Source organism: Streptomyces sp. NPDC003943 (assembly GCF_053605265.1).
Genome location: NZ_JBSGIW010000011.1, coordinates 1 through 56,591 on the forward strand (window position 1 = coordinate 1; position 56,591 = coordinate 56,591).

The 56,591-nt window shown below is 73.6% G+C and carries 48 protein-coding genes and 1 pseudogene; 20 read left to right on the forward strand and 29 right to left on the reverse strand.

Going from position 1 to position 56,591, the window contains the following annotated elements; genetic code table 11:
- Positions 1-97: 97 nt before the first annotated feature.
- Together ACWEV0_RS06955 and ACWEV0_RS06960 are read right to left on the reverse strand one after the other, a co-directional pair.
- The gene (locus tag ACWEV0_RS06955) at positions 98-343 is read right to left on the reverse strand and encodes a hypothetical protein (RefSeq protein ID WP_451608813.1); all 246 of its coding nucleotides are present in this window, start codon (positions 341-343) and stop codon (positions 98-100) included.
- A 360-nt stretch (positions 344-703) separates the two neighbouring features.
- Positions 704-1,687 (reverse strand): helix-turn-helix transcriptional regulator, encoded by a 984-nt coding sequence (locus tag ACWEV0_RS06960; RefSeq protein WP_453147156.1) that lies wholly within the window; start codon positions 1,685-1,687, stop codon positions 704-706.
- A 137-nt stretch (positions 1,688-1,824) separates the two neighbouring features.
- Between ACWEV0_RS06960 and ACWEV0_RS06965 the strand changes: the two genes are divergently transcribed.
- The 4 genes from ACWEV0_RS06965 (at position 1,825) to ACWEV0_RS06980 (ending at position 6,662) form a co-directional block, all read left to right on the forward strand.
- The gene (locus tag ACWEV0_RS06965; protein WP_453147157.1) at positions 1,825-3,249 is read left to right on the forward strand and encodes an aminopeptidase P family protein; all 1,425 of its coding nucleotides are present in this window, start codon (positions 1,825-1,827) and stop codon (positions 3,247-3,249) included.
- A gap of 191 nt (positions 3,250-3,440) precedes the next feature.
- Complete coding sequence (locus tag ACWEV0_RS06970) at positions 3,441-4,529, forward strand: substrate-binding domain-containing protein (RefSeq protein ID WP_453147159.1); 1,089 nt, start codon at positions 3,441-3,443, stop codon at positions 4,527-4,529.
- A gap of 40 nt (positions 4,530-4,569) precedes the next feature.
- Positions 4,570-5,370 (forward strand): ATP-binding cassette domain-containing protein, encoded by an 801-nt coding sequence (locus ACWEV0_RS06975; protein ID WP_453147161.1) that lies wholly within the window; start codon positions 4,570-4,572, stop codon positions 5,368-5,370.
- Positions 5,367-6,662: a sugar ABC transporter permease gene (locus ACWEV0_RS06980; protein WP_453147162.1), complete on the forward strand. Its 1,296-nt coding sequence runs from the start codon at positions 5,367-5,369 to the stop codon at positions 6,660-6,662. The genes ACWEV0_RS06975 and ACWEV0_RS06980 overlap by 4 nt, the downstream gene beginning before the upstream one ends.
- A gap of 33 nt (positions 6,663-6,695) precedes the next feature.
- On the opposite strand, the gene ACWEV0_RS06985 is transcribed toward ACWEV0_RS06980, so the two are convergent.
- Positions 6,696-7,895, reverse strand: coding sequence for an alpha/beta hydrolase family protein (locus tag ACWEV0_RS06985; RefSeq protein ID WP_453147164.1), 1,200 nt, complete (start codon positions 7,893-7,895; stop codon positions 6,696-6,698).
- Positions 7,896-8,137: 242 nt separating this feature from the next.
- Between ACWEV0_RS06985 and ACWEV0_RS06990 the strand changes: the two genes are divergently transcribed.
- Together ACWEV0_RS06990 and ACWEV0_RS06995 are read left to right on the forward strand one after the other, a co-directional pair.
- Positions 8,138-8,734 (forward strand): isochorismatase family protein, encoded by a 597-nt coding sequence (locus tag ACWEV0_RS06990; protein ID WP_453147166.1) that lies wholly within the window; start codon positions 8,138-8,140, stop codon positions 8,732-8,734.
- Between the two features lie 81 nt (positions 8,735-8,815).
- Positions 8,816-9,013, forward strand: coding sequence for an antitoxin (locus ACWEV0_RS06995; protein WP_453147168.1), 198 nt, complete (start codon positions 8,816-8,818; stop codon positions 9,011-9,013).
- 93 nt (positions 9,014-9,106) lie between these two features.
- On the opposite strand, the gene ACWEV0_RS07000 is transcribed toward ACWEV0_RS06995, so the two are convergent.
- Positions 9,107-9,724, reverse strand: a complete 618-nt coding sequence (locus ACWEV0_RS07000) for a GntR family transcriptional regulator (RefSeq protein ID WP_453147318.1) — start codon at positions 9,722-9,724, stop codon at positions 9,107-9,109.
- 331 nt (positions 9,725-10,055) lie between these two features.
- Between ACWEV0_RS07000 and ACWEV0_RS07005 the strand changes: the two genes are divergently transcribed.
- The gene (locus ACWEV0_RS07005) at positions 10,056-10,727 is read left to right on the forward strand and encodes a DUF998 domain-containing protein (protein ID WP_453147170.1); all 672 of its coding nucleotides are present in this window, start codon (positions 10,056-10,058) and stop codon (positions 10,725-10,727) included.
- On the opposite strand, the gene ACWEV0_RS07010 is transcribed toward ACWEV0_RS07005, so the two are convergent.
- From ACWEV0_RS07010 to ACWEV0_RS07020, 3 genes are read right to left on the reverse strand one after another with little or no spacing between them, the layout of a single operon-like run.
- Entirely contained in the window at positions 10,699-11,316 is a 618-nt protein-coding gene (locus tag ACWEV0_RS07010) for a 4'-phosphopantetheinyl transferase family protein (protein ID WP_453147172.1), read from the reverse strand. The genes ACWEV0_RS07005 and ACWEV0_RS07010 overlap by 29 nt on opposite strands.
- Positions 11,313-11,543, reverse strand: coding sequence for an acyl carrier protein (locus ACWEV0_RS07015; protein ID WP_453147173.1), 231 nt, complete (start codon positions 11,541-11,543; stop codon positions 11,313-11,315). Before ACWEV0_RS07015 ends, ACWEV0_RS07010 begins: the two co-directional genes overlap by 4 nt.
- 53 nt (positions 11,544-11,596) lie before the next feature.
- A complete protein-coding gene (locus tag ACWEV0_RS07020) occupies positions 11,597-12,487 on the reverse strand; it encodes a hypothetical protein (RefSeq protein ID WP_453147175.1) in 891 nt (296 codons plus the stop codon).
- Between the two features lie 248 nt (positions 12,488-12,735).
- Between ACWEV0_RS07020 and ACWEV0_RS07025 the strand changes: the two genes are divergently transcribed.
- The 4 genes and pseudogenes from ACWEV0_RS07025 (at position 12,736) to ACWEV0_RS07040 (ending at position 18,160) form a co-directional block, all read left to right on the forward strand.
- Positions 12,736-13,800, forward strand: a complete 1,065-nt coding sequence (locus ACWEV0_RS07025; RefSeq protein ID WP_453147177.1) for a phytanoyl-CoA dioxygenase family protein — start codon at positions 12,736-12,738, stop codon at positions 13,798-13,800.
- Positions 13,782-15,065, forward strand: a pseudogene (locus ACWEV0_RS07030) (DUF6271 family protein); the annotation flags it as partial. The gene ACWEV0_RS07025 and the pseudogene ACWEV0_RS07030, both read left to right, overlap by 19 nt.
- A complete protein-coding gene (locus tag ACWEV0_RS07035; RefSeq protein WP_453147320.1) occupies positions 15,051-16,868 on the forward strand; it encodes a condensation domain-containing protein in 1,818 nt (605 codons plus the stop codon). The pseudogene ACWEV0_RS07030 and the gene ACWEV0_RS07035, both read left to right, overlap by 15 nt.
- Positions 16,865-18,160 carry an MFS transporter gene (locus ACWEV0_RS07040; RefSeq protein ID WP_453147179.1) on the forward strand — a complete coding sequence of 432 codons (1,296 nt, stop codon included), beginning with the start codon at positions 16,865-16,867 and terminating at the stop codon, positions 18,158-18,160. Before ACWEV0_RS07035 ends, ACWEV0_RS07040 begins: the two co-directional genes overlap by 4 nt.
- Positions 18,161-18,307: 147 nt before the next feature.
- On the opposite strand, the gene ACWEV0_RS07045 is transcribed toward ACWEV0_RS07040, so the two are convergent.
- From ACWEV0_RS07045 to ACWEV0_RS07060, 4 genes are read right to left on the reverse strand one after another with little or no spacing between them, the layout of a single operon-like run.
- Positions 18,308-18,934 (reverse strand): hypothetical protein, encoded by a 627-nt coding sequence (locus ACWEV0_RS07045; RefSeq protein WP_453147181.1) that lies wholly within the window; start codon positions 18,932-18,934, stop codon positions 18,308-18,310.
- A 14-nt stretch (positions 18,935-18,948) separates the two neighbouring features.
- Entirely contained in the window at positions 18,949-19,920 is a 972-nt protein-coding gene (locus ACWEV0_RS07050) for a TetR family transcriptional regulator C-terminal domain-containing protein (protein ID WP_453147182.1), read from the reverse strand.
- Between the two features lie 14 nt (positions 19,921-19,934).
- Complete coding sequence (locus ACWEV0_RS07055) at positions 19,935-21,335, reverse strand: flavin monoamine oxidase family protein (RefSeq protein ID WP_453147184.1); 1,401 nt, start codon at positions 21,333-21,335, stop codon at positions 19,935-19,937.
- A gap of 54 nt (positions 21,336-21,389) precedes the next feature.
- The gene (locus ACWEV0_RS07060; RefSeq protein ID WP_453147186.1) at positions 21,390-22,010 is read right to left on the reverse strand and encodes a TetR/AcrR family transcriptional regulator; all 621 of its coding nucleotides are present in this window, start codon (positions 22,008-22,010) and stop codon (positions 21,390-21,392) included.
- Positions 22,011-22,253: 243 nt separating this feature from the next.
- On the opposite strand from ACWEV0_RS07060, the gene ACWEV0_RS07065 reads away from it, so the two are divergent.
- Positions 22,254-23,831 carry an APC family permease gene (locus ACWEV0_RS07065; protein WP_453147188.1) on the forward strand — a complete coding sequence of 526 codons (1,578 nt, stop codon included), beginning with the start codon at positions 22,254-22,256 and terminating at the stop codon, positions 23,829-23,831.
- 314 nt (positions 23,832-24,145) lie between these two features.
- Here ACWEV0_RS07065 and ACWEV0_RS07070 read toward each other — a convergent pair whose 3' ends face one another.
- From ACWEV0_RS07070 to ACWEV0_RS07095, 6 genes are all read right to left on the reverse strand, one after another.
- Positions 24,146-24,949 (reverse strand): glucose 1-dehydrogenase, encoded by an 804-nt coding sequence (locus ACWEV0_RS07070; protein ID WP_453147190.1) that lies wholly within the window; start codon positions 24,947-24,949, stop codon positions 24,146-24,148.
- Positions 24,946-27,138: an acetate--CoA ligase family protein gene (locus ACWEV0_RS07075; protein WP_453147192.1), complete on the reverse strand. Its 2,193-nt coding sequence runs from the start codon at positions 27,136-27,138 to the stop codon at positions 24,946-24,948. Before ACWEV0_RS07075 ends, ACWEV0_RS07070 begins: the two co-directional genes overlap by 4 nt.
- On the reverse strand, positions 27,135-28,328 hold the full coding sequence (locus tag ACWEV0_RS07080) for a Glu/Leu/Phe/Val dehydrogenase dimerization domain-containing protein (protein ID WP_453147194.1): 1,194 nt from the start codon (positions 28,326-28,328) through the stop codon (positions 27,135-27,137). Before ACWEV0_RS07080 ends, ACWEV0_RS07075 begins: the two co-directional genes overlap by 4 nt.
- Entirely contained in the window at positions 28,325-30,136 is a 1,812-nt protein-coding gene (locus ACWEV0_RS07085; protein ID WP_453147196.1) for a thiamine pyrophosphate-binding protein, read from the reverse strand. Before ACWEV0_RS07085 ends, ACWEV0_RS07080 begins: the two co-directional genes overlap by 4 nt.
- Entirely contained in the window at positions 30,136-31,293 is a 1,158-nt protein-coding gene (locus ACWEV0_RS07090; protein ID WP_453147198.1) for an acyl-CoA dehydrogenase family protein, read from the reverse strand. The genes ACWEV0_RS07085 and ACWEV0_RS07090 overlap by 1 nt, the downstream gene beginning before the upstream one ends.
- A 167-nt stretch (positions 31,294-31,460) precedes the next feature.
- Positions 31,461-32,984, reverse strand: a complete 1,524-nt coding sequence (locus ACWEV0_RS07095) for a glycosyl hydrolase family 18 protein (RefSeq protein ID WP_453147200.1) — start codon at positions 32,982-32,984, stop codon at positions 31,461-31,463.
- A gap of 326 nt (positions 32,985-33,310) precedes the next feature.
- Here ACWEV0_RS07095 and ACWEV0_RS07100 point away from each other — a divergent pair, with 326 nt between their 5' ends.
- Positions 33,311-34,963, forward strand: coding sequence for a sigma-70 family RNA polymerase sigma factor (locus ACWEV0_RS07100; RefSeq protein ID WP_453147202.1), 1,653 nt, complete (start codon positions 33,311-33,313; stop codon positions 34,961-34,963).
- A gap of 81 nt (positions 34,964-35,044) precedes the next feature.
- On the opposite strand, the gene ACWEV0_RS07105 is transcribed toward ACWEV0_RS07100, so the two are convergent.
- The 3 genes from ACWEV0_RS07105 to ACWEV0_RS07115 all read right to left on the reverse strand — a co-directional run bounded on the left by ACWEV0_RS07105 (position 35,045) and on the right by ACWEV0_RS07115 (position 38,426).
- Positions 35,045-36,133 (reverse strand): branched-chain amino acid aminotransferase, encoded by a 1,089-nt coding sequence (locus tag ACWEV0_RS07105; RefSeq protein ID WP_453147204.1) that lies wholly within the window; start codon positions 36,131-36,133, stop codon positions 35,045-35,047.
- Positions 36,134-36,258: 125 nt separating this feature from the next.
- Positions 36,259-37,830: a glycerol-3-phosphate dehydrogenase/oxidase gene (locus ACWEV0_RS07110; protein WP_453147206.1), complete on the reverse strand. Its 1,572-nt coding sequence runs from the start codon at positions 37,828-37,830 to the stop codon at positions 36,259-36,261.
- Complete coding sequence (locus ACWEV0_RS07115) at positions 37,827-38,426, reverse strand: TetR/AcrR family transcriptional regulator (protein WP_453147208.1); 600 nt, start codon at positions 38,424-38,426, stop codon at positions 37,827-37,829. The genes ACWEV0_RS07110 and ACWEV0_RS07115 overlap by 4 nt, the downstream gene beginning before the upstream one ends.
- Before the next feature lie 124 nt (positions 38,427-38,550).
- Here ACWEV0_RS07115 and ACWEV0_RS07120 point away from each other — a divergent pair, with 124 nt between their 5' ends.
- Both ACWEV0_RS07120 and ACWEV0_RS07125 read left to right on the forward strand, forming a co-directional pair.
- The gene (locus tag ACWEV0_RS07120; RefSeq protein ID WP_453147210.1) at positions 38,551-40,146 is read left to right on the forward strand and encodes an FAD-binding oxidoreductase; all 1,596 of its coding nucleotides are present in this window, start codon (positions 38,551-38,553) and stop codon (positions 40,144-40,146) included.
- A 110-nt stretch (positions 40,147-40,256) separates the two neighbouring features.
- On the forward strand, positions 40,257-41,138 hold the full coding sequence (locus ACWEV0_RS07125) for a diacylglycerol/lipid kinase family protein (protein WP_453147212.1): 882 nt from the start codon (positions 40,257-40,259) through the stop codon (positions 41,136-41,138).
- A 61-nt stretch (positions 41,139-41,199) separates the two neighbouring features.
- Here the strand turns inward: ACWEV0_RS07125 and ACWEV0_RS07130 are convergent, their stop codons facing one another.
- From ACWEV0_RS07130 to ACWEV0_RS07140, 3 genes are all read right to left on the reverse strand, one after another.
- Positions 41,200-42,060: a hypothetical protein gene (locus tag ACWEV0_RS07130; RefSeq protein WP_453147214.1), complete on the reverse strand. Its 861-nt coding sequence runs from the start codon at positions 42,058-42,060 to the stop codon at positions 41,200-41,202.
- The gene (locus tag ACWEV0_RS07135; RefSeq protein WP_453147216.1) at positions 42,057-43,424 is read right to left on the reverse strand and encodes a GMC oxidoreductase; all 1,368 of its coding nucleotides are present in this window, start codon (positions 43,422-43,424) and stop codon (positions 42,057-42,059) included. The genes ACWEV0_RS07130 and ACWEV0_RS07135 overlap by 4 nt, the downstream gene beginning before the upstream one ends.
- Positions 43,425-43,845: 421 nt before the next feature.
- Positions 43,846-44,259, reverse strand: a complete 414-nt coding sequence (locus ACWEV0_RS07140) for a hypothetical protein (RefSeq protein WP_453147218.1) — start codon at positions 44,257-44,259, stop codon at positions 43,846-43,848.
- 229 nt (positions 44,260-44,488) lie between these two features.
- Here ACWEV0_RS07140 and ACWEV0_RS07145 point away from each other — a divergent pair, with 229 nt between their 5' ends.
- Together ACWEV0_RS07145 and ACWEV0_RS07150 are read left to right on the forward strand one after the other, a co-directional pair.
- Positions 44,489-45,913, forward strand: a complete 1,425-nt coding sequence (locus ACWEV0_RS07145; protein ID WP_453147220.1) for a lamin tail domain-containing protein — start codon at positions 44,489-44,491, stop codon at positions 45,911-45,913.
- 299 nt (positions 45,914-46,212) lie between these two features.
- Positions 46,213-47,310 carry a terpene synthase family protein gene (locus tag ACWEV0_RS07150; protein WP_453147222.1) on the forward strand — a complete coding sequence of 366 codons (1,098 nt, stop codon included), beginning with the start codon at positions 46,213-46,215 and terminating at the stop codon, positions 47,308-47,310.
- On the opposite strand, the gene ACWEV0_RS07155 is transcribed toward ACWEV0_RS07150, so the two are convergent.
- From ACWEV0_RS07155 to ACWEV0_RS07175, 5 genes are read right to left on the reverse strand one after another with little or no spacing between them, the layout of a single operon-like run.
- A complete protein-coding gene (locus tag ACWEV0_RS07155) occupies positions 47,299-48,741 on the reverse strand; it encodes a cytochrome P450 (protein WP_453147224.1) in 1,443 nt (480 codons plus the stop codon). The genes ACWEV0_RS07150 and ACWEV0_RS07155 overlap by 12 nt on opposite strands.
- On the reverse strand, positions 48,738-49,358 hold the full coding sequence (locus ACWEV0_RS07160; RefSeq protein ID WP_453147225.1) for a GTP-binding protein: 621 nt from the start codon (positions 49,356-49,358) through the stop codon (positions 48,738-48,740). The genes ACWEV0_RS07155 and ACWEV0_RS07160 overlap by 4 nt, the downstream gene beginning before the upstream one ends.
- Complete coding sequence (locus ACWEV0_RS07165) at positions 49,339-49,695, reverse strand: DUF742 domain-containing protein (protein ID WP_453147227.1); 357 nt, start codon at positions 49,693-49,695, stop codon at positions 49,339-49,341. Before ACWEV0_RS07165 ends, ACWEV0_RS07160 begins: the two co-directional genes overlap by 20 nt.
- On the reverse strand, positions 49,692-50,099 hold the full coding sequence (locus tag ACWEV0_RS07170; RefSeq protein WP_453147229.1) for a roadblock/LC7 domain-containing protein: 408 nt from the start codon (positions 50,097-50,099) through the stop codon (positions 49,692-49,694). The genes ACWEV0_RS07165 and ACWEV0_RS07170 overlap by 4 nt, the downstream gene beginning before the upstream one ends.
- A 1-nt stretch (position 50,100) precedes the next feature.
- Positions 50,101-51,621 carry a sensor histidine kinase gene (locus ACWEV0_RS07175; protein WP_453147231.1) on the reverse strand — a complete coding sequence of 507 codons (1,521 nt, stop codon included), beginning with the start codon at positions 51,619-51,621 and terminating at the stop codon, positions 50,101-50,103.
- A gap of 332 nt (positions 51,622-51,953) precedes the next feature.
- Between ACWEV0_RS07175 and ACWEV0_RS07180 the strand changes: the two genes are divergently transcribed.
- On the forward strand, positions 51,954-53,186 hold the full coding sequence (locus tag ACWEV0_RS07180; RefSeq protein WP_453147233.1) for a serine hydrolase domain-containing protein: 1,233 nt from the start codon (positions 51,954-51,956) through the stop codon (positions 53,184-53,186).
- A 33-nt stretch (positions 53,187-53,219) separates the two neighbouring features.
- Here ACWEV0_RS07180 and ACWEV0_RS07185 read toward each other — a convergent pair whose 3' ends face one another.
- Positions 53,220-54,359: a PP2C family protein-serine/threonine phosphatase gene (locus ACWEV0_RS07185; protein ID WP_453147235.1), complete on the reverse strand. Its 1,140-nt coding sequence runs from the start codon at positions 54,357-54,359 to the stop codon at positions 53,220-53,222.
- Between the two features lie 180 nt (positions 54,360-54,539).
- Here ACWEV0_RS07185 and ACWEV0_RS07190 point away from each other — a divergent pair, with 180 nt between their 5' ends.
- Together ACWEV0_RS07190 and ACWEV0_RS07195 are read left to right on the forward strand one after the other, a co-directional pair.
- Positions 54,540-56,102: a serine/threonine protein kinase gene (locus tag ACWEV0_RS07190; protein ID WP_453147237.1), complete on the forward strand. Its 1,563-nt coding sequence runs from the start codon at positions 54,540-54,542 to the stop codon at positions 56,100-56,102.
- 69 nt (positions 56,103-56,171) lie between these two features.
- Positions 56,172-56,336, forward strand: a complete 165-nt coding sequence (locus ACWEV0_RS07195) for a hypothetical protein (protein ID WP_453147239.1) — start codon at positions 56,172-56,174, stop codon at positions 56,334-56,336.
- The last annotated feature ends 255 nt before the right edge of the window (positions 56,337-56,591 follow it).

The window sequence follows — 56,591 nt, forward strand, 5'->3', positions numbered from 1 at the left end:
TGTGTATGTTTATCAGAAGGGGGAGCGTGCGGGGGGGGGGGGGCGAGGGCCCCCCCCCGCCGCCCCCCCCGCCGCCCCCCCCACGGCCGCGCATCGGTCAGAGACCCGCGACGCCGAGGCCGGCGTTCACGTGCACACCGGCGATGTTCTGGACCAGGCCCGGGACGCCGTTCACGAGACCCTCGGCGGCGGCGACGGTCTGCAGGCCGCCGACGGTGCCGAGGACGGTGTTGACGTCGCCGGTCACGGCGCCGACGAGACCGCCGTTGACGCTGATGAGACCGCCGGAGACGGCGTCGAGCTCGGCGTCGTCGATCACACGGGTCTCGATGTCGTTACGCATGGCAGCGCACCTTTCACTCAGTGGGGGGAATCCGAATTACCGCGGCGCCGCAGATCAAAGCATGCGAACGGGCGCCCGAGCCAATTGCCCTGACGCGTATTCAGCGTTCTTCGTGCATCTCGCGCGACCTGCTGTGCGGCATGTTTCACGGAACGGCGACAGCTTCTTTGCAGGAACGGGTAACGGATTCCGTCCGGCCCCCGCGCCCGCCGGACGAACCGGGGTGAAATCCGGCAACAGGCGCGCGGCCGTGTGCCGGACCCGGGGACGGTGGCGGAGGCGCGGTTCAAGTCACGTACACAATGTGCAGGTTCCCGGCAGAGCACGGGGCCGTGGCCGGCTCGGCCACGCGCCCCTGGTTCACAGCCAGCCGGCCCGCTGCGCCTGCAGCGCCAGCTGGAAGCGGTTGGCCGCGCCGAGCCGCGCCATCAGGATCTGCAGCCGACGGAACAACGTCCGCCTGCTGATGTCGAGTTCACGTGCGATGACCTCGTCGCTCGCGCCGCCCGCGAGCAGCCGGAGCAGCCGCCGGTCGGTGGGCTCGAGGCCGCCCGGGCGCGCGGCGTGGCCGTGCAGCGGCAGGGCGGCGTTCCAGGACTGCTCGAAGAGCGCCACAAGTGCGGAGAGCAGCCCGCACGGCTGCACCACCAGCATCGTGTTGACGACGTCCGCCTCCCGGATCGACAGCGACACCAGTGCGAACGCCTCGTCGATGATCAGCAGCTTCACCGGCACCGACGGCAGCACCCGGGCCTGCTCGCCCGCCTCCAGGCACGGTTCGATGACGTCCTTCAGGTGCCCGGGGTGTTCGAGCGCCTCCCGCGCGTACACGACCCGCTGCCGCACCCCGCGCGCCAGCGTGGCCAGCGCGTCCTCCGTGGCCCCCGGCACGGGGACGTAAGGCGGCGACTCGAACTGCCGGATCTGCTCGCGCGCGCTCGCCCACGCGCGCCGCATCCGCGGCCCTATCGCCTCCCCGGTGACGACCTCCACCAGGTCGTCGTTGTACGCGGCGAGCCGGTGCCGGCGGAACGACTCGAAGGCGCCGCCGACCGCGATGCGCGACTCCTCCAGCTCCGCCGCCCGGTGCCGGGCGAGCACCTCCAGGCCAGCCGCGGGCGGCACCGGCGCCACCAGCTCGCCGTCGCCGCCCGCGCTGCTGGCCAGCCCGGCGTCCACCAGCTCCCCGTACGCGGCGGCCAGCTCCGCCCCGGACAGACCGGCGGCCGAGCCGACCGTGCCGAGCGGCGCGGGGGCCAGGTCGAGCAGCGTCAGATAGACCCGGCCCGCGGCCTCCCCGACACCCAGGAGTCGCAGCGCCTCGCGGAGCTTCGCATGCTTCATGCCCGCATTATCCCGGGCCTCCGCCCGCCCGGGTGGCCGATCAGTGCCACTGGCACTCCTTGGCCCCGGCCGGCTCCGCCCGGTACTACCGTCCAGGCAGCCGCCGGGCCCCGGCGGCACCCACACCCACCGGACGAATGGGGAACGACGTGGCCAAGGGCCGGAAGAACGGGCTGTACAGCGGGATCTCCGAGGAACTGTCCGCGCTGATGCGCACCGGCTGGGCGGACACCGAGCGGCACGACCTCACCGCCGACGAGCAGGCCCCCTACGCGGCCGCCCGCCGCGAGGCGCTCTCCGCCCGCTTCCCGGGCGAGCGCCTGGTGATCCCCTCGGGCAACCTCAAGGTCCGCTCCAACGACGACCCCTATCCGTTCCGGCCGCACTCGGCCTATGTGCACATGACCGGCGACCTCGCCCGCGACGGCGCGCTCGTCCTGGAGCCCCGCGTGGACGGCGGCCACGACGCGTACTGCTACCAGCTACCGCGCGACGGCCGGGACACCGACGAGTTCTGGCTCGGCTACACCGCCGAGCTGTGGATGGGCCGGCGCCGCTCGCTCGCCGAGTCCGAGAAGGTCCTCGGCCTGCCCTGCCGCGACGTCCGCACCGCCGCCGCCGACCTGGCCGCCGTCACCGGCGTCCCCACCCGCGTCGTCCGCGGCGTCGACCCGGTCCTGGAGGCCGCCCTCACCACCGACGAGGAGCGCGACGACGAGCTCGAGGAGGCCCTGAGCGAGCTCCGGCTCGTCAAGGACGCCTGGGAGATCGGCGAGATGCGCAAGGCCGTCGACGCCACCGTGCGCGGCTTCACCGACGCCGTCGCGGAGCTGTCCCGCGCCGTCGCCACCTCCGAGCGCTGGATCGAGGGCACCTTCTTCCGCCGCGCCCGGGTGGAGGGCAACCACGTCGGCTACGGCACGATCTGCGCGGCCGGCCCGCACGCCACGATCATGCACTGGACCGACAACGACGGCCCGGTCCGTCCCGGCGAGCTGCTCCTCTTCGACGCCGGCGTGGAGGGCCGCACCCTCTACACCGCCGACGTCACCCGCACCCTGCCCATCAGCGGCACCTTCACGCCCGTGCAGCGCCAGGTCTACGACGCCGTGTACGAGGCCCAGGAGGCCGGCATGGCCTGTGTGAAGCCGGGCGCCGCCTACCGGGACTTCCACGAGGCCGCCCAGCGCGTCCTCACCGAGAAGCTCGTCGAGTGGGGCTTCATCGAGGGCCCCGCCGAGCGCGCGTACGAGCTCGGCCTGCAGCGCCGCTTCACCATGGCCGGCACCGGCCACATGCTCGGCCTCGACGTCCACGACTGCGCCGAGGCCCGCAACGAGGAGTACGTGGACGGGCCGCTGGTGCCCGGCATGGTGCTCACCGTCGAGCCCGGCCTCTACTTCCAGGCCGACGACCTGACCGTGCCCGAGGAGTGGCGCGGCATCGGCGTCCGCATCGAGGACGACCTGCTCGTCACCGAGGACGGCCACGAGAACCTGTCGGCGGCCCTGCCCCGCACCTCCGACGAGGTCGAGGCGTGGATGGCCCGCGTCGCGGGCTGACCCCGCCCGACAGGCCCTTCGCGGCGTCGCGCTCCCGCCGGGCGCGGCGCCGCGAAACGGCTGCGAATGGAAGGCGCCACGGGTTGGGGCTACTGTCGATACAGAGGCCATGAGTGCGCCGACGCTCCCGCGGCCCGCGGTTTCCGCAGCCCCGCGGTGGAGGAATCCAGGGCGCGCGGAAGGAGCCTGCCATGACCCGTACATTGCGAGCGGCGATCGCCCTCGCGGGAACCGCGCTTCTCTCGGTCGGCATGGTGACCGGCTGTTCGGCCGATTCCAAGCCACAGCCCGCGAAGGGCAGTGACGTGAAGATCGGCCTGCTGCTCCCGGAGAGCAAGACCACCCGGTACGAGAAGTTCGACAAGCCCTACATCGAGCAGAAGATCCAGCAGCTGGCACCCGGCGCCACGGTCGACTACTACAACGCGGCCGAGAGCGCGACCACCCAGCAACAGCAGGTCAACACCGCCCTCGCCAAGGGCGACAAGGTGCTCATCCTGGACGCCGTGGACTCCAAGTCGATCCAGTCCTCCGTGGACAAGGCGCACTCCGCCGGCGTGAAGGTCGTCTCCTACGACCGCCTCGCGCAGGGCCCGGTCGACTCCTACGTCTCGTACGACAACCACAAGGTCGGCGAGCTGCAGGGCAAGGCGCTGCTCGCCGCGCTCGGCTCCAAGGCCAAGTCCGGCGTGATCGTGATGCACAACGGCTCGCCGACGGACCCGAACGCGGCCGAGTTCAAGGCCGGCGCGCACTCCGTCCTCGACGGCAAGGTGACGATCGGCAAGGAGTACGACACCCCCAACTGGGACCCGAACAACGCCAACCAGCAGATGTCCGGTGCCATTGCGGCCCTCGGCAAGGGCAAGATCATCGGTGTCTACTCCGCCAACGACGGCCTGGCCGCCGGCATCTCCACCGCCCTCCAGGCGGCAGGTATCAAGGTGCCGCTGACCGGACAGGACGCCCAGCTCGACGCCATCCAGCGGATCCTGATCGGCAATCAGACCATCACGATCATGAAGCCGTACAAGCCCGAGGCCGACATCGCCGCCACGATGGCCGTCGACTTCGCCCAGGGCAAGCCACTCCCGAAGGACCTCGCTCCCCTCACCGTCACGAACGGCAGCGGCGACAAGGTCCCGGCCAACCTGCTGACTCCGATCGTGGTCACCAAGAACAACATCGGTGACACCGTCGTCAAGGGCGGCCTTTACACGGTCGACGAGATCTGCACGCCGACGTACGCGGCCGCGTGCAAGCAGGCCGGTCTGGAGTAACCGCCCGGGAACGGGCCTGGCAGGGTCGGAGGCGGTCGCTGTGCCGGAAGCACCTGTGCTGTCACTGCGGGGGATCTCCAAACGGTTCGGCGCGGTCCAGGCCCTGTCGGGCTTCGACCTGGACGTGAGCGCGGGGGAGGTCGTCGCTCTCGTCGGTGACAACGGCGCCGGAAAGTCGACCGCCATCAAGGCGATCGCCGGGGTGAACCCGCCCGACGAGGGCGTCATCGAATGGCAGGGCCGGCGGGTCTCGATCAACCGGCCCCACGACGCCCAGAACCTCGGCATCGCGACCGTCTACCAGGACCTCGCGCTGTGCGACAACCTCGACGTCGTCGGCAACCTCTTCCTCGGGCGGGAACTGCGCCGCTTCGGCGTGCTCGACGAGGTCCGCATGGAGCAGCGCTCCCGCGAGCTGCTCCACACCCTGTCCATCCGCATCCCCAGCGTCCGCATCCCCGTGGCGTCGCTGTCCGGCGGCCAGCGCCAGACGGTGGCGATCGCCCGCTCCCTCATCGGCGAACCCAAGGTCGTCCTCCTCGACGAGCCCACCGCCGCCCTCGGCGTCGAGCAGACCGCCGAGGTCCTCGACCTCGTCGAACGACTCCGCGGGCACGGCCTGGGAACCATCCTCATCAGCCACAACATGGTGGACGTCATGGCCGTCGCGGACCGGATCGCCGTCCTGCGGCTCGGCCGCAACAACGGCTTCTTCGACAGACGCGCCACCACCACCGAAGAGATCATCTCCGCCATCACCGGGGCCACCGAGAGCGCCGTGACCCGGCGTCAGGCCCGGATACGGGAGGAGCGGGAGGCACGCGGGGAGGAGTTGCCATGAGCAGCGACCCGAACGCGGGCGGCAGCGACCGCCCCCAGGGCACCACGCCCCCGGCCTCCGCGCCCGACGCCGTACCGGCCGTCGACAGCCGGCTGATCGTCCGGGAGGAAGGCGTCCGCGGCTACGTCAACGAGTTCCGGCGCAAGATGCGCAGCGGCGAACTGGGTTCGCTGCCCGTCGTCGTCGCCCTGATCATCATCTGGACGGTGTTCGGCAGCCTCAACAGCACCTTCCTGTCCGCCCAGAACCTCTCCGACCTCAGCCAGCAGATCGTCGGCACCGGAATGATCGCCGTCGGCATCGTCTTCGTGCTGCTGCTCGGCGAGATCGACCTCTCCGTAGGCTCGGTCAGCGGACTGTGCGCCGCCATCTTCGCCGTCCTCAACGTGCTCAACGGGATGAACCAGTGGCTGGCGCTCCTCGTCGCCATCGCGGGCGGCGCGGCCGTCGGCCTCATCCAGGGGTTCTTCTTCGCCAAAGTCGGGGTGCCCGCCTTCGTCGTCACCCTCGCCGGCAACCTGTTCTGGAACGGCCTCATGCTGCAGATACTCGGCAGCACCGGCACCGTCAACATCCCCGCCGACAGCGTGGTCTCCAAGCTGTACTCGACCATCTTCCACAGCCCCGCCACCGCCTACATCGCCGCCGGCGTCGGGGTCGGTCTCTTCCTCCTCGCGTCGCTCCTGGACGCGCGGCGCCGGCAGGCGGCCCGGGTGCCGTTCCGGCCGGTCGCCGAGATCGTGCTGCGTACGGTCGTGATCGGGGCCATCGCCTTCGTCACCGCGTACATCCTCAACCAGTACCAGGGCCTGCCGCTGGCGCTGCTGATCTTCCTGATCCTGCTCGTGGTGCTCGACTTCGTGCTGCGCCGCACCGGTTACGGCCGGCAGATCTTCGCGGTCGGCGGCAACATCGAGGGCGCCCGCCGGGCCGGCATCAGCGTGCCGTTCGTCCGGATGAGCGTCTTCGCCATCGCCGGCACCATGGCCGCGATCGGCGGCATCTTCCTCGCCGGCCAGATCCAGTCCGCGAGCCAGACCTCCGGCGGCGGCAACCTGCTGATGAACGTCATCGCCGCGGCCGTCATCGGCGGCACGAGCCTCTTCGGCGGCCGGGGTTCGGTGTGGTCCGCACTGCTCGGCGCCCTGGTGATCGGCTCCATCCAGTCCGGCATGAACATCATGGGCGTCAGCAACGCCGTCCAGTTCATGATCACCGGAGCGGTGCTGCTCGCCGCGGTCGTCGTCGACTCGCTGTCGCGGCGCAGCCAGAAGGCGGCCGGACGCGCCTGAGCAGTACTCGGGCGCGCCCGGACTCGTGGATTCCTACGGGTTGTTGAAGTGGACCTCCGGGTGCAGCGGGCTCGGCCCGGTCAGCAGCGGCTGCGGCCGGCCGCGCAACTGCTCGTCGAAGAAGGCCGCGAGATAGGCGCGGGTCACCACGAGCGCCCGGTCGGCCGGGATGGTGGCGCCCTCGTCCGGCACGCCGAGGCCACGCAGCAGCACCGGGGCGTCGGTGAAGGTGAAGTGGTTGGCGCCGGACACCGTCAGCCAGCGCTTCCAGCCGTCGAGCGCCTTCCAGGTGGTGTCCCAGCTCGTGTCGACACCGCCCGGCCGGTGCATCTCGTCGTCGGTGCCCAGGAACATGAACGCCCGCCCGCCGAGGCCGCCGGCCGGAAGCGTGTCCCAGAAGGCGCCGTCCATGTTCACCCCGGCGTCGATCCGCCGGTCCGCGATCATGGCCGCGGCGGCGGCCGCGCCGCCGATCGAGTGCCCGGCCATGCCGATCCGGGTCGGGTCGATGGTCCGCGCGTACGGCCAGGTGGCCACGGCCCGCGGCCCGGTCAGCCGGTCCAGGAGGAAGCGGACGTCCGCCGCGCGCACGGCCGTGACGTCGGAGCCCTTGATCTTCCCGTCGTGCATCTGCGTACAGGCCACACAGGTCAGGGCCGGCCTGCCCGGCACGGACATGCCCGAGCTCTCGTAGGCGTGGTCGACGGACGCGACGACATAGCCGCGCGAGGCGAGCTCGGTGGCGAGGCTAGTGAGCAGGAACCGTGGCGCCCCGAAGCCGGGCGAGAGCACCACGAGCGGATGCCTCCCGGGCGCGGGCCGCACGTCCTTCGCGCTGTACGTGTCCAGGCCGGCCAGCGCGCGGATGTCGGCCGGATCGGTCTTCTCCACGCCCGCCAGGATCAGCCGGGCCTCCTCCTCCGTCGCGTACGGCACGGGCGCGCCGCCCCGCGCCGTACGGGCCGCCGGGTAGAAGACGGTCACCATCAGCTCCCGCGCGTCCGCCGTGGGCACCCACGGGTCGCGCCGGGACCGGTCGACGAGATGGAGGACGGAGGCGCCCACACCGTACCTGCCGGTGGGAGCGGGCAGTCGGAGCGCGGCGGCCGGGTCGGCCTGAGCGGAGACGGCGGCCGGTGCTGGGGTGGCCGCGGCGGCGGGGAGGGCGGTCGCCGGTAACGCGACCGCGCAGGCGAGAAGGGCGGCAGCGGCCGCCCGCGTGAATGTGGACATGCCCAGGACGCTACGGCGGCCGGCTCGCGCCCCGCGTCCGACCACGGTCGGAGCCGAAGCCGGGTGCGTCACCCCCCGGTCGGACCGGTTTCTCCCTCTCCCGGGCGGCGTCTCACCACCTTGAGGGTGAAGATCACCCGGCGGGCCGTGTCGGACCGGCCCCCGGTCGGTTCATGTGGTGGATTTCGACGGATTTCCAGGATTTTTGGGTTTCGAGTATTTCGACAGAGCAAGGAGGTCCGATGGCGGGCCGAGCGTTGATCGTCGTCGACGTGCAGAAGGAGTTCTGCGAGGGCGGCGACCTCCCGGTGAAGGGCGCGAGCGAACTGGCGGGGGCCATCGCGGAGTTGGTCCGGGCCCAGGCGGGCGGGACGTACCGGCGGGTGGTGGCCACCCGGGACCACCACATCGATCCCGGCGACCACTTCTCCGTCGAGCCCGACTTCGAGGACTCGTTCCCTCCGCACTGTCTCGCCGGCAGTGAGGGCGCCGAGTTCCACCCCGACTTCGAGGAGGTCGTCGCCTCGGGCGCGGTCGACGAGGTGTTCTTCAAGGGCGCGTACTCCGCGTCGAAGAGCGGCTTCGAGGGGGAGACCGGCGGCGGTGTCGGGCTCGCCGCGTGGCTGCGGGCGCGGGACGTCGGCGCGGTGGACGTCGTCGGGATCGGCACCGACCACTGCGTGAAGGCGACGGCCCTGGGCGGTGTGCGGGCGGGCTTCGAGGTGCGGGTGCTGCTCGACCACACGGTGGGCGTCACCCCGGAGACCACCGAGCGGGCCATGGCGGAGCTGAAGGAGGAGGGAGTCGAGCTGATCGGCACCCCCGTCGTGCCGGTCTGACCCGGACCGCCTGCGGATGCGGCCCCCGGACGGTTCCGGGATGCTGTACGGGACGAGGGGGGTCACCCGAGGAGGGCAGCGATGTCCGTGATGGACAAGCTCAAGCAGATGCTCAAGGGCCACGAGGACAAGGCGGGCCAGGGCATCGACAAGGCCGGCGACGCCGTCGACGCGAGGACGCAGAGCAAGTACAGCAGCCAGGTCGACACCGCCCAGGACAAGCTCAAGGAGCAGCTGGGCACCGACCAGAGGCCCCCGGAGGACCCGCCGCGGCAGTAGCGACCCGAGGCGTGCGCCCCTGCCCCTTCCGCGGGGCGGGGGCGTCTGCGCTTCGGCCGCGTGCCGCCCCGGGTGACCGGGGCCGGGTGCGGCTCAGCTCTCGTCGTCGTCCGGGCCGAAGAGCGTGCGCAGGGCGGCCGCCCTGCTGTCGCGCACGTGCAGCAGCGTGCCGGCCGCCGCGGCCTCCGCGTCGCCGGCCGCGATGTGCCGGTGCATCTCGGCGTGCTGGGCCCGCATCTGTTCGGGCTCCGCGCGCAGCCCGAACAGCAGCCGCAGCTGCCAGCTCAGCTGCTCCATCGTGCGCGCGAGCAGCGGGTTGCCCGCCATGGCGACGACCTGGTCGTGGAAAGCCGTGTGCGCGGCCACCTCGCGCGAGCCCTCGTCCGCCGCCGCGGCCGACTCCGCCTGTTTCAGCGCCGTCTCCAGCGCGGCCAGTCCGGCCGTGTCCCCGGCCGCCGCCGCCCGCGCCGCGAGCCGCGACGCCTGGACCGCGAGCGGCTCCCACACCTCGTACAGGTGCTCCACGTCGGCACGCTCCAGGCGCCGCACCCGCACCCCGCTGTGCGGGAGCAGTTCGAGCAGCCCCTCCGCGACCAGCGCGCGCAGCGCCTCGCGCACCGGGACGCGGGACATGCTCAGCTCCTCGGCGACCTCGCGCTCGACGAGCCGGGCGCCCTGTGCGTACCGCCGGTCGACGATCCGCTGCAGCACCTCCTCGCGCGCCCGTGCGCTGAGCGAGGCCGGACCGGTGGCCGCCGCCGGTGCCGCCGCCTGGCCCGCGGTCCGTGCCGCGGTCCGTGCCGCGGTCCGTGCCGCCGTTCCGGCCTGTGCCTCCTCGGCGGCCGCCGCGGTCGGGGTCGTCGAGTCCGCACCGGTCCTCTTCTTCTGCGCCACTCGTCCGACCTCTTCCCGTCCCTCGCCGCCCGTACCGGGCCCGAGAATACGTCGCCCCCGCGGCGCCCGCGCACCGGCGGCCAGGCGCGTGTCCGCGGCTCGCCGTGCCGTCGCTGCATGTCGGAGATCATCGGATTAGGGTGGTTTGATGCGATCTGTTCCTCGCTGGGCTCTGATCTCGTCAGGGGCCGCCCCCGTGATCACGGTCGGCGGCTGGACGGCGGCGGGCGCGCTGGAGGGGCCCGCCTACAACCCCGTCACCCAGACGATCAGCGTGCTCACGGCGTACGGTGCCGCCGGGTTCTGGGTGATGACCGGCGCCCTCTTCGGACTCGGCCTGTGCCATCTGGTCACAGCCTGGGGGCTGCGCGCGGCGCGGCCCGCCGGCCGGCTCGCCCTCGCGGGCGGCGGCGCGGTCGCGCTGGTGATCGCGCTGCTCCCGCCCCCGCTCAGCGGAGGCTCCCTCCGGCACGGCTCCGCCGCCGCCGTCGGCTTCGCCCTCCTCGCGGTCTGGCCGATCCTGGCCGCGGCCGGCAGCAGCTCCGCGCCCTGGGCCCTGCGCCCCGTCCCGTCCGTCGCCGTCACCACGGTGATGACCATCGGCGCGGGCTGGTTCCTCCTGGAGACGGTCCGCCACGGCGCGGCCGGCGTCGCCGAACGCGCCGTGGTCTGTCTCCAGTCCGTGTGGCCGCTCGTCGTGGTCGCCTCCTGCCTGCTCTACCGGCGACGGGGCGAGGGACGGCGGGACGAGGGGCGGCGGAGTGAGGAACAACGGGACGAGCCGGAGCCTCCTACAGCGAGTCCACCCGGACCCAGGTGACCGGCGCGGTGCTCGCCACCGCGGTCACGGCCCCGCGCCGCGGGTCCGTCCGCTCCAGGAGGCGGGCGCCGTCCGCGTCCCGCCCGGCCTTGAACAGGGCCTCGTGGCGCACCCACAGCCGGAGCAGCGCGAGGCCGGGGTCCGGTGCGCCGGCGGCCGCGCGGACGGCCGGCTCGGGAAGCAGCCGCCGGAGCACCGGGAGCGGGCCGGGGCGACGGGTGCGGGGTTCGGTGTCGATGCCGACGGAGCCCGGTCCGGCGGCCGCCGCGGCCAGACCGTCGGCATGACTCAGGCTGACGCCGAGGTCCGGGAGCCCGGGGAGGTACGGGCGGCCGTGGCCGTCCCGGCCGCACGCGGCGCAGTGCTGGGCGAGCGCCACCGCGCCGGGCGTCCGTCCGGTGACGCGGGCGACGCACAGCCGGAGCAGCAGCCGGGCCGCGAGGACGTCGGCGCGGCGCCCGGGCAGCCGGATCCGGGCCAGGCGCCCGCGTTCCCAGGGGGCGAGCAGGGACTCGCTGAGCTCCGGTCGGGCCAGCACCTCTTCGGAGGTCGCCACCGCCGCCACTCCGGCGGCCTTCGCTCCGGTCACCCGGCTGCGCTGAGGAATCGTTCCTGTACGCGGCTGAGCGTGCGGAAGTCGTCGATCGTGACCTCCTCCAGGTCGATGGAGGTGCCGGAGAGCTCCTCCAGGAGGTCGATGAACTCCAGGAAGTCCATGGAGTCGATGAGCCGGGCCTCGATGAGGTCCTCGTCGGTGTCGATCGGCCCGTCGAGGCCGGGGTTCTTCTCGTGGAGCCAGGCGGCGACACGGTCCATGGGGCGGTTCCCCTCCTTGTGGTGCGTGGAGCTGTCCGGTTGCGGGAGACGGGTCAGGTCGTGGTCGTGGCCGTGGCGTTCGCGGTCGGCGCGGTCGCGGCGCGCAGCCGGTCGAGGGCCTGCTCGGGGCCGCCGTGGGCGAGGATCATCGCGTGCACCCAGCGTTCGAGGCCGAAGGCGACGCAGGCGCTGTACGCGGGGCCGTGGGAGCCGGCGCGGATGCCGAGCCGCTCGCCGAAGAAGTTGCGGTGCCGGTTGACGGAGGCGACGGCGGTGCCGTCGGGCGCGCTGAACTCGTGCTTGACCGGGTCGAGCGCCATCAGCCGGGCCCGGGATCCGCCCCGGTCGTAGAACGGGTCGTCGGCCGCCGCCCGGGTGAGCGTGAGACCGAGCCGTGCGGCCGCCTCCTCGATGAACCCGGCGCCGGCCGCGAGGTGTTCGAGCGCGCCCTGCTTGGTGCCGAGGTACAGGACCTCGCGCATGTGGAAGCCCCACAGTCGGCGCAGCCCGTCGTAGTGGGTCTCGTTGCGGAAGCAGCGGCCGGTCGCGGAGAGCCGCAGCCCGTCCTCGCCGACGTCCCGGCCCTCCAGGGAGAGCAGCAGTCCGTAGCAGGTGGCGGACGGCAGCAGATGGCCGGTCGGCTCCAGCGGCAGGCCGGCGGGCGGCGCGCCGGCCGCGAGACCGTCGAGCGCCTCCGGGGTGAACCGGCCCGCCGACACGCCGAGATGGGGGAAGTTGCGGAAGTAGTCGAGGCGGGCGAGCCCGTCCACGGAGAGCAGCGGCGGGCCGATCACCTCGGGTGCGGCGAGCCGCGCCGCGAGGCCGGTGAGCAGCTCGTCGAGCCCGCGCAGCAGCGCCGTACGGACCGGGTCGAGGGTGATCAGGCCCGCACCGGGGCTCTTCAGGCCGCCGTCGGGCAGGGCCGTGCTGCCGGGTGTGCTCAAGGAATCCGTCCCCTCTCGGCATGCGCCGCGGTGGCGCGCATCCCTGCGTTCGTGGGGACAGTAGGACAGCTCGGCGCACATTGTCTAGACCAATCTGATGAACTCCACCCGCCCTCTAACCGGCGCCTGGCGAAGGCTTCTTGATGGCTTGGCATGGACGCGCCGCATATCGGAGGGTCACTTGACAGCAACTATGGTCTACACCAATTCTGGCGAACATCAGTGCGTCACCCGCTTGGAGGGACCCGATGACGACGCCCGCAGCCGGCCCGCGCCCGCGCCCCCGCCCGTACCTCCACCGCGCCGCATCGGAACGCCCGTACTTCAGCGCGGACGGCGAGTCCTACCTCGCCCAGAGCACCCTGCGCGAGCTCACCAAGTCACGGCCGCTGCGCGTGCTCTCGGAGGAGGACTTCGCCCACTGGCAGACGTACGGACACGTCATCGTCCGCGAGGCGATCCCCGCCACCGCGGCACGCGAACTCCTCGACTTCACCTGGGAGTTCCAGGGGCTCGACCCGGACCGGCCGGAGAGCTGGTACGAGGACCGCCCGTTCCGCAACCAGCTCGACCGGCAGCTGCACGTCTACGGCTTCGTCGAGGCGTACCACCACCAGCTGCTCTGGGACAGCCGCCAGACGCAGCGCGTCTACGACGCCTTCGTCGACGTGTGGGACTGCGAGGAGCTGTGGGTGACCCTCGACCGGCTCAACCTCAACCCGCCCAACGTGCGCAACCGCGACCGCGCCCTGATCGAACCCACCGAGCGCGGCTTCGACATCGAGCTGCACTGGGACATCGACACCACCCTCGGCGTGCCGCCGCAGCGCGTCCAGGGCATCATCGCGCTCAACGACACCCGGCCGGAGACCGGCGGGTTCCAGTGCTGCCCCGAGCTCTTCCGCACCTTCGAGGAGTGGAAGACCCGCCAGCCCGCCGACCGCGATCCGCTCCGGCCCGGCCTGGACCGGCGGGAGCTGCCCGTCGTCCGGCCCGAGCTGCACCCCGGCGACCTGCTCATCTGGAACGGCCTCCTCGCCCACGGCGTCGCCCGGAACGTCTCCGAGAGCGGGGTGCGGGCCGTGCAGTACCTGTCGATGATGCCGGCCCTCGAAGAACACGAGCGGCTGCGCCGCTCCCGCGTCGAGTCCTGGCGCCATCTGCGCACCCCGCGCTGGAACCGCACCCTGGTCGGCGACCCCGTCCTGCACGAGTCCAAGCGGTATCCCACCGCCGAACTCACCGACCTCGGCGCCCGCCTGCTCGGGCTCGCCTCCTGGACCGAGGAGCCCGGGTGCGCCGCGTCTGCCTGACCCTCCCCACCCACCGCGCCTGCACGGAGACGATCACCGCCGTCGCCGAGGAGGCGGCGTACGGCGCCCGGCACTTCGGCGTCGAGGTGCACCTGCTGATCCTGGACTCCTCCGACGCGCCCGTGCGCACCCGGCACCGGGCGGCCGTGGCGGCCCTGCCCCCGGCCCCCGGGGTGGTCGTCCACCACCTCGACGAGGCGGAACAGCGCCTCTTCCTGCGCGAGGTGACCGACGGCGCCGGCGTCCCCGATCCGGAGCGGATCCTCGACCTCATGCTGCCGTCGGCGGTGTCCTACGGCGCCTGCACCAACCGCGCCTTCCTCCTCGCCGAGGCCCTCGGCTGTTCCTCCGTGCACCGCCGCGACTCCGACAGCCGCTACCAGCAGGCGGACGGCCGTCCCGTCTTCCCGATCCACCACGAACTCACCGCCCTCGGGCGGCCCGCCGAGGACGTCGCCGGGCTCGTCACCCGCAGCCGGCTCGACCCCGCGTCCGCGCACCGCCCGGTGGTCCTGGTCGGCGGCTCCTTCGTCGGCGAGATGTCCGTGGACGTCGAGGAGATCCGGCGCCTCGACCCCGCGGTCTACCGCGAGGTCATCGGCCTGTCCGTGCCCGACCGCTATCCGGAGATCTGGCGCCGCAACCTGATCGACGAGGCCTTCCGCGGCGCCGGCACCGCCCCCTTCAGCACCGACCGCACCACCCTCACCCACGTCAGCCCCACCCGCGTCGACATGTGCAACATCGCACTCGACCGCGCGGTCTACGGACGCGTGCCGCTGCCGCCCGCCACCGACACCATCGGCAGCGACTACTTCCTGCTCCACCTCGTCCACGACGCCCGGCTGCCCGGCGTCCTGCACAACCGGCACATCGTCAACTACCACACGACCGAGCGCCGTTCGGACAGCGGATTCCTCGCCTACCAGTGGCGCTTCGCCAAGTACCTGCTGTCCACAGCCCACTTCGAGGACGTGTACGCACGCCTGACGGAGGCAGGCGAGCGGCTCCTCGACGAGCGCGGTCACGTCCGGGCCGCCGACATCGCCACGTACGCACGAGACGCCGCCGACCTCGACCCGGAGCCCGGCAACACCGGGCGGCTCGACGTCCTCGACCGCTGCTACCGGACGCTCGGCGGCCGGTACGCCGAAGCCGCCGACCTGTTCGCCTCGCAGCGCGCCCGGCTCCTCGCCGAGGCGCGCGCCGACATGACGGACTTCGCCCGGCTCGTCGACGCCTGGGCCGCCCTGACCGCGCACGCCCGCCGCACCCCGCCGAAGGCCCCCCGCACGGACACGGTCACGCTCGGCTACGGCTACGGCCACCACCGGGGCCTCGCCCACGGTCACGGCGGCGCGGAGCGGCGCGGTCCGCTCACCATGGGCCAGGCCAACATGATCCGCTGCATGCTCCGCGACGAACCCGGCCAGATCAACATCCACGACGTATGGCCCGTCCCCGCCGGCACGAACACCGAGGACGCGCTCGACGCCCTGCGCACCCTCGTCGACCGCCACGAGGCGCTGCGCACCACCTTCCCGCACGCCCCCGGCGCCGCCCCGCACGAACAAGTCGTCGCGTCCGAAGGTGCGTTCACGGTCACCGTCCTCGACCACGACGAGCTGCCCCCGGACTCCGCCCGGTACGCCGAGGCGCTGGCCCGCGCCGCCCGCGACACCCGTTTCCACCTCGACCGCGACTTCCCGCTCCGCGTCACCGTCGTCAGCCGGGCCGGCACACCCGTGCACCTCGCCCTCGCCGCCAGCCACGCGGCGACCGACGGCAGCGCCCTCGCCCTCCTCCGCGAGGAATGGCTCGCGCTCCTCGCCGGCGAGAAGCTCCCCGACCCGACCGCCCTCACCCCGCTCGGTCTCGCCGCCGAGGAGACGAGCCCGGCCGGACTCCGCAAGTCGGAGGCGTCGCTGGCGCACTGGGAGCGGATCCTGCGCACCGGACCCCAGGCGATGTTCGCCGAACCGGACGCCCACGGCACCGAAACCCAGGCGCCCTGCCTCACCCTCCGCTCCCGGCGCGGCGCCCGAGCCCTCGCCGAGGTCGCCGCGCGCACCGGCGCCCTGCCGTCCACCGCGCTGCTCACCGCCTGGTGCGCGCTGCTCGCCCACCGGGCCGGCCAGCCGCTCTGTGTCGCCGCCGTGCCGACCGCCAACCGCTTCCAGTCCCGCCTCGCCCGCACGATCGCCCCGCTCTCCCAGGACGCGCTGCTCTCCCTCGACATCGGGGCGGCGCCGTCCTTCGACGCTCTGCTGCGCAAGGCGTGGGGCGCGGCCCTCAAGGCGTACCGGCACAGCCAGTTCGACGCGCTCCGCCTCTGGGACATGATCGGCCGGGTCACCCGGGAGCGCGGCAGCCACTTCGCCCGCGACATCGTCTTCAACGACATCAGCGCCCTGCCCGCGACCCTCGCCGGCGCCGCGCCGCCGGACACCACCGCGCCCGACCTGGAACTGACCTGGGGCCCGGCCCAGCCCCTGCCCAGCCGCGTGCTCACCTTCGTCCACGAGACGGACCCCGTGCTCCGCCTCGCCACCTGGGCCGACCCCGCCCTCTTCACCCGCGAACAGGCGGAGGACCTCGCCACCGGGCTCGTGCGGCTCCTGGAGGCGGCCGCCGAAGGCGACGTACCGCTCGGCACGCTCACCGGGATCACCGGCGTCCGGCCGGCCGAGCGCGGCGCCGACTGGGCGCGGGTGGACGGCTGTTGGGTCTCCCCGCTCGCGGTGGCCGACACCCTGAGCCGGGCCCTCGGCGGCCGGCCCGCCCACGCCCGCGTGGACGCGGACGGGACGCTGGTCGCGTACGTCGCCGCCGGCGACGGGCCGCTCACCCCGGCCCGGGCCCACAGCGCGCTGATGGCCGCGCTGCCGGGCCGGCCCGGCGTCCTCGCCCCCCGGCGGTACGTGATCGTCGCCGACCCGCCGGAGGACACGGCGACGGCGACCGGGACGGTGACGGGGACGGCGACCGGGACGGCCCGCACCGACGCATGGCTCACTCAGCGGATACTGACGGAAGGGACCGGCCGGGAAGCGGCCGATGCGACATGACGACCGACGACGCCACCCCACCGCCGGCACCGGACCGGCTCCCCAGCCCCTGGAGCTCCGGCCGCTTCCGGCTGTTCTTCACCGCCCGCAGCACCTCGCTCCTCGCCGACGGCATGCTGATGGTCTCCCTCACGACCGCCGTCCTCGGCGCCGGTTACGGAGCCGGGGGAGTCGGCTACGCGCTCGCCGCCTGGATGGCGCCGATCGTCCTGCTCGTCCTCTTCGGCGGCGTCCTCGCCGACCGCTTCACCCCGCAGGTGATGATGGTCGGCGCCGACGTGGTGCGGATGCTCGCCATGCTCGCGATGGCCGTGCTCCTGTACGACGCGGGCGCGGGGACCGGCTCCTCCCGCGTGCAGCTGTGGCACATCATGGCGCTGATGGCGGTCAGCGGCGCCGCCACCGCCATGTTCCAGCCCGGCCTGGCGAGCATCGTCCCCCAGGTCGCCGAGGACATCCAGCGCGCCAACGCCCTGTTGCGCGTCTCCGAGGCGATGAGTGCCCTCGTCGGCCCCGGCCTCGCCGGCTTCCTCGTCGCGTACTGGCAGGTGTCCGGCTCGTACGTGGTGATCGCGGCCGCCTACGCCCTCAGCGCGCTCGGTCTGGCGCCACTGCGCCGGCTCGCCACCGTACGGGACGAGAGCGACGACCCGATCTGGCGCCGGCTCGCCACCGGCTGGCACGAGTTCCGCGCCCGCACCTGGCTGTGGAGCGTCATCGCCCTCTGGGCCGTCTACGGCCTGCTCGTGTTCGGCCCGGCCCTGCCGCTCGGCGCGGCCCTGCTCACCGAACAGCACGGCGCCTCCGGCTACGGCTGGATCGCCTCCGCCGACGGCGCCGGCACCATCGTCGGCGGCCTCCTCGGCATGCGGGTCCGGCCGCGCCGTCCGCTCGTCGCGGGCGCCTGTGCCATGTTCTTCTTCGCGCTCAACCCGCTCGCGCCCGCGCTCGGCTGGAACTTCACCGCCACCGTCGTCACCGGCGTCCTGGCCGGCTGCGGCTTCGCCTTCTGGGGCGTGATGTGGGCGACCAGCGTCCAGTCCTACATCCCGCTGCCCGTCCTGAGCCGCGTCTCGGCCTACGACGTCGCCGGCTCCATCATGGTCATCCCCGTCGGCCGCGCCCTCGCCGGCCCGGCCGCCGCGGCCTTCGGCGCCGACCGGGTGCTGCTCTTCTCCTCGGCTGTGTCCGTCGTCCTGCTCGGCGCGATGCTGGGCGTCCCGGCCATCCGGGCCCTCGGCCGCGCGCCCAAGCCCGGTCGAGAGGAGGTTCCGGAGGGCGCGGCCGCCTGAGCCCCGCGGGGCACGCCGCCGTTGCCGGCGCGGGGCGCGAGGAGCCGGCCCGTACGCCGCGAGAACCGGGAGCACCTCCCGCAGGGCGCAAGCTACTGTGCCGCGTCGGACTCCCGTGACCGCGTCCGGGCCCGGGCTCCCGCCCCGTCAGGCTCCCGCGTCCGTATCCGCCTCCGGTACGGGTTCCCGCCCCGTCCCTCGGCAGTCCCAGCAGTCCATCCCGAGCCCGCACTCCTCGCACCGGCGCCCGTCCACGAAGCCAAGCCCCTCGCACTCCCGGCACGAGCCCCAGCCCTCGCACATCCCGCACAGCCGGTACCCCGGCGGCAGCGTCCCGGCCGTGGCCGCCCGGGGCGGGCGCACCCAGCGCGAGTGGATCCACACCACCGGCGTCTGCCCCGAGATCCGCAGCGCGGTCCCGGCCGAGCCGACGCCCGCCTCGAACTCGTCGTACCGCGCCGTCAACAGGGACCGTCCGCCGGTGGTTCCGCGCTCCTCGGTGCGCCAGCCCGCCGCCCGGAACACCTCGCCGGCGGTCGGCGCCCACGCCGAGGCGGTCGTGGCCGCGGGCTCGTACGGCAGCCCGGCCAGCGTCAGCACCAGCGAGAACCGCTTCCCCGTGTGTCCGTACACGGTGTAGCGGTCGTCGGTCCGCTCCTCCACGCGCGGTACGGCGCCGGGCGCGACGGCGGCGGCGACGGCCCACACCTGCTGCCGTAACCACTCCACTCGGCGCGCGAACTCCTCGGCCGCGCCCTCGATTTCCTCGCTCATGACACCAGCATCTCCTACCGGGGAGCGCGGAGGGTGATGTGAGGTTCGAAGGCGTCGAGCAGCAGGTCGCGCATGCGCGCGGCCGGCATGTCGGCCGTACCGGCCAGGACCTGGATCGCCAGTCCGTCGACCAGCCCGGTGAACCGGCTGGTCAGCGCCTCCGCGTCGGCGTCCGCGCCCACGCCCTCGGCCTGACAGGCCCGCACCAGGTCGAGCACGGTCTGCCGCCAGCGGGCGTAGACGGCGCGCTGCCCTTCACGGAGCGCGGGGTCGAGGATCGCCTCGGTCCAGGACTGCACCCACACCGACCACTCGTCGTGGTCCTCGTCGGCCGTGATCAGCTGCACCTCGATCAGCCGCCGCAGCTTCTCCCGCGCGTCCCCGGCGCCCCGGAACTCCGCGTCCAGCCGCCGGTGCAGTCGTTCGGCGCAGTGCGACAGGGCCGCGCGCAGGGCGTCGCCCTTGGCCGGGAAGTGGTAGTGGATGGTGCCGGTGCTCGTCCCGCAGGCGCGGGCGATGTCGGCGACCCGTACCTGATGGAACCCGCGCCGCGCGATCAGCCGCGCCGTCACCTCCAGGATCTGCGCCCGCCGCACCTCCGGGTCCATCGCGTCGGCCCGTCGCCGAGCCTCCGCCCCGGTTCCGGGCGGGCGGCCCTGGCCGGTGCGCAGATACCGTACGGACACCTTGCCGACGCGCGCGATGGCGGCCAGCTCGTGCTCGGTGAGCCGCCGGCTCCCGTTCAGCGCCTTGGACAGGGCGGTGGCCGCCATCCCGACGCGCCCGGCGAACTCCCGCTGACTGACGGGCGCCGCCCGTACGACGCGCCGGGCGCGCTCGGCGACGGCGAGGCGGTCGTCGGAGGCGGGAGCGCCGCGGCCACGCGGCAGCGGGCCGGTCCGGGCGCCGACGCCGAGCGGCCCCGCCGGGACGGCCTCGCCACCCCGCGCCGCCGCCGCGGCTTCGCGTTGTGCGGCTTCGCCCACTCCGCGACGCCGCGTCACGGGGCCCCGCCCGCGTCCGACCGCAGCGCCGCCAGGACCTCGTCCGCGGCCCGGTAGCCCGACGACAGGGCGCCGTCGATGTAGCCGTTCCACGCGGAGGCGGTCTCGGTGCCCGCCCAGTGCAGGGGGCCCGTCGGCTCGCGCCAGCCGTGCTCGGCGTGGGGCCGCCAGCCGCCGGGGGTGGCGTACGCCTCGTAGCCGCCGCGGGCGAAGGGGTCCTGCGTCCAGATCTTCTCGGTGTAGTCGCGGGGGTGCGCGGCCCGCGGACCGGCCACGGAGACGAAGCCGGCCAGGACGGCGTCTCGCCGGGCGGAGGCGTCCAGGGCCCCGAAGCGGTCCACGCGGTCGCCGTACACGAAGCCGACCAGGACGCCGCGGGACGCGTCGTCGGGGGAGTTGTCGAAGACGACGCCGACGGGGCCGTCGCCGTACAGCGTGGCCACGCCGGACAGGCCGTCCGCCCGCCAGAACGGTGTGTCGTACACGGCGTGGACCTTGGCGACGCGGCCCATCGGGTTGTGGGCGAGCCAGCCGGCGCGGGCCGGGGGCAGCGGGGGAGTGAGGTCGAGGGCGCGGACGGCGTGCGGGGGCAGGGCCACGACGGCGCGGCGGGCCCGGAGTTCGGCGGTCGCGGTGCGGACGCGGACGCCCTCGGGGCCGTACGCGAGGGACCGCACCGGCTCGCCGAGACGGATCCGCTCCCCGAGCAGGGCGGCCACGGCCCGGGCGGGAGCGGCCGCGCCGCCGGTGAAGCGGCTGTCTTGGGCGCAGTCGCGGGTCTCCATGAGCTGCTCGAAGCCGCCGGCGGCGGCGATGTAGAACAGCACGTGGAAGAGGGAGATCTCGTCGGGCTCGGCGCACCACAGGCCCTGTACGGCGAGGGCGAGGCGGCGCAGCGCGTCGGGATCGTCCGTCCGGGAACGGACGTACGCCCCGGCGGACTGCGCGTCCCACTCCGCGAAGCGGGCGGTGCGCCACGGCCGGTCGGTGTCCACGGTCCGGGCGAGCGTGTCGAGGAGCGCCGTGACGCGCTCGTACCCGGCGATGCCGGGCCCGTCGTCGGGTGCGGCGCCGGTGTAAGGCACCCGGGTGCCGTCGTGCCGGACCTCGATGTGGCTGCCCTTCTCCCAGGTGCGGAAGGTGGGGCAGGCGAAGCGGGCGGCGAGTGCCGTGAGCCGGGTCTGAGTGGGGCCGACCCACTGGCCGCCGTGGTCGATGACCGTGCCGTCCGGCCGGGTCTCGGTGAGGACCCGTCCGCCGACCCGGTCGGCGGCCTCGAGGAGGGTGAAGTCGACGGCGTGGTCGTGCAGTCGGAGCGCGGCGGCGAGCCCGGCGTATCCGCCGCCGATGACGACGACTTCGGATTCGATCAGATGCGAGGTGCTCTGTCTCTCCATGGGGCGAGAGGATGCGGCAACACTGACGGACGCGTCAATGGTTGCGGCAGCCGGTCACCGGGACGACGTCAACGTCTCGCGCTCGACGCCCAGTTCGCGTACGAGCGCGTCGTCGACCCACTCCAGCATCCGGGCGCGCCCGAGCGGCCCCTTGTACGAGATGGTCTGCACGGCCAGGCCGTCGAGCAGCGCCGTGATCCGCCAGGCCGCGTCCTCGGGGCTGTCGCAGACGAACTCGCCGGCCGCCACGCCCTCCGCGATGACCTCGGCGAGCGCGGCCTTCCACTGCCGGTCGAGGTCGTGCGTCACCTTGCGCAGCTCGGGTTCGCGCAGGGCGGCCGCCCAGCCCTCGATCCACAGCCGCCAGCCCTTGGCCTGCCCGGTCGGCGCGTACCAGCGCACCGCGGACCGCAGCCGGCGCGCGGCGCCCAGGCGCGGTCTGCCCAGGATCTTCCGCAGGTGGGCGAGGTCGGCCTCGGCGGCGTGCGCGAAGGCCGCGGAGACGAGGAGTTCCTTGGTGGAGAAGTGATAGAGCACCAGGGAGCTGCTCACGCCGAGGACCGAGGCGACGTCCGCGATGCGCACGTTGCCGATGCCCCGGGCCTCGATCTGCTCCACCGCGACGCGCAGGATCTCCTCGCGCCGCTCCTCCACGCTCAACCGCACTCTGGCCACGGCTTCACCCTACACAGCTCTTGACAGTGCCGTGTGGCCGGGCTCACAGTGCTGACCACCGATCCGCTACTGACTGGCTGTTCAGTCAGTCCCATCAGCTTCGTCAGTCGAGTCAGTCGAGTCAGTCGAGTCAGCTCAGTCACCCAAGTCACCTGAGTCAGCTCGGTCGCGTGTCGGTGCGTCCCCGTGCAGCGTCCGTACGACCCCCTCCCCGTGCCGCCGTACCGCCGTAGGAGTCCGCCCGTGACCCAAGCACCCGTTTCCGCCGGCCGAGCAGACGAGCCCAGGCCCGCCGCCGGAGCCCCCGACGGCTCCCCCGACCTCTCCGAGGGCTGGGACGAACAGCGCGGCAGGCTCCGCAAGGAGCTGCGCCGCTTCGACGTCCTGCTGTTCCTCATCTGCACGCTCGTCGGACTCGACACGATCGGCTCGGTCGCCGCGCAGGGCCCGCAGGGCCTGACCTGGATGGCGATCCTCGCCGTGCTCTTCTTCCTCCCGTACGGACTCCTCGTCGCCGAGCTCGGCTCCGCCTTCCCCGTCCAGGGCGGCCCGTACGTGTGGACCCGGCTCGCCTTCGGCCGGCTCACCGCCGGGCTCAACCAGATCCTCTACTGGGTCTCCAACCCGGTCTGGGTGGGCGGCAGCCTCTGCATCATCGCCCTCACCACCTGGGAGGAGTTCTTCACCCCGCTGCCCGGCCTGTGGAAGTACGCGGCCGGGCTCGTCTTCATCTGGGGCGGCGCGCTCGCCGTCGTGCAGTCGGTCCGGGTCGGCAAGTGGGTGCCCATCGCGGGCGCCGTCGCCCGGATCGTGCTCCTCGGCTTCTTCCTCGTCTCGGTCGTCGTCTACGCCGTCCGCAACGGCCTGCACGCCCTGCCCGCCGCCGAGTTCACGCCCACCTACGCCGGCTTCGTCGCCCTCGTCCCCGTCCTCATCTTCAACTACGTCGGCTTCGAGCTGCCCAGCTCCGCCGCCGAGGAGATGCGCAACCCGCGCCGCGACATCCCGCTCGCGATCCTCCGCTCCGGCCTCGCGTCCCTGCTGCTCTACGGCGGCCCGATCCTCGGCATCATGTTCGTGCTGCCCGCGGACCGGATCGGCAGCCTCGGCGGCTTCATCGACGCGTGCAAGGCCGTCTTCACCGTCTACGGAGGCTCCATCGCCGCCGACGGCACGGTGACCCTCACCGGCGCGGGCGCCGTCTTCGGCGGCATCGCCGCCGCCGGCCTGATCATCGGCCTGCTCACCTCCGGCGTCACCTGGGCCATGGGTGCCCACCGTGCCCAGGCCGTGGCCTGCGCCGACGGCGCCGGACCCGCCTGGCTCGGCCAGATCTCCGAGAGGCACGGCACCCCGGTTCGGGTCAACCTGCTGTCGGCCGTCCTCGCCTCGATCCTCCTCGTGGTCGCGCTCAACCTCACCGGGGGCGACGGCGAGAAGTACTTCGCGGCGGGCCTCGGCCTGACAATCAGCACCACCTTCATCTCCTACGTCATCACCTTCCCCAGCCTGATCGCGCTGCGCCGCAAGTACCCCGACACCCCGCGCCCGTACGCCGTCCCCGGCGGCCGCCCCGGCCTCTGGACGGTCACTGCCCTCGCCACCGGCCTCGTCGCCTTCACCGTCGTCGTCCTCGTCTGGCCCGGCTTCGGCGTCGGCTGGTTCGGCACCGACGGCTCACCGGCCGACTCCCTCCCGGCGGCCTTCGCGGGCGAGCGCGCCGCCTACACGCTGAGTCAGGTCGTGCCGCTCCTGATCATCGCGGCGATCGGCCTCGCGTTCTACGCCCTGGGCGCGAAGACCCGGCGTACGAAGACCTGACGCCGGGCATCGCCGCGCCGGCAGGACGGCCGGGGGACACCGGGACCACCCGGTGCCCCCCGGCCGCGGCGCGCGGCGGGCGAGACGTTCCCTCAGGCACGGGCCCGCACTCGTCGACGAGCACGGTCGGCTCCGAGAGGAAGGGGTCCGGGGCGACGGGGCCGTACGCGATGTCGAAGGACTACCGGCTTCCGGCGGAGCCGGGGCGTGACTCCTGCACCGTGCTGTTCCCGACCCGGACCTCCTCCTGCGACCCGCGGAGAGCCCGAAGGGGCGGCCCCGTCCGGGGCCGCCCCTTCTCCGCCGGACAGGCCCTAGCCGGCCGCCCCTCGTCCGTAGACCTGCTTGCCCAGCCACTGCCCGCCGTCCACCGTCAGGCACTCGCCCGTCAGGTACGAGGCCCGGTCGCCGAGGAGGAACAGGGACGCGTCCGCGATCTCCGCCGGGTCGGCGAAGCGGCCCGCCGGGACCGTGGCGAGGACCTCTTCGCGGGCCTCGGGGGTGGCCCAGAGGGCGGCGCCGGCGCCCGCCGTCTCGGTGGGCCCGGGGGCGATGCAGTTGAGGCGGATGCCGAGCGGGGCGAGCTCGACCGCGAGGGTGCGGGTCATGGCCAGGACGCCGGCCTTCGCGGCGGCCGAGTGGACGGTGCCGGGGTGACCGTGCCAGGCGTAGCTGGCGATGACGGAGAGGATCGAGCCGCCCGTGCCCTGCTCGCGCAGCCGGCGGGCGACGGCGCGGGTGCAGTAGTACGAGCCGTTGAGGACGATGTCGACGACCGCGCGCCAGCCGTTCGGCGAGAGGTCGATGCCGGGGACGACGAAGTTGCCGGCCGCGTTGTTGACCAGGCCGTCGACCCTGCCGAACCGTTCGACCGCCGCGGCCACCAGCGCGTCCACCGCCTCCGGGTCCCGCACGTCCGTCGGGACCGCGAGGGCCTCGCCGCCGGCCTTCGCGGCGAGCGCGACGGTCTCGTCGAGGCGTTCCGGGGTGCGGCCGGCGACGGCGACGCGGGCGCCCGCCCCGGTCAGGGCGAGCGCGACGGCCCGGCCGATGCCGCTGCCGCCGCCGGTCACGATGAACGTCCGCCCGTCGAAGCGGGTCGTGTCGGGACCGGTCATGACAGCACTCCATGGGCGTCGAGGGCGACCGCGCCGCCCGGGTGGACCAGCAGGGGATTGACCTCGAGCTCGGAGAACTCGGGATGCTCGACCGCGGCCCGCGCCAGCGCGCACAGGGCGTCCGCCGCGGCGTCCAGGTCGACGGCGGGCGCCCCGCGCCAGCCGGTGAGCAGCGGCGCGTGGCGCAGCGAGAGCAGCAGCGCGCGGGCGCGGGCCGGGGTCAGCGGCGCGAGGGCGAGCGCGGTGTCGGCGAGCAGCTCGGCGGTCACCCCGCCGATGCCGACCATGGCGACGGGCCCGAACGCCGGGTCGTGGCGCACGCCGGCGATCAGCTCGACCGCGTGCGGATGGACGGCCATCGCCTCCACCGCGTAACGGGTCGCACCGGTGGCGGCCCGCATCCGCGCGAACGCGGCCCGCAGTCCGGCCTCGTCGGCGATGCCCAGGGCGACCCCGCCCGCCTCGGTCTTGTGGGCGAGGCCCATCGCCTTGAGGGCCAGCGGGTAGCCCGTCCGGTCCCGGGCCACCTCGGCCGCCTCGTCCGCGGTGGAGACGAACCCGGCGGCGGGGAAGGCGAGTCCGTACGAGGAGAGCAGCATGCGCGTCGACTCGTAACCACCGTCGGAGACGGGCGTGACGGACGGGATGGGCGCGGCGGCTGTCCGGGCCGTCGGCAGGCTCGGCGGCGCCTCCGGGACGGTCCGTCCGAGCCGGGCCACGTGGGCGAGCGCCGTCGCCGCCTGCTCGATTCGCTCGTAGACGGCCACGCCCTCCTCGCGCAGCACCCGCAGCGCCGGGGTGTCCCGCGCCATCGTGTGCACCACCAGCAGGCGTCCCGACGTCCGCCCCGCGTCCGCCAGCTCCCTGGCGACCGCGCACTCCTGCTCGGCCTGATCGGGGTTGGCGGTGGCGTAGTCGCCGAAGTAGCCGGTGAGCAGCGTGACATCCGTGTCCCCGCCGTCGAGCAACGCCCGCGCGATCCGGGCGTAGTTGTGGAGATCCGCCTCGCCGGCCCCGGCGAGGTCGACGGGATTCCCGCAGCCGGCCCGCCCGGGCAGCCGTGCCCCGACGGCGGTCCGCGTCGCCTCGCCGAGCACCGGCACGTCCAGGCCCCGGGCGACGAGAGCGTCGGCCGCGAGGGCGCCCTGCCCGCCGCTGTCACCGACGACCGCGACCCGCCACGGGCGCGCGGCCCGGAGGCGGGCGCCCTCGGACGACAGCAGCAGGGCCGCGTCCACGAGTTCACCCGCCGACTCGACGAGCAGCGCTCCCGCGTCCCGGCACACCGCCTCCACCACCGCCCGCGCGCTCACCAGCGCGCCCGTGTGCGAGGCGGCGGCGCGGCCGGAGGCTTCGCTGCGGCCCAGGGTGAGGAGCAGGACGGGCTTGCCGGCCGCGCGGGCGGCGGCCAGCGTACGGGCCAGGCGGCGCCCGTCGCGGAAGTCCTCCACGTACGCGGCGAGCACCCGGGTCGCGTCGTGCGCGACGAGCGAGGCGAGCGCGTCGGCCGCGTCGATGTCACGCTGGTTGCCGAGCGACACGAAGCGCGAGAAGCCCTGCCCGGCGCGGCCGAGCAGCCGGCCGATCTCCAGGGCGAGATTGCCGCTCTGCGACACCAGACCCACCGAACCGGCCGGGAAGTCGCCCCAGCTGAGCCGGAGTTCGCTCGTCGTGTCGACGACACCCATGCAGTTGGGGCCGAGCAGCCGCCCGCCCCGCGCGGTGACGAGCGCCGCCAGCTCCCGCTCCTCCGCGGCGCCGCTGCCGCCGGAGGTGATCACCGTGAAGCAGCGCGCCCCGGCCGCGAGCCCGTCGACGACCACCGACCGCACCTGCCGCGGCGGCACCGCGACCACGATGTGCTCGGGCGCCGTCGGCAGCGCCCCGAGGTCCGGCAGGAACGGCACGCCGTCCAGGCCGCCGCCCCGCCGGTTGACCAGATGGACCGAGCGCCGGGCCCGTCCGGCGAGCGCGCCGGACGCCAGCCAGTACCCCCACTTGGCCGGGTTCGCGGAGGCCCCGACGACAGCGACCGAGCGCGGGTCGAAGAGCGCGCCCAGGAGATCCGGTGCACCCGGGGAATCCAGCGCTCCCAGGGAATCCGACGTTCCTAGGGGATCCGGCGTGCCCAGGGAATCCGCGGCGCCCAGGGCATCCGGGGTGCTCGGGTGGTCCGCCGCCGCTCTCACGCGTACCAGCCGAAGCGCTCGGCGATCACCGGCAGCCGGTCCGCGACGAGACCGTGCGCGGCGGCCCGTGGCGTGGTCCCCTCGCGCTCGGCCCGCTCCAGGACCTGCTCGACGAGCGCGCGCATAGAGCGCCTGATGTGGGCGAACGCCTGCTCGGCGTCGGCCTCGATGTCACCGAAGAGGGTCCACCACCACCAGGCGTTGGTGGCCGAGTTGACGACGACGTCCGGCAGCACACCGATGCCGCGCGCGGCCAGCAGCTCCTCCGCGTCCGGCAGGACCGGCATGTTGGCCGCCTCGACGACCCAACGGGCCTTGATCCGCGCCTGGTTGGCGGAGTCGATCGCGTACGAGACGGCCGCCGGGACGAGCACCTCGGCGTCCGCCGACAGCCAGGCGTCGCCCGGCAGCTCGTGGTCGCCCGCCCGCAGGGCCGTACGGTCCACCGTCCCGTACGCGTCCCGCGCGGCCAGGAGCGCCTCCACGTCCAGGCCGTCCGGATGCGCGATCGTCCCCTTCACGTCGGCGACCGCCACGACCCTGAGCCCGGCCCGCGCCAGGAAGCGGGCGGTCGCCCCGCCCATCGTCCCGAAGCCCTGCACCGCCACCCGCGTCCCCGCGTGCGGCACCCCGGCCCGGTCGAGCGCGGTCAGCACCGACTCGGCGACCCCGCAGCCGCCCGCCAGCTCGTCGAGCCCGATGCCGTCGACGTCCACCGCGAACGCGTCGGCGAGCCGGCGCCGGGCCGCGACCTCGTCGTCGAGCAGCGGATAGACCGCCTGGATCGAGGAGACCAGCCCCGCCTCGGCGGCGGCCCGGTCGACCAGGTCCTGGGTGAGGCCGAGGTCCTCGCCGGTGGTCCAGAAACGCTCGATGTGCGGGCGCATCGCGCGCAGATAGCGGACCAGCACGCCGTACGCCGCGGGGTCGCGCGGATCGCAGTCGATGCCGCCCTTGGCGCCGCCCAGCGGGATGTAGCGGCCCGCCGGGTCGTAGTGCAGGGCCTCCTTCATCGTCATGCCTCGGGCCAGACCGGCTACCTCGTCGAGCGTGCAGCCCGCGCGCATCCGCAGCCCGCCGCTGGACACCCCGCGCACCAGCCGGTCGACGACGAGGAAGCCGTGGCGACCGGTGACGTGGTCCGTCCAGGTGAGGGAGATGAGAGGGGAGTTGGGGGTGGGTGTCGTCATCGGGGTGACTCCTCGGGAACGGTGACGATGGTGGGGCCGGGGGTGGCGAGGGCCCGGGCGAGGGCCTCGGCGAGCTCGTCCGGCGAGCGGACCGCGGTGCCCTGGCCGCCGTACGCGCGGGCGAGCGCCGGCAGGTCCACGGCCGGCAGGTCGACGGCCGTGGGCCGGTCGCCGCGTGCCGTCATCTCCTCGCGGATCTCGCCGTAGCCGCCGTTGTCGAAGACCACGACCGGCAGCGGCAGGCCCAGTTGCGCGGCGGTCGCGAGCTCCTGCACGGAGAACTGCAGACCGCCGTCGCCGCTGAGCGCGACGACCTGCCGCCCGGGGTACGCGGTCTTGGCACCGATCGCGGCGGGCAGCGCGTAGCCGAGCGTGCCGAATCCGGTCGGGTGGAGGTAGCGGGCCTCCGGGCCGAGCGGCAGATGGGGGAGTGCTCCGTAGTAGCAGCACTGGGCGCTGTCGGAGGTGACGACCGCGTCCTCCGCCAGGACGCGGCGCATCGCCCGCAGATACGGCAGCCACCGCGCGTCCCGGCCGCGGGTCTCGTCGTCGCGGGTGCCGCGGAGCCGGGCGACCTCACCGGCCGCATCCGGGCCGTCCGAGCCCGCCGCCTCCGGGGTTGCCGTGTCCGAGATCGTCGCGTCCGGCGCGGCCGTGTCCGGGGCTGCCCCGCGAGGGGGCGCCGGGGTCGCCGCGGCTGATGCCCTCGCGTCCGAGGCCGCGACGTCCCTCACGACGTCCGCGAACACGCCCGTCCCGCCCGCCACGCTCGTCTCGCCCGCCGCGCCCCTCTCGTCCGCCCCGCGCGGCCGCAGCTCGGCGAGCAGCGCGCCGAGCACCGCCCGCGCGTCGCCCACCAGGGGCACGTCCGCCGGCAGGCCCGCGTACATCTGTGCCGGGTCGATGTCGACCCGCAGCAGCGCGCCGGCCAGGACGGGCAGCGGGCTCCAGATGTCGGACTCGGCCAGCTCGGTGCCGACGGCGAGGACGACGTCCCGGTCCGCGAGCCACTTCTGCACGGCCGGACTGTGCAGCGAGACGCCGAGCGACAGCGGGTGCCGCTCGTCGACGACGCCCTTGCCGTTGGCCGTCGTGACCACGGGCGCGCCGAGGGTCTCGGCGAGCGTCCGGCACTCCGGGCCCGCCGTCCGCGCCCCGCCGCCGAGGACCAGCGCGGGCCGCCGGGCGGTGCGCAGGGCGGCGGCCGCCGCCTCCAGTGCGGCCGGGTCCGGGCGCGACGGGCCGGCGGGCGGCGCGAGCCGGACCGGGCCGGCGGGCTCCACGGCCTCCAGGAGATCCAGCGGCACCTCGATGTGCGCGGGCCGCGGCCGCCCCGTACGGAAGAGGGTGAAGGCCCGGGCGACCGCCGCGCCGATCTCGTCGACCGACGACACCCGGTGGCTGAAGGCGGCGACACCGCGCAGCGCCTCGGTCTGGCTGCGCATCTCGTGCAGCAGCCCGGTGGACTGGCGGGGGTGGCGCAGCGGCATGCCGGGGGAGACGACGAGCAGCGGCACGCTGTCGGAGTGGGCCTGGCCGACGGCGGCCGCGATGTTGAGGAGCGCGGGTCCGGTGGTGGTGATCGCGACGCCGGGCCGCCCGGACGCGCGGGCATAGCCGTCGGCCGCGTATCCCGCGCCCTGTTCGTGACGTGGCGTCACATGCCGTATGCCGTAGGTCCGGAGGTGGCGGTAGACCTCCAGGTTGTGGGTGCCGGGGATGCCGAAGGCGTCGGTCACCCCGTGCGCGGCGAGCGCGCGGACGAGCGCCTCCCCGCCGGTGAGGCTCGCGCCGTCGAGAGGGGCCATCACAGCCCCCGGGAGATGACGAGCCGCATGATGTCCGAGGTGCCCTCCTCGATCTCCTCCAGCTTGGCGTCCCGCATCCACTGCTCGACCGGGTACTCGCGCGAGTAGCCCCAGCCGCCGAGCGTCTGGACCGCCGCCCAGGTGCAGTACGCGGCGGTCTCCGAGGCCGTCAGCTTGGCCATGGCGGCCTCGGTCGTGGCGGCCAGGCCCGCGTCGAGGCGCTTGGCGGCGCGCCAGGTCATCAGCCGGGCCTGCTCGATGCGGGTGCGCATGTCGGCGAGCCGGAAGGCGACCGCCTGGTGCTCGATGATCGGCTTGCCGAACTGCTGCCGGGTGCGGGCGTAGTCACGGGCGTACTCGTAGGCGGCCCGGGCCACGCCGGTCGCGGCGGCGCCGAGCACGGTGCGCGAGATGTCGAAGGTCCGCATCAGGCCGGCGAAGCCCTGGCCCTCGGCGCCGAGCCGGTTCTCCTCGGGCACGAAGGCGTCGGCGAAGAAGATCTCCCGGCAGACGATGGCGCGCTGCCCCATCTTCCGCATCGGCTCGCCGAAGGCGACGCCGGGCGTGTCCTTGCGCAGCAGGAAGGCGGTCACGCCCCGCGAGCGCTGCGCGGGGTCGGTCTTGGCGAAGACGACGTACAGCTCGGCCTCGCCGGCGTTGGAGATCCACGCCTTCTGGCCGTTGAGCAGATAGCCGCCGTCGGCGCGGGTCGCGGTGGTGACGATGGACGCGGCGTCGGAGCCGGCCCCGGGCTCGGTGGTGGCGAGCGCGGTCATCGGCGTGTCGGCGCCGGTCAGCGGGGTGAGCCAGGTGCGCTTCTGCTCCTCGGTGCCGAGTTCGAGGAGCGGGTCGGCGAAGAAGCCGTTGGAGCAGAGCAGGTTCCCGATGCCGAGGTCGCCGACGCACAGCTCCTCCTGCACCAGGCACTGCGTGAACACGTCGGTGAACCCGCCGCCCCCGTACTCCTCCGGCAGCATGAAGCCGGTGATCCCGACCTTGGCCGCCTTCTGCCACAGGTCCCACGGCGTCTCGACGTCGGCCTCGTCCACGGCGCGCGCCCGCGGGCGGATCTCCTCGCGCGCGAAGGTCCGGGTGAGCTCGACGATGCCCCGCTGTTCGGGGGTGAACGGAACCAGCTCGGTGGGGAGGTCGGACATGGTGCCTCCATGCGGGGATGAGCGCCTCTACTGACTGAACCATCAGTCAGTATCGGGAGCCCGGAGCGGCGCTGTCAACGAGGCGGACGGGGGGCATGCGGCGGGGCCGGTGCCGGGGCATCCCCCCGGCACCGGCCCCGGTGCTCCGTGTGCTTGCGGCAGTCGGTTCAGCAGGCGCCGAGGTCCTGCCAGACACCCCACTCGCCGGTCGTGCCGGGCTCCTCGCCCAGCGTCCACCACTTGGCCTTCCAGGTGTGGCCGTTGTGGGAGACCTGCTGGCCGCCCGTGTAGACCGTGGTCCTGGACCACGGGGCGGCGGTGCACTGGTGGCCGCTGCCGCCGGTGACCGTCAGCGTGTACGTGGCGGTGTGCGCGGCCGAGGGGCCGGAGCCGGTGACCGTGATCTGGTACGTCCCGGAGACCGCCGCCGTGGTGGTGGCGAGCGAGAGCGTCGAGGAGCCGCCCGCCGTGACCGAGGCCGGGCTGAAGGAGGCGGTGACGCCCGCGGGCAGGCCGCTCACCGAGAGGCTCACCGACTGGGCCGCGCCCGAGGTGACCGCCGTACCGATGGTGGTGGTGGCCGTGCCGCCCGCCGTCACGGTGCCCGAGGCGGGGCCGGCGGTCAGCGAGAAGTCGTCGGCCGGTGCGGTCGTGCCGCTCGTGAAGGGGGCGAAGACATGGCTGAAGTCCCAGGTGTTCTGCGCGATGCCGGAGCAGTTGTCGGCGGCCGCGCCGCCCGCGCAGCCGCCGTTGTCGCGCTGCAGCGCCCAGAAGGACAGGGTGTTGATGCCCTTGGAGACGGCCCAGTCGTACACCGTGCGCGCGTTGGCCAGGGTGAAGGTCTCGGCCGGGCCGAAGTCGTCGACGCCGATCATCTCGGTGACGCCGACCATGCCCCACAGCTGGGCGGAGGTCTTGGCCGGGTACAGCTTGGCGAGCTGGTTGTAGAGCCCCGTGGCCGCGGTCTGGGTGTCCTTGGCCATGTCGTGCGCGGCGTTGTCGTAGTAGTCGAACGTCATGAGGTTCACGACGTCGACCCGCGCGCCGTTGCTCACGGCGTTCTTCACGACGTTGAGCCCGCTCGCGGCGAGGCCCGTGGTCGTGGTCGGCAGGGTGTACGAGATCTCCAGCTTGCGCCCGGCGGCGGCCGCCCGGTCCTGGAGGATCTTGACGGCCTTGTTGCGGCGGTCGATGCCGGCGCTGTTGTCCAGCGAGTCGACCTCGATGTCCATGTCGAGCCGGCTCACGTCGTAGGTCGTGAGCACCTTCTCGTAGGCGTCGGCGATCTGGTTCACGTCCGTGCAGCTGTCCGCGATCTCGGTGCCCGTGGTGTCCGCGGTGTAGCCGCCGAACGACGGGATCACGTCGCCGCCGCGGCCCTGCATCGTCTTGATGTCGTTGCCGAAGACCGCGGAGGAGACCGGCATGCCGGTGTCGCCGTTCCAGTACGGCGTGCACGAACCCTTCGTGGCGGTCTGCAGGAACGCCATCGTGAGGTGCTTGGTGCCGGAGGCGGCGGCGAGGGCGGCGGGGCTCTCGCCGGTCCACGCCTCGAAGTACGGGGCGAACACCCGTGACGGCAGCGGGGTCGCCGCCTGGGCGGTGCCGCCGCCCAGCGCGGTCAGGCCGGCCGCGGCGACGGCGGTGGTGACGGCCGCGATGACCGCGCGCAGGGAGCGCGTGCGTCTCATGTCAGTCCCAGGGGTGTGAGGGGTCGGGTGGTGGGGTCGGTAAGGAGATAACGGCGCGCCGCGCGGCGGGTCAATGGTCTGGACCAAGCGAGAGGTAGACCGCCTGCCGCCCGCCGCCGCCGTTTCCCCTGCCCATGGCGACGATGATTGGCATAGACCAATTCCCGGGATTTTTACCGTTCTTGACCCGTCGTCGGGGGGTGCCGGCCGGGTCGGGACGCAGGCTCGGAAAGTTCTTCGGCGATTTCTGTTATCCGGTGACCGCCCGGCGATCTCCCAGTCGTAGGGCATCGGCAACAGGCGGGACGAACAGGATGAAGCAGGGCATGACGGCGGCGACGGGGACGGTGACCATGGTCGGTACGGAGCTGGTGAGGGCCGCGCAGAACGGCGACCCGGCGGCGCGGGACCGGCTCGTCGCCGCCCATCTGCCGCTCGTCTACAACATCGTGGGCCGGGCGATGAACGGACACCACGACGTCGACGACGTCGTGCAGGAGACCATGCTGCGCGCCCTCGACGGGCTCGGCACCCTGCGCGCCCCGGACAGCTTCCGCTCCTGGCTCGTCGCCATCGCCATGAACACGCTCCGCGCCCACTGGCAGCGCAGCGGCACCGGCCACCCCACCGGCGCCCTCGACGACGCCCGCCACCTCGCCCAGCCGGGCGCCGACTTCGTCGAACTCACCGTGGCCCGGCTTCAGCTGTCCGGCCAGCGCCGCGAGACCGCCGAGGCCACCCGCTGGATGGAACCCGAGGACAGCGCCCTGCTGTCCCTGTGGTGGCTGGAATGCGCCGGTGAACTCGGCCGCCACGAGGTCGCCGCCGCCCTGGAACTGACCCCGGAGCACACCGCCGTCCGCGTGCAGCGGATGAAGGAGCGCCTGGAGACCGCCCGGATCGTGGTGCGCGCCCTGTCCGCCGACCCCCTGTGCCCCACCCTGCGCTCCGGGCTCGGCGCCTGGGACGGCCACCCCTCGGCGCTGTGGCGCAAGCGCATAGCCCGCCACGCCCGCACCTGCCCGCACTGCGCCGGACTCTGGCACGGCCTCGTCCCCGCCGAGGGGCTGCTCGCCGGACTGCTGCTCGTGCCCCCGGCGGCCCTGCTGCTCGCCGGCGTCCGCGACAGCGCCGGCCTCGGCCTCGCCGCCGCCTCCACCCCGGCGTCCGCCTCAGCCTCCGCGTCCGTGCCCGCGCCCCGCACCGGTGGGGCCCGGCACGCCGCCGGACCGGGACCGCGCGGCGCCCGCCGCAAGGCGGAGCAGCGCCGCCGCGGCCGCCGGCGCGCCGTCGCCGCCGCGGGCCTCGCCGTGGTGGCCGTCACCGGCGGCGCCTTCCACCTGTTCAGCGGCTCCGGCGACGGCGCCGCGGACCCCGACGAGGTGACCCAGGCGTCCACCCCGGACACCGCCACGCTCCCGGCGAGCCCCACCCCCTCCGTCGAACCGACCAGGAGCACGACCCCGAGCGCGACGCCCAGTCCGACGACGAGCCACCGGCCCAAGCCCTCCCCGACCCGGACGGCGCCCAAGCCCGCCCCGCCCCGGCCGCGGCCCCCGCGCCCCACCACCGCGGCGCCCACCACCCCGGCCCCCACCTCCCCGACCGAGTCGGGCCAGGTGATCGACCTGGTCAACGCCGAGCGGGCGAAAGCGGGTTGCGGGCCGGTCACCGAGAACGCCCTGCTGACCCGGGCCGCGCAGGGCCACTCCGACGACATGGCCGCGCGCGACTTCTTCGACCACACCAACCCGGACGGCGACGGCCCCGGCGAACGCGTCACCGCGACCGGCTACCGCTGGTCGACGTACGGCGAGAACATCGCCATGGGCCAGCGCACCCCGGCCGAGGTGATGGATTCCTGGATGAACAGCCCCGGCCACCGCGCCAACATCCTGAACTGCTCGTTCCGCGAGATCGGCATCGGCCTCCACTCGGCCGGCGGCCCCTACTGGACCCAGGTCTTCGGCGCGCAGTGACGCCGGACCTGCGGGTGTGCGCGGCGGCCCGTGTCCGGCCGTCCCCCATGGGGCCGGGCACCGGCCGCCGTCACCACGTCCTCACGACACCCGGTGCAGCCAGCCGTAGGTGTCCTCGCTCCTGCCGTACTGGATGCCGAGCACCCGCTCGCGCAGCGCCGACGTCCGCTCGCCCGGCTTGCCGTCGCCGATCGTGAGCGCGAAGCCCTCGCCGTTGATCCCGGTGATCGGGGTGATCACGGCGGCGGTGCCCGCGGCGAACATCTCCGTCACGGTGCCGTCGGTGATGCCGGCACTCAACTCCTTGAAGTTGACGGGCCGTTCGACCGGCGTCAGGCCGAACTCGTGGGCGAGCGCCAGGACGGAGTCGCGGGTCACGCCCTCCAGGATGGTGCCGAGCGCCGGTGTGATCAGCTCGCCCTGCGAGGTGACCAGGAACAGGTTCATGGTCCCGGACTCCTCGATGCAGCCGTCGTCGCCCGTGCTGTCCAGGTAGAGCACCTGGTCGCAGCCGTGCTCCTGGGCCTCGGTCTGGGCGGCGAGGCTCGACGCGTAGTTGCCGCCGCACTTCGCGGCGCCCGTGCCGCCCTTGGCCGCGCGCGTGTAGGTGGTGCTGACCCAGAGGGTGATGCCGGCCGCGCCCGAGGCGAAGTACGCCTGAGCCGGGCAGGCGATGACCGAGTAGACGACGCGCTCGGCCGGCCGGACGCCGAGGAACGCCTCCGCGGCGAACATGAACGGGCGGAGGTAGAGGCTCTCCTCGCCCGCCGACCCCGGCACCCACGCCTCGTCCGCGCGCACCAGCGCCTCGATGCTCGCCAGGAAGTCCTCGGCGGGCAGCTCGGGCAGCCCCATGCGCTCCGCGGACCGCGCGAAGCGGCGCGCGTTGAGCTCGGGCCGGAACAGCCAGACGCTGCCGTCGGCGTGCCGGTACGCCTTCAGGCCCTCGAATATCTCCTGCGCGTAGTGCAGCACGGCCGCGCTCGGATGCAGCGAGAACGGCTTCAGCGCGCCGACCCCGCGCTCGTGCCACCCCGCCTCCGGCGTCCAGACGGCCGAGGCCATGTGGTCGGTGAAGTGCCGGCCGAAGCCGGGCGCGGCCAGCACGGCCTCGCGCTCGGCGTCGGGGACCGGACGGTCGGTGCGCACCAGCGGGTATGCGGGATTCAACGTCGAACTCTCCTTGTTCACGAACGGGTCGGCCGGCGGCGCCCCGGGCCGCCGGCCGCGGTCCGTGACGCACCGGAGGAATCCTGCCTCAATGCCGCCCGCGGGGACACGGGAGCCGACTCCCGTCAGTCGGTGCGGGCGAGGGCGTCGCGGGCCGCCTCCTCCGCCTTCGCCCGGTCCTCGGGCACGAGTCCGACGCGGGTGCGGCGGTCGAGGAGGTCGCCGGTGTCGAGCGCGCCCTCGTGGCGGACGGCCCACACCAACTCGGCGCCGGTCACCGGGTGTCCGGGCGCGACCGGCTCGGCGAGCGCGGGGTCGGCGAGGCCGAGGGCGTGCACGGCCGGCGCCTCGGAGCCGTAACGGTGCACCAGCCGCGCCGGGGCTTCGAGCCGGGCGAGCGTCTCGGGCCGGGCGGCTCCGACCAGCGGCAGCGACGCGGTGCGGCACGGGCCGGCGGAGAGCCCGCTCGCGGCCACGGCGGCGTCGACGGCGTCCTGCGCCATGCGCCGGTACGTGGTCAGCTTGCCGCCGACGACCGTGACGACGCCGTCGGGCGAGGTGAGCACGGCGTGCTTGCGCGAGATGTCGGCGGTGCGGCCGCCCTGGCCGCTCGTGTCGAGCAGCGGGCGCAGACCGGCGAACGCCCCGACCACGTCGGCGCGCCGGACGGTGACGTCGAGCGCGGAGCCGAGCACGTCGAGGAGGAAACCGATGTCGGTCTCCGGTACCTCCGGCACGTCCGGGATGTCGCCGTCGACCGGCTCGTCGGTGAGGCCCACGTACACCCGTCCGTCGCCCTGGGGCAGGACCAGCACGAAGCGGTTGCTCTCGCCGGGGATCGGGATGTGCAGCCCGGCGGAGAGGCGGCCGAGGTCCTCGGAGCGCAGCACGAGATGGGTGCCGCGGGAGGGGCGCAGCCGGATGTCGTCGACGAGGCCGCCCGCCCACACCCCGGCCGCGTTGATGACGGTGCGGGCGCGGAGGGTCAGTTCCTGGCCGGTGGTCTCGTCCCGGACCAGCGCACCGTCGCGGTGGAGTTCCAGGGCGCGGGTGCGGGTGAGGACGTGCGCGCCGTGGGCGGCCGCGGTGCGGGCGATCGCGGTCACCAGACGCGCGTCGTCGGCGAGCCGGCCGTCCCAGGAGAGCAGTCCGCCGCGCAGTCCGGTGGGACGCAGGGCCGGGGCGAGGTGCCGGGTCTCGACGGCGGAGAGCGTACGCGGCTGCGGCAGCGTGCGGCGCGAGGTGCGGGCGGCGACCCGCAGCATGTCGCCCGCGAGGAAACCGGCCCGGGCGAGAGCGGCCTGGGCGCGGCTGACCAGCGGGGTCAGCGGCAGCACGAAGGGCTGGGCGCGGACCAGATGGGGGGCCGTGCGCTCCATGAGGATGCCGCGCTCGACCGCGCTCTCGTGGGCGACGTCGAGCTGCCCGGTGGCGAGGTAGCGCAGTCCGCCGTGGACCAGCTTGGAGCTCCAGCGGGAGGTGCCGAAGGCGAGGTCGTGGGCGTCGATCGCGGCCACGGAGAGCCCGCGGGCCGCCGCGTCGAGGGCGGCTCCGGCTCCGGTGGCGCCGAGGCCGACGACCAGCACGTCGACTCGCGCACCGTCCGCCAGCCGGTCCAGCTCGCGGCGGCGCCGCCCGGCGTTCAGTGAGGAGCCGGGACGGGCGGGGGAGGGGGCGGGGCTGCTCGTGGGGTTCATGGGGTGAGGGTCCTCTCCAGCAGGGTGCGCAGCTCGTCCAGGAAGGCGGCTTCGCTCAGTTCGGGATCGGTCTCGTCGGTCATGGTGCGCAGCGAGAGCGTGAAGGACTGGACGACGAGCAGCAGCGACCGGGCCTGCAGCTCCGTGCGGCCGCGCCGGACGGAGCCGTCCTCGTGGCCCTGGTCGAGCGCCGCGGCGATGAGCTCCAGGAGGGCCTCCTGGCTGGCTCCCCGCCGGTCGAGGACGTACGGAAGCAGCAGCTCGGGGTCGACGTCGAGGATCTTGTGGAACAGCGGATGGGCGCGGAACGCGGCGGCTCCCGCGACCAGTCCGGCGACGAGCCGGGCGCGTACCGGCCGCGGGTCGTCGGCCGGCGGCATGGCACCGGCCGCCACCGCGATCCACTCCCGGGTCATCAGGTCGCCGACCAGGCTGTTCACGTCGGGCCAGCGGCGGTAGATCGTCATCCGGGACACGCCCGCGCGCCGGGCGACGTCGGTGAGCGTGGTGCGGCGTACACCGACGGCGAGCACGCAGTCGCGGGCGGCGTCGAGTACGGAATCTGCGTCCGAGGCGTTGTGACGAATGGGCGTCATCTGTCACAGTGTAATGGCAGGACGGGCCGAACGGCAGCGCCGATCCGGAACCAGACCCTGAGACAGCCCCGAACCAGACCCTGAACAGCACCGACCGTGCACAGCACCGTGAAGGAACTTCGAAGTGGACATGTTGTGGAGCGGCTGGGGCGACCCGGCCAAGGCGGCCCCGCTGCCCGACGCGGTGACCGGCCTGCTGCGGGACCTGCTCGGCGTCACCCCGCGCGAGAACGGCCCGGCCGGCCTCGCCGACATCGAACCGCCCGCCCCGGCCCTCACCGACGCGGCCCGCACCGCCCTGTCGGCGGCCCTCGCCGCGCCGGACGCCCTGCGCGAGGACGCCGAGAGCCGCATCCGGCACACCCGCGGCAAGTCCACCCCCGACCTGCTGCGCATCCGCGCCGGCGAGGTCACCGACACCCCCGCCGCCGTCGTGCTCCCCGGCAGCCACGACGAGGTCCTGGCCGTGCTGCGCGCCTGCGCCGACCACGGCCTCGCCGCCGTCCCGTTCGGCGGCGGCACCTCCGTCGTCGGCGGCCTCGCGCCCACCACCGAGCGGCCCTTCGTCGCGCTCGACCTGCGCCGCCTCGACCAGCTCCTCGCCGTCGACGAGGAGTCCCGCACCGCCACCCTGCAGCCCGGACTGCGCGGCCCGCAGTGCGAGGCGCTGCTCAACGAGCGGGGCTGGACCCTCGGCCACTTCCCGCAGTCCTTCGAGTGGGCGTCCGTCGGCGGCTTCGCCGCGGCCCGCTCCAGCGGCCAGGCGTCCGCCGGCTACGGACGCTTCGACGAGATGGTCCTCGCCCTCACCGTCGCCACCCCCGAAGGCACCCTGGAGACCGGGCGCGCCCCGCGCTCCGCGGCCGGCCCCGACCTGCGCCAGCTGATCCTCGGCTCCGAGGGCGCCCTCGGCGTGATCACCGCCGTGACCGTGCGCATCCGCCCCCTTCCGGCCAGGCGGATCTACGAGGGCTGGCGCTTCGACGACTTCGCCGCCGGCACCGCCGCCCTGCGCCGCCTCGCCCAGGACGGCCCCCGGCCCACCGTGCTGCGCCTGTCCGACGAGTCGGAGACCTTCATCGGCCTGGCCCAGCCGGACGCCATCGGCAGCACCGAACTCCCGCAGAACCCGGGCTGCATGGCGATCGTCGGCTACGAGGGCACCGAGGCCGAGACCGCGGCCCGCCGCGCCGCCGCCCGCGAGGTGCTGCTCGCCTCCGGCGGCGAGTGCCTCGGCGAGGAGCCCGGCGACAAGTGGGAGCACGGCCGCTACAACGCGCCCTACCTGCGCGACGCACTCCTCGACGCCGGCGCCTTCGCCGAGACGCTGGAGACGGCCGCCTTCTGGTCCGCGATCCCCGGCCTCTACACGGCCGTGCGCGACGCGCTGACCGGCACGCTCACCGCGGCCGGCACCCCGCCGCTCGTCATGTGCCACATCTCGCACACCTACGAGAACGGCGCCTCGCTCTACTTCACCGTCGTCTCCGCCCAGGGCGAGGACGCCGTCGCGCACTGGGCCCCGGTCAAGCAGGCCGCCAACGACGCGATCCTGGCCGCCGGCGGCACCATCAGCCACCACCACGGCGTCGGCACCGACCACCGCGACTGGTACGCCCGGGAGATCGGGCCGCTCGGCATCCGTATGCTCCAGGCGGTGAAGGCCGAGGTCGACCCGTCCGGCGTGCTCAGCCCCGGAGTCCTCATCCCCGTCCGCTGAACCGCCGGCCGACCCGGCGGAACCCGAACCGCCTGCGGCCGACCGCCGGCCGCCCGCCCGCCTGATTCCCGCTCCTGCCGTCCCTCTCCCGCCGTCCGGAGGCATGCTCCATGCGACAGTTCACCGCCGTCGTCAACCCCACCGCAGGGGGTTCCAGCGGCACGGCGGGCCTGCTCCCGCTGGCCCGGCTGCTGCGGGAGGCGGGCGCACGGCTCGACACCGTCTACAGCCGCAGCCTGGAGCACGCCCAGGAGCTCGCCCATGAGGCCGGCGCGCGCGGCCATGTCGTCCTCGCCGTCGGCGGCGACGGCATGGCCGGCCGCATCGGCGGCTCGCTCAGCGGCACGGACACCGTCTTCGGCCTGGTCCCGGCCGGCCGCGGCAACGACTTCGCCCGCGCCCTCGGACTGCCCACCGACGCCCCGGGGCTCGCCGAGGTCCTGCTCCACGGCGAACCGCGGGCCGTCGACACCATCGAGGTCGAGTCCGCGGCGCACCCGCGGACATGCGTCCTCGGCAGCGTCTACGCGGGCGTCGACGCGGTCGCCAACCGCCACGCCAACGACTCCCGGCTGCTGCGCGGCGCCGCCTCGTACTACGCCGGCGGGCTGCGCGCCGTCCTCGGCTGGCGGCCCGCCGCGTACCGCGTCACCGTCGACGGCGCCCGCCACGAGCGCACGGGCTACACCGTGATCGCCGCCAACTCCGGCTTCTACGGCTTCGGCCGCAAGATCGCCCCCGGCGCCCGTGTCGACGACGGCCTGCTCGACGTCGTCGTGATCAACGAGGCGCCCAAGCACCTCTTCTTCGCCATGATGAACGAGCTCAAGACCGGCGCCCACGTCCACCGCCCCCAGGTCGAGATCCTGCGCGGCAGGGAGATCCGCATCGAGGCCGACCGTCCCCTCCCGTACGGCGCCGACGGCGAGGTCGACGCGACGCTCCCGGTGACCCTGCGGGTGCGGCCCGCCGCGCTCAACGTGCTGGCCTGACCGCCGGCACGGTCACAGGTCCACGAGCTCCCCTTCGTGTCATCGGGCGGGGAGGCCTTCTTCAGGGGCGCCTCGGCAGGTAGTACGGGCGGTTGTGCGCGGCCACCGGTGGCGACTGGTACGTCCAGGCGCCGGCGGCCGGCACGTCGTCACCGAGCAAGGCGCCGACGTCGCGGCCGAGGTCGTCGTCCGGGGCGTGCACCGACAGGCGGGTACGGCCGGCGTGCCCGGGGGCGGACAGGTCGTACCAGCGGTAGGGCTGGTAGACGTTCATGGGTCCGGCGAGCAGGCGGCCCTCGCGGTCGGTTCCGTACCCGGTGACCGGCGCGGAGTTGGCCGCCACGGCGGCGAGGCCGTCGAGCCTCGCCATGAGGTCGAGCAGCGGGGTGTCGCCCTGCTCGAGGGTGTCGTCCGGGCCGATCGCCGCGGCCCTGCACCGCACGGTCCAGGTGTCGCCCGCCGGTCCGTTGAGGGACGGCAGGCCGACCTCGAACCAGCCCGGGTACTTCGGTTCCGCGTACAGCTCGCGCCCGGCCAGGATCGCGAACGGGTTGTCGCACACGACATGGATCCGGGCGATGCCGAGCAGCTTCGTCTGGTCCCAGCCCTGCGCGTACTGGGCGTAGGTCAGGCGTGGCAGCCGCTCCTCCTCCGCGGTCGGGAAGGCGACGACGTTGAACTCGATCTCCTGCGTGATGCCGCCGCCGAACGCGTACTGCGCGAAGTACAGCTGATAGTTGAGCGAGACCAGCGCCCGCCCGTCGTCGAACACGGCCGCCGTCAGATCCGGGTGGTGCTTGGCGAGCAGCTCGCGGACCGGGCCCGGGGCGACGAGCCAGTCGATGCCGATCTGATGCAACGCCCCGTAATGGAAGGGCAGTTGGAAAGGCTCGGCTACGGGCGGCAGGGGCAGTGGGGTCATGCGGAGGCTCCCGGGTGGGACGGAGTGGGCGAGTCGACGGAGACGGGGCGGTCACGGGCCGCGAGGTCGGCCTCTATGCGTTCGGCGCTGCGCAGGGCGAGCGCGGCCATGGTCAGGGTCGGATTGGCGGTGGCGACCGAGGGCATGCTGCCGCAGCCGACCGCGTACAGACCGGGGTGGTCCCAGCACCTCTGCCAGGCGTCCACCACCGACGTGACGGGGGAGCCGCCCATGAGGTGGGTGCCGGCGGCGTGGCCCGCCCCGCGATAGCCGTACGTACGACCACGGTGCTCGAACCGGCCCGGCCAGGCCGCCACCGGCACGTAGTCCGTGTGGTCCTCGGCGTCGAGCAGGGCGAAGATCTGCTCCGACACCGCCCTGGCCGCCGCCATGCCCTCCTTCACGTGCTCGTCCAGGTCGTACGTGACGAGCGGGCGCGGCAGGCCGAGGGCGTCGCGCTCGGTCGGGTGGAGGGTGACCCGGTTCGCGGGGTCGGCGCCCTGCTCCATCTCGAACTGCAAGGCGAACTGGCGGCGGATCCGGTCCCCGACGGCGTGCCGCAACTCCCTTCCGAACAGGCCGCGTTCGCTGAGGAAGTGATCCACGTCCGTGTCGACGGGCCCCTTCGCCCAGATCCAGCCCCACGTCCCGAACTCGATCCGGAACGGTGCCCGCAGCCGCCGCCCCGGTCCGGCCCGGAAGCCCTCGAAGCCGGAGACGGAGCCGGGGCCCCGGTAGGGCCCGGTGTCCTCCGGCAGCAGTCCCCAGGTCAGCAGGACCGGATGGTCCATCAGGTTGCGGCCCACCTGGCCGCTGCGGCCGGCCAGCCCGGAGAGCAGCAGCAGCCGGGCGTTCTCGACGGCGTGCGCGGCGAGTACCACGACATCGGCGCGTGCGACGGACACCTCCCCGTCGTACGAGCGGTACTCCACGCCCGTCGCCCGGCCGCGCCCGTCGACGAGGACCCGGCTCACCACGGACCGGTCCCGGAGCGTGACCGAGGTGCTCCACCGCCCCTGGGTCTTGAGCGGGGTGTACTTCGCGTACGAGGGGCAGTGCGGGATGCAGGTCGCGCTGCCCACGCACCGGCTGTCCGGGTCCGGCCGCCCGTGCCGCCCGCGCGGAACGTAGCCGCGGCCGCCGTCGTAGCGCGGGTCCGGAACGCCGTTGCGCGCGTGCGGAGTGCCGACCACCCGCAGCTCGACCTCGCCCGGGGCGACGGGGTCCTTGACGCGCCGCCCGTCGAGCCGGGCCGCGAGGAGGCGGTCAAGACGGGCGGCCGGCAGCGGCCGCATGGGGAAGACGTAGTCGTCGGGGAAGGGCAGGCCGACGTGCTCGCGCTGCTCGTCGGCGTCGGCGGCCACCCCCAACTCCCGCTCCGCGGCGCGGTAGTGGGGCTCCAGTCGTCATAGGTGAGCGGCCACCGCCGCCCGTACCCGAAGGACTCGGTGTCGAAGTCCTCCGGCAGCATGCGCGGCGCGAGACCGGTCCAGACGTTGCCGGTGCCGCCGTTCACGCGGACGTAGCCGCTCGCGTACGGCAGCGGGCCGTCCTGGAGGAGATGGCCGCCCGCCAGGAAGCCGGGGGTCCCGTCGGTGCCGACGACATCCGTGACCTCGGGCCACGGGGCCGCCGGATGGGCCCGGTACGGGAGACCGGGCGTCGGTTCGCCCTCGTCCGCGGCGCCCGCCTCCAGGACCAGGACCCGCCGCCCGCGACCGCCGAGGTGGTGCGCCACGAGCGAGCCCGCGACACCGGCGCCGACGACGATCACGTCGTACCGCGTCACCGACGGCTCCCGCCGCCCGGGTCCGCCGGTCCGCCGGCCCGCGCCCAACTCCCGTACCCCTCCGGCTCGCTGGCGGGAGCCTTCAGGCCGGCCGCCCTCCACACCAGACCCTCCGCCTGGGCGCGCGGGGACACCAGGACGGGCGGCGGGCCCGGCCAGCTGCCCGTGTACCAGAGGTACGTCACGGCTCGGGCCGCCTCCCGCAGCTCGCCGTCGACGCGGTCGTCCAGGACCTCGTACGGTTCCCGCAGCTCGTCGAGGAGTCGCGCGTACCGCTCCGCACCGAGGCGCTGCGCGGCGAACGCCCGGTAGACCTCGGTCAGTCCGGTGGCCTCCAGGTCCGCGTCGTCGAAACCGGTCAGCCGCGCCGACACGGCGCTGAAGCGATGTGTCTCGTCTGTGATGGGCACGCGGGCATCGGTGCCCCGCCACCTCCGGCCCCATGCGACGCACCCACGGGAACGGCTTGATCACGACACCGGTCGGGCCGGTCAAGCCCTCGCACGGCTGGTGCCGGTCGACCTGCCGTTCGACACCCGTTCACACGGCAACCCGTCGGAAGCCGGCCGGTGTTCGGCGTCGGCCGCGACCCTCGTCTCGCCCGGTCACCACACCCCCACCCCTCCCAGGACGGACACCGTGCCCGAAGTTCGCGCTCCCCGAAGGCGGCGTCGCCTCCCTCGCCGCCCCGTCGTCGTCGGGGCGGCCCTGGCCGCCGCCGCGACGCTGCTCGCGCCCGCCGCCCACGCGGCGCCGGCCGACGACATCCGCATCAACGAGGTGGTGACGACCGGCGGCGTCGACGACTCCGTCGAGCTGTTCAACAAGGGCACCGCCACGGTCGACCTCTCGGGCTGGATCCTCAAGGACGACAACAACGGCTCGAGGTACACGGTGCCGTCCGGGACATCGCTCGCCCCGGGCGCGGCCCGCGCCTTCGACGTGGCCGGTTCGTTCGGCCTCGGCTCCAGCGACAAGGCCCGGCTCTACCTGCCCGACGGCAGCACCCTGGTCGACAGCTTCGGCTGGACCAGCCACTCCAACCCGTCCTGGTCGCGGTGTCCCGACGGCACCGGCGCCTTCGGCAAGGCGGCCCTGACGCTCGGCGCGCCGAACGCCTGCGGCTCCGGCGGCGGCACGGGCCCGGTGCCCTGGCCCGGCGCCGGCACCGTGACGACCGCCGACGGCACGAACGTCTTCGGCCAGGACCTCAGCGGCCTGTTCCAGGAAGGCCCCGTGCTGTGGGGCGCGCAGAACTCCGGCAAGCTGTGGCGGCTGGTCCGTGACGGCTCCGGCGGCTGGCAGCCCGACACCACGAACGGCTGGACCTCCGGCAAGACCCTGCGCTACCCCGACGGCACCGGCAGCCCCGACAGCGAGGCCGTCACCCTGACCGACGCGGGCGCCGCCGGTGGCGCGTACGTCGCGACCGAGCGCAACGGCGACGCCTCCGGCACCAGCCGGCTGTCCGTCCTGCGCTACGACGTCACCACCGGCACCGTCAGTGGCCTGACCGCCACGAAGGAATGGAACCTGACCGCCGGCCTGCCGGCCGTGGGCTCCAACCTCGGCTTCGAGGCCATCACCTGGATCCCGGACACCACGCTCACCGCCGCCGGCTTCACGGACGAGTCGACCGGCGCGGCCTACGACCCGAACCGGTACGGCGCCCACACCGGTGGCGTCTTCCTCCTCGGTGTCGAGGGCACCGCCACGGTCTACGCCTACGTGCTCCAGGACAGTGGCGCCGCCACCAGGATCGCCACCGTCGCCAGCGGCATGTCCGGCGTGATGGAGCTCCAGTGGGAGCCGCAGGCCGCGCGGCTGTGGGTGGTCTGTGACGACACCTGCTCCGGCCTGCACCGCACCATGAAGATCGGCACCGACGGCACCTTCACCCTCACCGCCGGCTACGACCGCCCGAGCGGCATGCCGAACATCAACAACGAGGGCTTCGCGCTCGCCGGCGCCGACGAGTGCGTCGGCGGCAGCAAGCCCGTGTACTGGTCCGACGACAGCAACACCAACGGCCACGCTCTGCGCAGGGGCACCGTCAGCTGCTGAGCCCCGGACCCGTGCCACCCGCACCACCCGGTGCGATCCGCCCGCCCCACCACCGTCCCACCGGGTGGTGGGGCGGCGTGATTCCGCGCCCGTTTCACCAGGCGGGACCCACTGACCTCACGCGCACACCCGCGTTCCCACGGAGCGCGAATCGGCCAGGTTGGCGGGTTTGACCGGCATCATGAGGGGAATGGTCCGGCCTCAGTGGCATAGGCAACTGGCAGTGGTCGTGGGACTGTAGCTCGGATCGCCGGCTTGATCGTCGGCCCGATCGTCGGGGAGAAGGAGGTTGATCCGTCATGACCGTGAGTGCCGTGGAGCTCCCGGAGCTGTGGATGCCCTATCCGGTACGAGGCAATCCGTATCTGCCGGGTCTGCGTGCGGAGAGCGAGACCTGGGCGCGTGAGATGGGCATGCTGGACGGTGACGAAGGGCCGTCGGCCGGCCGCGCGATCTGGACCAGAGCCCAGTTTCACGCCATGACCGTGGACCAGCTGACCGCCTGGACCCTTCCCGACGCCGCACCGGCCGACCTCCGGCTCAACCACCGCTTCAACATCTGGGCGCTGGCCTGGGACGACTACTTCGCGGCCACGTTCAAGCGGACGGGCGACCTCCCCGCCGCGCTGGAATTCACCGCCCGGCTCCACTCCTTCCTGCAGCCGGAGCCCGGCGCGCGTTTACCGGAACCCGTGAACGCCGTCGAGCGGGGAATCGCGGATCTGCAGCGGAACCTCTTCCCGCCCAGACTGGCGCACTGGCGGCGCGAGTTCAACAGCGCCCTGGCGAAATACATCGACGCCGGAGTACTGGAACTCGCCAACAGCCTCAGTGGGCGTGTTCCCGATCTGATCGAGTACGCGCCGTTCCGGCGGGAAAGCTTCGCCGCGTACACCGCCCCCTATTCCGTCGAACTCTCCACCGGCGCGCGAATACCCGAGAAGATCCGGCACAACCGTGTCGTCCGCGGCCTGCTCGACGCCTTCATGGACGTCATGGGACTGGCGAACGACATCGCCTCCTACGAACGGGAGGTCCACGAGGAGCACGACGTCAATAACCTCGTCGTCGTCATCGGAACCTCCCTGGGCATCCCCCTCCACGAGGCCGTGCCCGCAGCCGTCCACCTGGTGAACGCCCGCATGCGCGACTTCGAGCGCCTCGGGCACGGCGAACTCCCCCTGCTCGTGCGGCGATCCGGGCTGCACCGGGACGAGCAGGACGAACTGGACGCGTGGCTCCGCGGAGCCTGCGGCTTCCTGTCCGGACTCCACGCCTGGTACACCGGGGCACCCCGCTACGTACCGGCCGACGCCTCCGTCCCGGAGCAGCACCGACGGGATGCCGGTGAACGCTCGCCGGCACCCCCTTCGCCCGTGGCGCGCCTATCGCCGTAGCAGGAGACGTCCGAGGCGCGTCCACCACCGGGTACGGGACGCCGGTGGCCGCGCGGTCACCGGGCCGGCCTCAGGCCACGGCGCCGCCGACGCCGGCCCGGGGCTCTGCGCGGGCGGGGCCGGCAACGGGGCCGGCACGTCCGGCGCCCTGGGCGGACGGGCGGCGAAGGTCACGGGCAGTGCCGTCAGGTGCCGGGCCCAGGTGGTGGAGCGCCAGCTGAGGTCCTCCTCCGGGACGGCCAGGACGATGTCGGGCAGCCGGGTGAGGAGGATGTCGATGCCGGTGTCGGCGATGATGCGGCCGATGTCCTGCCCGGGGCACTCGTGGTTGCCTGCGCTGAAGGACAGATGCGCCCGGTTGTGGTGCACCGGCGCCGCGGCGTCGGGACGGATCGCCTCGTCGACGTTCCCGGCGGCCAGGCCGAGGAGCAGCATGTCCCCGGCCTTGATCCGCTGCCCGCCGAGGGTGGTGTCGCTGTTGGCCCAGCGCCCCGGACACACCATCAGCGGCGGCTCGTCCCACAGGACCTGCTCCACCGCCTCGGGCAGCGTCATCTGGCCACCGGCGAGCGATCCGCGGAAGCGCGGGTCGGTGACCACCATGCGCAGCACGTTGGACATGAGGTTGGCGGTCGTCTCGTAGCCGGCGAGCAGGATGAGCCGCAGGTGGTGCTTGACCTCCTCGTCGGTGAGGCCGGCCGGATGCGCGAGCAGCGCGGACGCGATGTCCTGTCCGGGGCGGACCCGCTTCTCGACGACGAGCCGCTCCAGGCACTCGAGCACGTAGGCGTTGCTGGCGAGCGACGTCTCGGTGGCCTTGAACAGGTCCCGGGCGGCGTGCACGAGCGCCGGTCCGGACTCGTCCGACATCCCGAGCAGACGGGTGAGGGTGAGCATCGGCAGGTGCTCGGTGAACTGGCCCACCAGCTCCACCTCGCCGTCCTCGCAGAACCCGTCGATCAGCTGGTGGGCGAAGCGCGTGATGTGCCGGCGGACGCCGCGGTGGTCGAACTGGTCGAGGCCGGCCGTGACCGCCCCGCGCAGCCGCTGGTGCTCCTCGCCGTCCGCGCACACACAGTCCGGACGCCACCCGATCATCGGCACGAGCGGCGAGGTGGCGGGGTCGATCTCCCCGCTCGTCCAGCCGTGCCAGACCCGGGGGTCGCGGGAGAACTGGGTGGAGCGGGTCGCCACGTCACGGTTCTCGAGGTAGCCGAGGACGAGCCAGGCGCGGACGTCGCCGTCGAGCAGCACCGGCGCCACCGGGCCGTGCTCGGCGCGCAGCTTCTCGTACAGACCCATGGGATCCGTCGCCGCGGCGTCGCCGTAGAGCCGCGTGGTTCCCCCGGGTCCCGCGGCCGTGTGCGCCGGGCAGCCCGGTGGCGGGGACGACTCGGGGGTGAGGGTGGTGGGTTCGGGTGGAACGGTCATGCGGTCTCCTGAGCGGCGAGGGTGCACAGGTAGACCATCAGCGAGAGCAGGGCGTCACGGCAGGACGCCCGGTCGCGTGCGTCACAGGTGACGATGGGGACGGATTCGCTGAGGGCCAGTGCGGTGCGCAGTTCTGGTACGGGGTACTGGGGAGCGTCCGGGAAGGTGTTGACGGCGACGACGAACGGGACCCGGCGGTCCTCGAGGCGGGTGATGACCTCGAAACAGACCTCGACCCGGCGGGTGTCGACGAGGACGACGGCGCCGAGCGCGCCCTCGAAGATCCCGTTCCACAGGAACCAGAAGCGTTCCTGTCCCGGGGTGCCGAAGAGGTAGAGGATCAGCTCCCGGTTGATGCTGATCCGGCCGAAGTCCATCGCGACGGTCGTGGTGTTCTTGCCCGCGACGCCGGGATTGTCGTCGATCCCGACGCCCGCCTGGGTCATGCGTTCCTCGGTGGTCAGCGGCGGGATCTCGCTCACCGAACCGACCATGGTCGTCTTGCCGACGCCGAAGCCGCCGACGATCACGACCTTGACGCCTCTGGAGCCGTGCGGCAGCAGCAGGTCGGTGCCGCCCGCGCCCGGCGCGGGCGCGTCAGAGCTTACGTAGTCCATGGATCACCGCCTCCAGTAGGCCGCGGTCGGGGTACGCCGCGACGGGCACGGGTGCAATGGCCTCGACACGTTCGTCCTCGACGAGTTGGGACAACAACACGGTGACGACGCTGAACGGCAGGCTGAGGTGCGCGGACACCTCGGCCACCGACAGCGGGTACTCGCACATCGAGAGGATCGCCGCCTGCTCGGGCTGCATCGCGGGGTCGGGCTGGGCCCTGGACGCGATCAGCGTGACGAGGTCGAACGCCTTGGCCAGGGAATCCGGGCCACCGGTAATGACGTAGAGCGGAACGGGAGTGCCTTCGTCCCAGCGGGACTGGTTCTCCGATGTCACATCGCCTGCCGGACGTCATCACGGGGCGGGCTGGTCATGTGCTGGCCGATCCGCACGACCAGGGTCCGCATGCGGTCGCCGAGCAGTCCGGCGTCGACCTCGGCGTCGGCGAGCACCGCGAGGTACGCCCCGGGGCCGGCCGCCATCATGGAGAAGTACCCGCCGTCGGCCTCGATCCCGACCATCCGCGTCGAGCCGTCCCCGTGCGGGAACATCTGCGCGATGGCCTTGGCGAGGCTCTGGATGCCGGAGCAGGCGGCCGCGATGGCGTCGGCGGTGTCGGGAGCCGTGTTCGCCTGTCCGATGCACAGGCCGTCGGACGACAGGACGACGACGTGCCGTACGTGCGGGACGCCGCCCAGGAGCTCCGTGAGCATCCAGTCGATGTTGGGCAGTGGCTGCATGTTAATCGACCTCATCTGACGGCTTGCTGTCGGACGGCTGGCTGGGTGGAGCGGTGGGTTCGGCGGCTGTGCGCCGCTCGCCGTTGAACGCCTCCCACATCAGACCCGGTTGGGGGGACGACGTGCCGGAGGGCCGCCGGGTGACGGGCGGAGCCGTGCCGGGCGCGGGGGGCGTGCGGACGAGCGGCGTCGGTACGGGGGACTCCCGGCGCCGCCGGGGGAGCCCGTTGACGGTCGTGCCGGTCTCACCGGCGTCCGGCACGGCGTCGACCGGGACGGCGGGCGCGGGCGCGGGTGCCGGTGCCGGTACGGGCGCGGGCGCCGACAGGGGCCGCGTACGGATCGGGCCGCCCGGGTGCTTGCGGACGGGCTGCGGGGTCCGCACGAGGGGCTGGGGAACCGTGGTGATCAGGCGCCGGGGGACGAGCACGACGGCCCGTACGCCGCCGTAGGCGGAGGTGCGCAGATCGACCACGCAGCCGTGCTCGCGGGCCAGCCGGCTCACGACGGGCAGGCCGAGCTGGGTCACCTCGCCCAGGCCCGACATCAGGTTGCCCCGTGCCGCCTGCGCCATGACGCGCTCGATGCGGTGGCGGACCTCCTCGGTGAGTCCGACCCCGCGGTCCTCGATCTCGATCGCGACGCCGGTGGGCACCTCGCTCGCGGTCACCTCGACCGGGGTGTGCGGCGGCGAGAACGTGGTGGCGTTGTCGAGCAGTTCGGCGAGCAGGTGGATCAGCGGCTCGGCGCCGGGGCCGATCACGGCCACCTCCGTCACCGACTGCAGCTTCACGCGCGGGAAGTCGACGATGCGGGACATGGCGCCGCGCAGCACGTCGTAGAGCGGGATCGCCCTCGACCACTGGCGCCCGGGCCGGGCGTCGCCCAGGACCGCGATGCTGGCGGCGAGGCGGCCGATCAGGGCGTTGCGGTGGTCGATGCCCTGCAGGCCGCGGGAGACCACGAGGTCCGTGCCGTGCAGGATCTGCATGGCGTGGAGGTCCTTGGCGAGCTGGTGCACGATCGCCTGCATCCGGCGGGCGACCGCCACCAGGGCCCGCTGGGAGGAGTCCCGGGTGCTCTCCTCGGTCTCCACGGCTTCGAGGAGCGTCCGCAGGGCTTCTCGGAGCGCCTCGGCGAACTCGGGGTCGAGATGTTCCCCGAAGGCGGCCGAGTGCAGGATCTCCGAGGCGGGTTCGCCCTTCTTCAGGCGGGCGACGGCCGCCGGCAGGAGCGACTCGGCCATCCACACGGTGGTGGACCGCTGATCGGCCAGACGCCCGAGCAGCGCGGCCTCGCGCCCCGCGTAGTACTCCTGGGTGTCGGCGGACGCCCGCGCGTACCGGACCGCCTCCGCCGACCGCAGCCGGTGCACGGTCGCGGCCGAGGTGACGACCGTCAGGGCGACCGCGGCGAGTCCGTACCAGGCGAGCGGTGACCGTATCTGCGCCGGGGAGAAGAGCAGCCCTATGGCGAGGGCGACAGCCAGGGTTCCGGGAGGGATGAGCCAAACCGGAGCCACTGCACGCGGCAGGGCTCTGGAAGTCGAACCTGCACGAACCATCAAGGGGGTCCCTAAACAGTCTGGAAATGAGCGGACTGCGGCGCCTGATTCAGCGTTCATGACTCGCTGTGAGCGCAGCGCAACACATGTGGGGAGCATAGTCAGTTCGGGTTTGACTTGTGACCTCGATGGAGGGGAAGCCTCCATCAATCAATTCAGGATCATGAAGAGGTGAATTGTGATCTGAAATTGAAAGCAAATGATCAGAATGCGACGCCTGATGAGTGATGCTCGCGCGGGTCGGCGAGTGGCTGGGCCGCCGCGCGGAAGGCCCGGCCGATACTCCGGCCATGACACCAGCCCGTACCACCTCGCGGTCGCGCCTCGCCCTCGTCACCGCCCTCACGCTCGTCGCCCTCGGCGCCCCGGTCACGAGCGCCGGCGGCGCGACGGGCGAGGGCGGCGGCCACCACCGGAACTGCACCGGTTCGCGACCGCCTCACCACGGCCCGGCCGCCGAGATCCTGCGGATCGCCGAGAAGGCCAGGAAGGACATGGACCTCAAGTCCGTCATCCTGCGGGTCTCCGTCGACGGCCGCGAGGTGATCACCACCGCGCTCGGCGAGTCCATGACCGGCGTCCCGGCCGACCCCGCCATGCACTTCCGCAACGGCAACATCGCGATCAGCTACCTGGGCACGGCCCTCCTGCGCCTGGTCGACCAGGGCCGGGTCGGTCTCGACGACACGGTCGAGCGCTGGCTGCCCGGCCTGCCGCACGCCGAGAAGATCACCCTGCGCATGCTGGGCGCGTCCACCACCGGCCTCGTCGACTACGTCCGCCTCCCCGCGTTCCAGAAGGCCGTCGGCGCCAACCCGTTCCGCCAGTGGACGGCCGACGAGGTGGTGGACCTCGCGACCCATGAGGACCGCTGGTACGACCCCGGGACCAACTGGAGCTACTCCCACGCCAACTTCGTCCTCCTCGGCGCCGCCCTCGAGAAGATCACCGGGACCCGCCTGGACCACCTGATCCGGCAGGAGGTCACCGGCCCGCTCGGGCTGCGCGAGACCCGCAACGCCTACACCCCCGACATCCCGGAACCCGTCCTGCACGCCTTCGACTCCGACCGCGGGATCTACGAGGAGTCGACCTTCTGGAACCCCTCCTGGACCACCGCTCCCGGCGCGGTCGAGACCACCGACATCTGCGACCTCGAACGCTCGGCCGGCGGCCTCGGCTCCGGCGAGCTGCTCTCCCCGTCCTCGTACCGGGAACTGCTGAACCCCGGGACGGTGGGCCTCGGCCACCCCACCAAGAAGTGCCCTTCGAACGTCTGTCTGAAGCAGACCGAAGCCACCCACGACGGCCTGGGCATCCTCGTCCTCGGCGACTGGATCTCCCAGCACCCGCTCTTCTTCGGCTACTCCGCGTCCATGGCCTACCTGCCGTCCGAGCGCCTGTCCATCGCCGTCTCGACCACGCAGGGCCCCCATAGCGGCGACGGCCACACCGCCCATCTGATCACCCAGCGCATCGCGGCCGCCCTGACCCCCGGACACCCGATCCCCGACTTCGGCTAGGGCGGGCCGGCCCCCTCCGACGGCTGTGGCGCGCTACGGCCGCGGCGCGAGCCGCTCGACCGCGACGAGCGCCGCGTCGTCGCCCAGGTGGCCGCCCGCGTACGCCTGGAGGTCGGCCCGCAGACGGCCCAGCAGCGTCGTCGGGTCGTCCCCCGCCCAGGCCGCGAGCCGCTCCGCCAGCGGGTAGAAGGCGCGCGAGTGGTCGCGGGCCTCGACGACGCCGTCGGTGTACAGCAGCAGCACGTCGCCGACGCCGAAGGGGAAGGTCTCCACCGTCACATCGGGGGAGAGGACGTCGGACAGTCCCAGCGGGGGGCTCGCGTCGGCCGAGTCGAGCGTGACCACCCGCCCGTCGCGCAGGAGCAGCGGCGGCGGGTGGCCGCAGTTCACGAGCCGCACCACCGGCTCGCGGTCCGGGATGTCGAGCACCAGCGCGGTGACGAAGGCCTCGTCCGTGTGGGCCGCCGCCTCCTCGGCCGCGGATCCCGTCCCCTGTGCCCCGGCGTCCTCCTCCTCCGCCGAGCCGACGCCCTCCTCCAGGTGCCCGATGAGGTCCGGCAGCTCGGGCTCGCGGCGGGCGGTGACCCGGAAGGCGCCCAGGACGAGTGACGCCTCGCTGATCGCGTCGAGCCCCTTGCCCCTGGCGTCCCCGATCAGCAGCCGGGTCCCGTCCGCCGTACGGGCCGCCGCGTACAGGTCGCCGCCCATCTGCGCCTCCTCCTCGGCCGCCAGGTACACCGAGGCGATGCGCAGCGGGCCGGACCGCTGGGGGAGGGGGCGCAGGACGACGTTCTGAGCGGCGTGGGCGATGGACCGCAGCCGGGTCATCCGGCTCTCGTCCCGCTCCCGCAGATGGGCGAAGAAGGTCGCGATGACCGAGATCAGCACCAGCGCGACGATCTGGTACGTGTGGTTCAGGTCCGTGAGGGTCGTCCGCGTGACCGCCACCACCGTCTGGGCGAGGACCGCGACCGCACCGACGAAGGCCGTCATGCGCGGGCCCGCGAAGGACGCCGTCACCGCCGGCGCGGCGATCAGGAACGGCCCCAGATGGACGTCGGGAGGGGCCAGGACGTCCACCACGGTGACCGCCACGATGAGCGCGAAGGACGCGGCGAGCAGCAGCCGGTGCCGGGGACGGCCGGGCGCGGAGCTTCGCTGGCGGGGGTCCATGTGAAAGGCATACCTCAGGCGGCGGGGCATGTCCTGTCGCCGGGCCACCGGCGCGGTGCGGAGCGCCGGGGACGCGGCCGCGCGGGCGGGCGACGCGACGCGGCTTTCCGTGTTCGGTTGACCACGCAATCGGCGGACGGCAAGCTGAGCGCCAGTCAATTCGTGTGACGTGGGGGAGAATTGAGCGGGACAGCACATCACATCGGGCCGGACTCGGCGCCCGATCGGTACCGCCTGCTGCGTTCCATCGGTCGAGGTGGCGAGGCCGTGCTCTATCTCGCGGAGATCGAGCTGGCGGGCGGGACGGAGCCCGTCGTCGTCAAGGTGCTCGACTCCAAGACGACGATCACGCCCGAGCTGTTCGAGCGGGCGAGCCAGAAGTGGAACGAGCAGGCCGAGCTGCTGCGCTTCGTCCACCGCCCCGGCGTCGTCGGCGTGCGGGAGCACTTCCAGGGGCCGCCGATCCACCGGCCCGGCGAGGCGGGCACGCTCAGCGGGCGGGCGCTCGTCCTGGTCATGAACCATGTCGACGGCCTCGACCTGCGCGACTGGCGGGACGAGCGCACCCTCGCCACCCCCGCCGAGCGCCGCGAGGTCATGCGGACGCTCGAACAGCTCGCCGACGTCCTCGACTGGCTGCACTCGGGCAAGGCCACCCCCTCCGGCCGCACCGTCGTCCACGGCGACCTCTCGCCCGGCAACGTGATGGTCGACCGGCACGGCCAGGCCACGCTCGTCGACTTCGGTCTGAGCAAGCTGACCGCCGACCACCAGACCGCCGAGGTCTGGTTCACTCCCGGGTACGCGGCGCCCGAGGTCTTCGAGGGCAAGCGGACGCCCGGCTCCGACCGGTACGCGTTCGGCGCGATCACCTACTTCCTGCTCAGCGGGCAGGCCCCGCCGCCCGCGCCCGAACAGCTGGCGCAGGCGTTCCTGTCCCTCCCGCAGATCGCCGCCCTGCCGGCCGAGCAGCAGGGCCGGATCGCCGCGATCACCGCCGCCGATCCCGACCGGCGCCCGCTGAGCCTCTCGGCCTGGGTGAAGGACGTACGGCACGGGGTGGCGTCCACGACCACCGCGTCCCGGTCCGCGGGCGTCCAGGACGCCGTCCCGCCGGCCCCTGCGGCCGCACCGCCGCCGCCTGCCGGTCCGCCCCCGGCCGCCGCCGCGCCCCCGGCCGGCTTCGGACCGGCGTACGCGCCTTCGCCGCCGGGCGCGGGGGTTCCGGCCGGCGGGACGCCCACCGCGGGCATGCCGCAGTACGGGGCGACCGCGGCCACGCCGACGCCCACGTCCGAGCGGCCGCGCCGCAGGCGCCGCGGCCTGCTCGTCGGAGCCGTCGCCGGGGTCGTGCTGATCGCCGTCGTCGCCGTCGCCGGCGTCCGGCTCCTCGGCGACAGGAAGCAGGACGACCCCGCCAAGTCCGCGGACGCCCCGTCCAGCTCGGCCCCCGCCACCACCGAGCCCACCCCGGATCCGACCACCGAGAGCCCCACGTCCGACCCCAGCGACACGCCCGGCGACACCGGGACCGCCGACCCGGACACGTCCGGCAGTCCGTCCTACGACCCGGGCTCGCTGCCCGACGTGCCCGTGGCGGACCTGACCACGCTGTCGTCGGTCAGCGAGCCCGACTCCTTCACGGTCGGCCCCGCCAAGATCAATACCAAGGAGTACGGGACGGCGCTGCTCGGCGACTGCTACAACGGCGCGTACGTCGAGTACGACCTGAACCGCGAGTGACAGACGTTCGAGTTCACCGCGGGCATCGACGACGGATCGAAGATCGAGACGGCCCGCATCGTGGTCTCCGTGGACGACCAGCCGGCCCTGTTCAACGAGACCGTGCAGCTCGGCAAGCCCATCTCCCGCACCCTGAAGATCACCGGGGCACTCCGGCTGCGCCTGAAGGTCGAGTCCTCCTCCTGCTCCGACGAGGGCAACGGCGTCATCGCCGCGCCGACGCTGCGCCGCTAGGAGCAGCCGTCACCCCGGGCATCCGGGCCCTGCTTGTCGCGGCGCGGATGCCGTCTCATATTTCGGCGCCGCAGGCTTGACCTATCGGCCTGCGGCGACGTACTTTCGGCGAACCGACTCGTGAGCCGTGGAAAGGGGGCGAAGTCGGATGTCGATCTTCTCCGACCTGCACCGCCTCGCTCTGCGGACCGCCTGGGTTCCGGGTCGCGTCGCGCACGGCTGCTGAGCAGCCCTTTTCCGGTGTGCCCTCTTGCG

Coding starts and splice junctions, on each gene's coding strand:
- ACWEV0_RS06990 (WP_453147166.1), top strand. CDS start 8,138: ATGGCGGGCCGAGCGTTGATCGTCGTCGACGTGCAGAAGGAGTTCTGC.
- ACWEV0_RS07125 (WP_453147212.1), top strand. CDS start 40,257: ATGCGACAGTTCACCGCCGTCGTCAACCCCACCGCAGGGGGTTCCAGC.
- ACWEV0_RS06960 (WP_453147156.1), bottom strand. CDS start 1,687: ATGAAGCATGCGAAGCTCCGCGAGGCGCTGCGACTCCTGGGTGTCGGG.
- ACWEV0_RS06955 (WP_451608813.1), bottom strand. CDS start 343: ATGCGTAACGACATCGAGACCCGTGTGATCGACGACGCCGAGCTCGAC.
- ACWEV0_RS07130 (WP_453147214.1), bottom strand. CDS start 42,060: ATGACCCCACTGCCCCTGCCGCCCGTAGCCGAGCCTTTCCAACTGCCC.
- ACWEV0_RS06995 (WP_453147168.1), top strand. CDS start 8,816: ATGTCCGTGATGGACAAGCTCAAGCAGATGCTCAAGGGCCACGAGGAC.
- ACWEV0_RS07090 (WP_453147198.1), bottom strand. CDS start 31,293: ATGTCCGACCTCCCCACCGAGCTGGTTCCGTTCACCCCCGAACAGCGG.
- ACWEV0_RS07015 (WP_453147173.1), bottom strand. CDS start 11,543: ATGGACCGTGTCGCCGCCTGGCTCCACGAGAAGAACCCCGGCCTCGAC.
- ACWEV0_RS06965 (WP_453147157.1), top strand. CDS start 1,825: ATGGGGAACGACGTGGCCAAGGGCCGGAAGAACGGGCTGTACAGCGGG.
- ACWEV0_RS06980 (WP_453147162.1), top strand. CDS start 5,367: ATGAGCAGCGACCCGAACGCGGGCGGCAGCGACCGCCCCCAGGGCACC.
- ACWEV0_RS07160 (WP_453147225.1), bottom strand. CDS start 49,358: ATGGACTACGTAAGCTCTGACGCGCCCGCGCCGGGCGCGGGCGGCACC.
- ACWEV0_RS07100 (WP_453147202.1), top strand. CDS start 33,311: ATGACGGCGGCGACGGGGACGGTGACCATGGTCGGTACGGAGCTGGTG.
- ACWEV0_RS07025 (WP_453147177.1), top strand. CDS start 12,736: ATGACGACGCCCGCAGCCGGCCCGCGCCCGCGCCCCCGCCCGTACCTC.
- ACWEV0_RS06985 (WP_453147164.1), bottom strand. CDS start 7,895: ATGTCCACATTCACGCGGGCGGCCGCTGCCGCCCTTCTCGCCTGCGCG.
- ACWEV0_RS07085 (WP_453147196.1), bottom strand. CDS start 30,136: ATGGCCCCTCTCGACGGCGCGAGCCTCACCGGCGGGGAGGCGCTCGTC.
- ACWEV0_RS07110 (WP_453147206.1), bottom strand. CDS start 37,830: ATGAACCCCACGAGCAGCCCCGCCCCCTCCCCCGCCCGTCCCGGCTCC.
- ACWEV0_RS07185 (WP_453147235.1), bottom strand. CDS start 54,359: ATGGACCCCCGCCAGCGAAGCTCCGCGCCCGGCCGTCCCCGGCACCGG.
- ACWEV0_RS07080 (WP_453147194.1), bottom strand. CDS start 28,328: ATGACGACACCCACCCCCAACTCCCCTCTCATCTCCCTCACCTGGACG.
- ACWEV0_RS07150 (WP_453147222.1), top strand. CDS start 46,213: ATGACCGTGAGTGCCGTGGAGCTCCCGGAGCTGTGGATGCCCTATCCG.
- ACWEV0_RS07115 (WP_453147208.1), bottom strand. CDS start 38,426: ATGACGCCCATTCGTCACAACGCCTCGGACGCAGATTCCGTACTCGAC.
- ACWEV0_RS07180 (WP_453147233.1), top strand. CDS start 51,954: ATGACACCAGCCCGTACCACCTCGCGGTCGCGCCTCGCCCTCGTCACC.
- ACWEV0_RS07155 (WP_453147224.1), bottom strand. CDS start 48,741: ATGACCGTTCCACCCGAACCCACCACCCTCACCCCCGAGTCGTCCCCG.
- ACWEV0_RS07170 (WP_453147229.1), bottom strand. CDS start 50,099: ATGCAGCCACTGCCCAACATCGACTGGATGCTCACGGAGCTCCTGGGC.
- ACWEV0_RS06970 (WP_453147159.1), top strand. CDS start 3,441: ATGACCCGTACATTGCGAGCGGCGATCGCCCTCGCGGGAACCGCGCTT.
- ACWEV0_RS07005 (WP_453147170.1), top strand. CDS start 10,056: ATGCGATCTGTTCCTCGCTGGGCTCTGATCTCGTCAGGGGCCGCCCCC.
- ACWEV0_RS07045 (WP_453147181.1), bottom strand. CDS start 18,934: ATGAGCGAGGAAATCGAGGGCGCGGCCGAGGAGTTCGCGCGCCGAGTG.
- ACWEV0_RS07070 (WP_453147190.1), bottom strand. CDS start 24,949: ATGACCGGTCCCGACACGACCCGCTTCGACGGGCGGACGTTCATCGTG.
- ACWEV0_RS07040 (WP_453147179.1), top strand. CDS start 16,865: ATGACGACCGACGACGCCACCCCACCGCCGGCACCGGACCGGCTCCCC.
- ACWEV0_RS07055 (WP_453147184.1), bottom strand. CDS start 21,335: ATGGAGAGACAGAGCACCTCGCATCTGATCGAATCCGAAGTCGTCGTC.
- ACWEV0_RS07095 (WP_453147200.1), bottom strand. CDS start 32,984: ATGAGACGCACGCGCTCCCTGCGCGCGGTCATCGCGGCCGTCACCACC.